Annotated in this window: 42 protein-coding genes, 1 rRNA gene and 1 riboswitch (1 of these 44 running past the window's edge); of the genes, 32 read left to right on the top strand and 11 right to left on the bottom strand. The window is 46.2% G+C overall.

The window, feature by feature from the left end; genetic code table 11:
• Positions 1 to 3,005: the end of a cadherin-like beta sandwich domain-containing protein gene (locus AC58U0_RS27525; protein WP_497382056.1), read on the top strand. 4,261 nt of this gene lie to the left of the window's left edge; 3,005 of the gene's 7,266 nt are visible here — the last part of the coding sequence; its start codon lies off the left edge, out of view; the stop codon is at positions 3,003 to 3,005.
• A 112-nt stretch (positions 3,006 to 3,117) separates the two neighbouring features.
• On the opposite strand, the gene sleB is transcribed toward AC58U0_RS27525, so the two are convergent.
• Complete coding sequence (sleB, locus tag AC58U0_RS27520; RefSeq protein WP_497382055.1) at positions 3,118 to 3,774, bottom strand: spore cortex-lytic enzyme; 657 nt, start codon at positions 3,772 to 3,774, stop codon at positions 3,118 to 3,120.
• Positions 3,775 to 4,002: 228 nt separating this feature from the next.
• Positions 4,003 to 6,720, bottom strand: coding sequence for an aconitate hydratase AcnA (gene acnA, locus AC58U0_RS27515; protein WP_497382054.1), 2,718 nt, complete (start codon positions 6,718 to 6,720; stop codon positions 4,003 to 4,005).
• Positions 6,721 to 6,915: 195 nt separating this feature from the next.
• Here acnA and AC58U0_RS27510 point away from each other — a divergent pair, with 195 nt between their 5' ends.
• The 14 genes from AC58U0_RS27510 to AC58U0_RS27445 all read left to right on the top strand — a co-directional run bounded on the left by AC58U0_RS27510 (position 6,916) and on the right by AC58U0_RS27445 (position 22,960).
• Positions 6,916 to 7,935 carry an amidase domain-containing protein gene (locus AC58U0_RS27510; protein WP_497382053.1) on the top strand — a complete coding sequence of 340 codons (1,020 nt, stop codon included), beginning with the start codon at positions 6,916 to 6,918 and terminating at the stop codon, positions 7,933 to 7,935.
• Between the two features lie 39 nt (positions 7,936 to 7,974).
• A complete protein-coding gene (locus AC58U0_RS27505) occupies positions 7,975 to 9,123 on the top strand; it encodes a D-alanine--D-alanine ligase (RefSeq protein WP_497382052.1) in 1,149 nt (382 codons plus the stop codon).
• A 6-nt stretch (positions 9,124 to 9,129) separates the two neighbouring features.
• Positions 9,130 to 9,447 carry a hypothetical protein gene (locus tag AC58U0_RS27500; protein WP_497382051.1) on the top strand — a complete coding sequence of 106 codons (318 nt, stop codon included), beginning with the start codon at positions 9,130 to 9,132 and terminating at the stop codon, positions 9,445 to 9,447.
• A gap of 389 nt (positions 9,448 to 9,836) precedes the next feature.
• Positions 9,837 to 10,154 (top strand): hypothetical protein, encoded by a 318-nt coding sequence (locus AC58U0_RS27495; RefSeq protein ID WP_497382050.1) that lies wholly within the window; start codon positions 9,837 to 9,839, stop codon positions 10,152 to 10,154.
• A 143-nt stretch (positions 10,155 to 10,297) separates the two neighbouring features.
• Complete coding sequence (uvsE, locus tag AC58U0_RS27490) at positions 10,298 to 11,287, top strand: UV DNA damage repair endonuclease UvsE (protein ID WP_497382049.1); 990 nt, start codon at positions 10,298 to 10,300, stop codon at positions 11,285 to 11,287.
• 100 nt (positions 11,288 to 11,387) lie between these two features.
• The gene (gene fabI, locus AC58U0_RS27485; RefSeq protein ID WP_497382048.1) at positions 11,388 to 12,158 is read left to right on the top strand and encodes an enoyl-ACP reductase FabI; all 771 of its coding nucleotides are present in this window, start codon (positions 11,388 to 11,390) and stop codon (positions 12,156 to 12,158) included.
• Between the two features lie 189 nt (positions 12,159 to 12,347).
• A complete protein-coding gene (locus AC58U0_RS27480) occupies positions 12,348 to 13,208 on the top strand; it encodes an inositol monophosphatase family protein (RefSeq protein ID WP_497382047.1) in 861 nt (286 codons plus the stop codon).
• A 166-nt stretch (positions 13,209 to 13,374) separates the two neighbouring features.
• Entirely contained in the window at positions 13,375 to 14,886 is a 1,512-nt protein-coding gene (glpK, locus tag AC58U0_RS27475; protein ID WP_497382046.1) for a glycerol kinase GlpK, read from the top strand.
• 257 nt (positions 14,887 to 15,143) lie between these two features.
• A complete protein-coding gene (locus AC58U0_RS27470) occupies positions 15,144 to 16,121 on the top strand; it encodes a sugar kinase (protein WP_497382045.1) in 978 nt (325 codons plus the stop codon).
• A 29-nt stretch (positions 16,122 to 16,150) separates the two neighbouring features.
• Positions 16,151 to 16,813, top strand: coding sequence for a bifunctional 2-keto-4-hydroxyglutarate aldolase/2-keto-3-deoxy-6-phosphogluconate aldolase (locus AC58U0_RS27465; protein ID WP_056833998.1), 663 nt, complete (start codon positions 16,151 to 16,153; stop codon positions 16,811 to 16,813).
• A gap of 65 nt (positions 16,814 to 16,878) precedes the next feature.
• The gene (locus tag AC58U0_RS27460; protein WP_497382044.1) at positions 16,879 to 17,766 is read left to right on the top strand and encodes a DinB family protein; all 888 of its coding nucleotides are present in this window, start codon (positions 16,879 to 16,881) and stop codon (positions 17,764 to 17,766) included.
• A gap of 63 nt (positions 17,767 to 17,829) precedes the next feature.
• Complete coding sequence (locus tag AC58U0_RS27455) at positions 17,830 to 17,988, top strand: hypothetical protein (RefSeq protein ID WP_497382043.1); 159 nt, start codon at positions 17,830 to 17,832, stop codon at positions 17,986 to 17,988.
• 633 nt (positions 17,989 to 18,621) lie between these two features.
• Positions 18,622 to 19,764: a GntR family transcriptional regulator gene (locus AC58U0_RS27450; protein ID WP_497382042.1), complete on the top strand. Its 1,143-nt coding sequence runs from the start codon at positions 18,622 to 18,624 to the stop codon at positions 19,762 to 19,764.
• A gap of 190 nt (positions 19,765 to 19,954) precedes the next feature.
• A complete protein-coding gene (locus AC58U0_RS27445) occupies positions 19,955 to 22,960 on the top strand; it encodes an alpha-mannosidase (RefSeq protein ID WP_497382041.1) in 3,006 nt (1,001 codons plus the stop codon).
• 119 nt (positions 22,961 to 23,079) lie between these two features.
• Here AC58U0_RS27445 and AC58U0_RS27440 read toward each other — a convergent pair whose 3' ends face one another.
• A complete protein-coding gene (locus AC58U0_RS27440; protein WP_235549231.1) occupies positions 23,080 to 23,205 on the bottom strand; it encodes a DUF6254 family protein in 126 nt (41 codons plus the stop codon).
• A gap of 146 nt (positions 23,206 to 23,351) precedes the next feature.
• The gene (locus tag AC58U0_RS27435; protein ID WP_497382134.1) at positions 23,352 to 27,890 is read right to left on the bottom strand and encodes a glutamate synthase-related protein; all 4,539 of its coding nucleotides are present in this window, start codon (positions 27,888 to 27,890) and stop codon (positions 23,352 to 23,354) included.
• 617 nt (positions 27,891 to 28,507) lie between these two features.
• Between AC58U0_RS27435 and AC58U0_RS27430 the strand changes: the two genes are divergently transcribed.
• Complete coding sequence (locus tag AC58U0_RS27430; RefSeq protein ID WP_497382040.1) at positions 28,508 to 28,753, top strand: hypothetical protein; 246 nt, start codon at positions 28,508 to 28,510, stop codon at positions 28,751 to 28,753.
• Between the two features lie 821 nt (positions 28,754 to 29,574).
• Here AC58U0_RS27430 and AC58U0_RS27425 read toward each other — a convergent pair.
• The gene (locus AC58U0_RS27425) at positions 29,575 to 30,921 is read right to left on the bottom strand and encodes a glutamate-1-semialdehyde 2,1-aminomutase (RefSeq protein WP_497382039.1); all 1,347 of its coding nucleotides are present in this window, start codon (positions 30,919 to 30,921) and stop codon (positions 29,575 to 29,577) included.
• Positions 30,922 to 31,112: 191 nt separating this feature from the next.
• Positions 31,113 to 32,102 carry an LCP family protein gene (locus tag AC58U0_RS27420; RefSeq protein ID WP_497382133.1) on the bottom strand — a complete coding sequence of 330 codons (990 nt, stop codon included), beginning with the start codon at positions 32,100 to 32,102 and terminating at the stop codon, positions 31,113 to 31,115.
• Positions 32,103 to 32,335: 233 nt separating this feature from the next.
• On the opposite strand from AC58U0_RS27420, the gene AC58U0_RS27415 reads away from it, so the two are divergent.
• The 6 genes from AC58U0_RS27415 (at position 32,336) to AC58U0_RS27390 (ending at position 38,883) form a co-directional block, all read left to right on the top strand.
• Positions 32,336 to 33,391, top strand: a complete 1,056-nt coding sequence (locus AC58U0_RS27415) for an ABC transporter ATP-binding protein (protein WP_497382038.1) — start codon at positions 32,336 to 32,338, stop codon at positions 33,389 to 33,391.
• Positions 33,384 to 34,178: an ABC transporter permease gene (locus tag AC58U0_RS27410; protein ID WP_497382037.1), complete on the top strand. Its 795-nt coding sequence runs from the start codon at positions 33,384 to 33,386 to the stop codon at positions 34,176 to 34,178. Before AC58U0_RS27415 ends, AC58U0_RS27410 begins: the two co-directional genes overlap by 8 nt.
• A 3-nt stretch (positions 34,179 to 34,181) precedes the next feature.
• Positions 34,182 to 34,970: an ABC transporter permease gene (locus AC58U0_RS27405; protein WP_497382036.1), complete on the top strand. Its 789-nt coding sequence runs from the start codon at positions 34,182 to 34,184 to the stop codon at positions 34,968 to 34,970.
• A gap of 239 nt (positions 34,971 to 35,209) precedes the next feature.
• Positions 35,210 to 36,487: a phytoene desaturase family protein gene (locus AC58U0_RS27400; protein ID WP_497382035.1), complete on the top strand. Its 1,278-nt coding sequence runs from the start codon at positions 35,210 to 35,212 to the stop codon at positions 36,485 to 36,487.
• A gap of 40 nt (positions 36,488 to 36,527) precedes the next feature.
• Positions 36,528 to 37,427 (top strand): RNA polymerase sigma-70 factor, encoded by a 900-nt coding sequence (locus AC58U0_RS27395; RefSeq protein ID WP_497382034.1) that lies wholly within the window; start codon positions 36,528 to 36,530, stop codon positions 37,425 to 37,427.
• 454 nt (positions 37,428 to 37,881) lie between these two features.
• Complete coding sequence (locus AC58U0_RS27390) at positions 37,882 to 38,883, top strand: DUF3221 domain-containing protein (protein ID WP_497382033.1); 1,002 nt, start codon at positions 37,882 to 37,884, stop codon at positions 38,881 to 38,883.
• A gap of 72 nt (positions 38,884 to 38,955) precedes the next feature.
• On the opposite strand, the gene AC58U0_RS27385 is transcribed toward AC58U0_RS27390, so the two are convergent.
• The 5 genes from AC58U0_RS27385 to AC58U0_RS27365 form a co-directional block, all read right to left on the bottom strand.
• Entirely contained in the window at positions 38,956 to 40,902 is a 1,947-nt protein-coding gene (locus tag AC58U0_RS27385) for an FtsX-like permease family protein (protein WP_497382032.1), read from the bottom strand.
• Entirely contained in the window at positions 40,892 to 41,653 is a 762-nt protein-coding gene (locus AC58U0_RS27380) for an ABC transporter ATP-binding protein (protein WP_497382031.1), read from the bottom strand. The genes AC58U0_RS27385 and AC58U0_RS27380 overlap by 11 nt, the downstream gene beginning before the upstream one ends.
• 99 nt (positions 41,654 to 41,752) lie before the next feature.
• Positions 41,753 to 42,763 (bottom strand): sensor histidine kinase, encoded by a 1,011-nt coding sequence (locus AC58U0_RS27375; RefSeq protein ID WP_497382030.1) that lies wholly within the window; start codon positions 42,761 to 42,763, stop codon positions 41,753 to 41,755.
• Positions 42,756 to 43,451, bottom strand: a complete 696-nt coding sequence (locus tag AC58U0_RS27370) for a response regulator transcription factor (protein ID WP_497382029.1) — start codon at positions 43,449 to 43,451, stop codon at positions 42,756 to 42,758. Before AC58U0_RS27370 ends, AC58U0_RS27375 begins: the two co-directional genes overlap by 8 nt.
• A gap of 131 nt (positions 43,452 to 43,582) precedes the next feature.
• A complete protein-coding gene (locus AC58U0_RS27365) occupies positions 43,583 to 43,990 on the bottom strand; it encodes a VOC family protein (protein ID WP_497382028.1) in 408 nt (135 codons plus the stop codon).
• Positions 43,991 to 44,131: 141 nt separating this feature from the next.
• Between AC58U0_RS27365 and bcp the strand changes: the two genes are divergently transcribed.
• The 10 genes from bcp to AC58U0_RS27315 form a co-directional block, all read left to right on the top strand.
• Positions 44,132 to 44,629, top strand: coding sequence for a thioredoxin-dependent thiol peroxidase (bcp, locus tag AC58U0_RS27360; protein WP_497382027.1), 498 nt, complete (start codon positions 44,132 to 44,134; stop codon positions 44,627 to 44,629).
• 85 nt (positions 44,630 to 44,714) lie between these two features.
• On the top strand, positions 44,715 to 46,073 hold the full coding sequence (locus tag AC58U0_RS27355; RefSeq protein WP_497382026.1) for a hypothetical protein: 1,359 nt from the start codon (positions 44,715 to 44,717) through the stop codon (positions 46,071 to 46,073).
• A 107-nt stretch (positions 46,074 to 46,180) separates the two neighbouring features.
• Positions 46,181 to 47,422 carry an MFS transporter gene (locus AC58U0_RS27350; RefSeq protein ID WP_497382025.1) on the top strand — a complete coding sequence of 414 codons (1,242 nt, stop codon included), beginning with the start codon at positions 46,181 to 46,183 and terminating at the stop codon, positions 47,420 to 47,422.
• A gap of 342 nt (positions 47,423 to 47,764) precedes the next feature.
• Positions 47,765 to 49,207, top strand: coding sequence for a polysaccharide deacetylase family protein (locus AC58U0_RS27345; protein WP_497382024.1), 1,443 nt, complete (start codon positions 47,765 to 47,767; stop codon positions 49,205 to 49,207).
• A gap of 64 nt (positions 49,208 to 49,271) precedes the next feature.
• Positions 49,272 to 50,249, top strand: coding sequence for an AAA family ATPase (locus AC58U0_RS27340; protein ID WP_497382023.1), 978 nt, complete (start codon positions 49,272 to 49,274; stop codon positions 50,247 to 50,249).
• 8 nt (positions 50,250 to 50,257) lie between these two features.
• Complete coding sequence (locus AC58U0_RS27335) at positions 50,258 to 51,475, top strand: DUF58 domain-containing protein (protein WP_497382022.1); 1,218 nt, start codon at positions 50,258 to 50,260, stop codon at positions 51,473 to 51,475.
• Positions 51,462 to 53,876, top strand: a complete 2,415-nt coding sequence (locus tag AC58U0_RS27330; protein WP_497382021.1) for a transglutaminase-like domain-containing protein — start codon at positions 51,462 to 51,464, stop codon at positions 53,874 to 53,876. Before AC58U0_RS27335 ends, AC58U0_RS27330 begins: the two co-directional genes overlap by 14 nt.
• 112 nt (positions 53,877 to 53,988) lie before the next feature.
• Positions 53,989 to 55,527 (top strand): glutamine-hydrolyzing GMP synthase, encoded by a 1,539-nt coding sequence (guaA, locus tag AC58U0_RS27325; RefSeq protein ID WP_497382020.1) that lies wholly within the window; start codon positions 53,989 to 53,991, stop codon positions 55,525 to 55,527.
• 95 nt (positions 55,528 to 55,622) lie between these two features.
• Positions 55,623 to 55,723, top strand: a riboswitch (purine riboswitch).
• Between the two features lie 137 nt (positions 55,724 to 55,860).
• The gene (locus AC58U0_RS27320) at positions 55,861 to 57,264 is read left to right on the top strand and encodes an NCS2 family permease (RefSeq protein WP_497382019.1); all 1,404 of its coding nucleotides are present in this window, start codon (positions 55,861 to 55,863) and stop codon (positions 57,262 to 57,264) included.
• A 336-nt stretch (positions 57,265 to 57,600) separates the two neighbouring features.
• Positions 57,601 to 57,671: ribosomal RNA gene (locus tag AC58U0_RS27315) — 16S ribosomal RNA — on the top strand; the annotation flags it as partial.

Here is a 57,671-nt window from a genome sequence, read left to right as displayed (position 1 = left end):
ACCTGAAAGTAGACGGTTCTAGCATCGCAGGCTTTGCGAGTGGCACGGTGGGGTATACGGTGAATGTACCGAATGCGACGACAGCGGTCGTAGTGACGGGGGCGAAGGCTGATGCAACGGCCAGTGTAACCGTGTCTGGTGGCAGTAATTTGACCGTAGGCAATAATAATACGGTTACGGTGACAGTGACGGCTGAGGACGGAACGACGGTGATTACCTACACCGTGACCGTAGTCAGAGCAGCGAGTAGCAATGCAAGTTTAAGTGACCTGAAAGTAGACGGCACAAGTATAACAGGCTTTGCGTCTGGTACGTTGGGTTATACGGTGAATGTACCTAATGAGACGACAGCGGTCGTGGTGACAGGGACGAAGGTTGATGCAATGGCCAATGTCACAGTGACTGGAGGTAGTAATCTTGCCGTAGGTAATAATGCGGTTACGATTAAAGTCCTAGCAGAGGATTTGACAGAGCAGACCTACAGCGTGAACGTAGTCAGAGCGGCGAGTAGCAACGCGAGCTTAAGTGACCTGAAAGTAGACGGTACAACCGTAACAGGCTTTGTGTATGGCACGTTTGATTATATTGTGAGTGTTCCAAAAACAACGACATCTGTCATTGTAACGGGAACAAAAGCCGATTCGACGGCGAGTTTAATCGTGTCCGGCGGTAATAATTTAAACTTTGGTAATAATACTGTCACGATCGAAGTGACAGCAGAAGATACCACTACCGTGAAAACTTATACTGTGACGGTAGTACGCCAGAGTTTATCTGCGAATGCCAATTTAAGCGACTTAAAGGTAAACGACACGAGCGTTACAGGCTTTGTATATGGTACTTTGGACTACAGTATGAATGTTCCAAATGCGATGACATCAGTCGTAGTAACGGCAACAGTGGAAGATTCGACTGCAAGTGTAACCGTAGTTGGCGGTAACAATCTGATCGTAGGCAATAATACAGTCATGGTAACAGTAACAGCTGAGAAGGCCACGGAGCAGAAGACGTACACCCTTACGATAGTTCGAGCGCCTAGTAGTAATAAGATCTTAAGTGATCTTTTGGTGGATGGCACGAGCGTAGCAGGTTTTACATCAGGTACTCTCTATTACGAGGTTAATGTTACAAGTGCAGTATACAGTGTGACTGTTACTGGAATTGTTTATGATCCTTCAGCATCTCTTAAAATTAACAATGTCAGCGTATCGAGTGGCCAACCTAAGACGATCGTTCTACAAGAAGGACTTAATACGGTTGATATTAAGGTAACACCTCAAGACTTAACAAAAGAAGAAACATATACGATCAATATCAAACGCTTAGGTAATGCGGAACTAACGAATCTCACTGCGAGCGGAGTGATTCTAACACCGGCATTTAACCTAGGAACATTGACTTATAATGGAACCGTCCCTTATGAAATCGGCTCTACAACAGTGACTGCCTCCGTGTATGATCCCAAAGCCACTCTAACCATAAACGTAAACGACGTGGTAGTGCAGTCAGGCGTCAATAGCTGGCCGATTAATTTGAATGTGGGTACAAACACGATTAAGGTTATTGTTACTCCCGAATATGGTGTTCCACAAACCTATACCATTGTCGTAACTCGCCAAGCACAAGTATCAAACGACTCGGGTTCAGGTTCACCATCATCTCCATCTCCTGTTCAGATCAATCTGAACATAGGGGATAAAGGAACCACCGTTCCGATCGAGTTGCAACGGGAGCGTACGCCAGATGGTAGGGTTATCGATAAGGTTGTCATAACACCGAACATTATTAAACAATCGACAGAAGGGGCGCCGGGAAGCGATCAGAAAACCTTGAGACTGGTTATCCCGCAACTTCCAGAAGGCAGCGATGAGTTTAACGTCAATATCCCGAGGAATACTTTGCAGGCTTTGGGTGAAAACGGCTTGGCACTTAGTGTCGAAACAGACCAAGTCCAAATCACAATTCCAAAAGAAACGGTTACAAAAGCGTTAGAATCAAAAGAAGATTTATATGTCCGTCTTGTTCCGATCCGAACAGATGCAGTAAAACAGGAAACAGAGAAGCGAGTTCTTAATGCACAAATTGTAACCAAAGCTGCAGGAAGTGGAAAAGTAGTCCTTCTTGGATTGCCGATGACTATTGAAACGAATTTGAAGAACCAGGAGTCGAGATTAAACTTCTCGTTCAAAGGGATTAAAATCCCATCAGATTTAAAAGAAAGAAATGAGTTCTTATCCTCTCTTGGTGTGTATATCGAGCATAGTGATGGAGAGAAGGAACTAGTTAATGGTATTATTAAATACGATGCAAAAGGTAATCCGGTAGGCATTGAGATCGTCATTACTAAATTCAGTACCTTTAGTATGATCCAGATTCAGAAGAAAGTAATCGATACGATTTCCTACAAAAGTTGGATTGAAGGTTATCCGGATGGAAAGTTTAAACCCAATCAATCGATTACACGCTCAGAAGCAGCAAGTATTTTTGTAAAAGCTTTAGCTTTGACTAAACAGCAGAATGGTTTACAGAAATTCAATGATGTTGCAAATAATTACTGGGCTGCTGACGCCATTGGGCAGGTGCAAAACGCTGGCTTGCTAAGTGGATATCCAGATGGATCATTTAAGCCGGATGCACCGATTACGAGAGCTGAGCTAGCAACGATTATCGTTAGGATCAATAAGCTCAATTTGGTTAACAATGCTCAGTCTTTTACGGACATCCAAGATCATTGGGCAGCCAGCTACATCCAAGCAGCGAAGGTTGCCGGATTGATGTCAGGTTACGAGGATGGTTCATTCAAACCGGATCAACGATTGACACGCGCAGAAGCAGTGAAAGTAATTAATACGCTTCTGAAACGCCCTGCGCCTAAGTTTGATAAGAATATCTGGACGGATGTTACCAAACAGGATTGGTTCTGGTTGGATATACAATCAGCCTCGGAATCTTTCAGTAATACGCGTTATGAAGATGGCAGCAGCAACTCGGTAGTTATCCCGTAACAAAAAATATAAAAAATCCTGCTAGGCTTAAAGCTTAGCAGGATTTTTTATCTAAATTCTGTAACTCATATTTAAATTGTTATATTCGCCGCGCATAGCTTTTCTGTATTGATTACCTAGCAAAAATATGATGCCCAATCCGCACAGTCTGCGGACGTGACCAGATCCATTTGCTCGTCGCTGTATCGGGATTAAAATAGTACAGGGCACCCTTGGTAGGGTCCCAGCCGCGAACAGCATCCTGTGCTGCCATGTAGGCTGTCGAATCCGGCTTCAGCCAGTACTGGCCGTCACTAACGGCAGTAAAAGCCCCAGGCTCAAAAATAATGCCTTGGATAGAAGTTGGGAACTTACTAGATTGTAGACGATTCATGACAACGGCCCCAACGGCTACTTGTCCTTCATAGGATTCACCGCGAGCCTCGCTGTAAATCACCTTCGCCAACATATCCAATTCAGCTTGATTCACTGAATAGTTGCGTAAAGCCTCCCATGTTTTTGCTCCAATCATGCCGTCAACGGTTAGACCATAATTATATTGAAAATTGCGAACAGCAGCGGCCGTAATCGGACCATATTTGCCATCCGCAGATTGCTGATAGTAGCCTAAAGTCTCGAGACGGAACTGAGCGTCCCAGACATCACCGTTTTGACTGCCTTGCTTCAATGTAGTTGCTGCAGAAGCCGGCAGGCTCCATTCACTTACGGTAAAACCTAGACCCATTGAAGCTAACAGCACGACAAGGACGAGTTTTTTTATCAACTTCATCTTCATCTCCCCTTTCGTCCTATCAGTATAGGTGCCGAGGAGGGGAGGCTCAACCCGCAGTATTTGGAAATGTACTCCAAACGCTTGGCGCTCTAAGGGAATTTAGCTTGTAAATATGGCTCGAAAATTGTTGATTTGGTCTTTTTATAAAAAAAAGTCCGAGACCGCCATTTAAGGCAATCCCGGACTTTTGCTGTGTGTAATGCGTTTTGTGTGTGTTTTGCTGTATTAGTTTTTCTCAGAAATGATTTGACGAAGAACGGTTTGTAGGATACCGCCATTACGATAGTAATCTACGTCAACCATGCTATCCAAACGTACAAGTACATTGAACTCGAAAGTTGTTCCATCTTCACGAGTAGCCGTTACTTTTACAGTGGAACCCGGTTGTACGTCGTTGCTCAAACCTGTGATATCGAATGTTTCACGACCTGTGATACCTAGTGTTTTCCAACCATTTCCTTCAAGGAATTGAAGTGGAAGAACACCCATACCAACAAGGTTACTGCGGTGAATACGCTCGAAGCTTTCCGCGATAACGGCTTTGACGCCGAGTAGGAAAGTACCTTTTGCTGCCCAGTCACGGGAGCTTCCAGTTCCGTACTCTTTACCCGCGATAACTACGAGGTTTTGGCCTTCAGCTTGATACTTCATGGAAGCATCGTAGATGGATTCAACTTCGCCAGTTGGCAGGTAAGTCGTAACGCCGCCTTCTGTTCCTGGTGCCACTTGGTTACGAATACGGATGTTCGCGAACGTTCCGCGCATCATTACTTCGTGGTTACCACGACGGGAACCGTAGGAGTTGAAGTCTTCTTTTTTCACACCATGGTTAATCAGGTATTGGCCTCCAGGGCTGTCAACTTTGATGTTACCGGCAGGGGAGATATGGTCCGTTGTAACGGAATCTTCCAAGAGTGCTAATGTTTTGGCATTGCGAATATCTGCGATATCATCCAGAACCGTACCCAGATCCGTGAAGAAAGGAGGCTCTTGAATGTACGTGGATTTGTTGTCGAACTCGTACAGATCGCCTTCCGGAATTGCGATTTGATTGAAACGCTCATTCGCACGGAATACGTTGCTGTATTTATCACGGAACATGTCAGCACTCATTGCAATCGCAAGAGCTTCTTGAATCTCTTGGTTTGTAGGCCAAATGTCTTTGAGGTAGACAGGTTGATTGCTGTGGTCGTAGCCGATTGGATCGTTAGCCAAATCAATGTTTACTGTTCCTGCAAGTGCATAGGCAACAACAAGCGGAGGTGATCCCAGGTAGTTTGCTTTCACTTGAGCATGTACACGGCCTTCGAAGTTACGGTTACCGGAAATAACGGCAGCCACAGTCATGTCGTTGTCGATGATGGCTTTGCTTACTTCTTCTGGAAGCGGACCGGAGTTACCGATACAAGTTGCGCAGCCGTAACCTGCAACGTGGAAGCCAAGTGCTTCTAGAGGCTCAAGCAAGCCTGCTTTAATCAAGTACTCGGTAACAACCAGGGAACCTGGTGTCAATGAGCTCTTAACGAAAGCTGGTTTTCTCAAACCGCGAGCTACCGCTTTTTTCGCCACAAGTCCGGCACCTAGCATAACGCTCGGGTTCGATGTGTTTGTACAGGAAGTGATTGCCGCGATGACAACTGAACCTGTGCCCATTTTAACAGTTTCGCCGTTTGGATAAACAACATCAACGACTTCTTCGATTTTCTCATCGGTAAGGCCATAGCCGCCTTTGTCGATAGGTGTACGGATGATGGAGTTGAAAGACTCCTTCATGTTCGTAAGCTCAACACGGTCTTGCGGACGTTTAGGTCCAGCTAAGCTTGGTACTACTGCGCCAAGATCAAGTTCAATTACATCAGTGAACTGAGGATCTGGTGTGCTGTCTGTACGGAACATACCTTGTGCTTTGTAGTAAGCTTCTACGAGTGCGATTTGATCTGCGTCACGACCTGTACTTCTCAGGTAGTTCAACGTTTCGTTATCGACTGGGAAGAAACCGATTGTTGCGCCGTACTCCGGAGCCATGTTCGCTACTGTTGCGCGGTCAGCCAAGGAGATGTTGCTCAGACCAGGACCGAAGAACTCAACGAATTTACCAACAACGCCTTTTTTACGCAAAATTTGTGTAACAGTCAGAGCCAAGTCAGTTGCTGTAGCGCCTTCTGCCAGGTGACCTGTCAATTTGAAACCAACAACGTCTGGAGCTACGAAGTAAAGCGGTTGTCCAAGCATACCGGCCTCAGCTTCAATACCGCCTACGCCCCAACCTACAACACCAAGTCCATTGATCATTGTCGTGTGGGAATCTGTACCTACGAGGGAATCCGGGTAAACAACCGTTTCGCCATCGATCGTTTTCGTAGCTGCTACGGAAGCCAGGTACTCCAAGTTAACTTGGTGAACGATACCTGTTGAAGGTGGAACAGCACGGAAGTTATCGAATGCCGTTTGTGCCCAACGTAGGAAACGGTAACGCTCTTCGTTTCTTTCGAACTCTAGGTTAATGTTGTAGTCCAGTGCATCCGGGGATCCGAAAGCATCGACCATAACAGAGTGGTCAATAACAAGGTCTACAGGAACGAGTGGGTTGATCCGTTTAGGATCTCCGCCTTCACGAGCCATCGTCGCACGCATTGCCGCAAGGTCAACAACGACGGGAACGCCTGTGAAATCCTGAAGAACGATACGAGCAGGAATGAAAGGAATTTCTTTGTTTTCATCGCGGCCTTCAGCCCAACCAGCGATTTGTTTAACGTGTTCACTTGTAATGGCACGACCGTCGAATTGACGAATAGCGGCTTCGAGCAGAACGCGAATGGAGACAGGCAGATTGCTAACGGTACCGTGGCCTTGATTTTCAAAGTCAGGAAGACTGTAATACTGGAACGATTTCGTTCCCACAGTTAACTGCTTACGCACAGAAAAAGAGTCCTTATTGGACATGGGTAATTCCTCCTCAATAATATTGATCATTCATTGGTTTCATCTAGTGAAACTCAATTTCATTAATCCCTCTACATTAAGTATAGCGTTTCGCTGTGTATGAGTAAAGATTAATTTCAATCATTTTTACCGTCAAAATGTCATATATTGAATCAATTCAAAGCAATTCGGGCTCGTCCTAAGGAGGATACCAAGATGTCCTGGAAAACAGCGCTCTATAACTATGTTCACGCAAAGAACCAGGCAGAGATCGAAGGCTCTGCTGCACCTATGGAAGCTTATGTCTCAGACAGCGCTTATGTACGGAAACAGGATGTCAAGGTGCGTAGGCTCCTGAACAGTTACCGCGACCGTGATGCGAAATTGCTGCGTGGAGAAACAAAGCTGCGTCTTACTGGTGTTAAAGAATCGCCACAAGTGATTATCGCGGATATCCAATTACATCGGTTTCTAAACTATCGGATTGGGTCCATCGAACACCTAGAGGAACGTATTGAACCTGAACGTGTGTTCATTGATAGCGCGGCGAACCGCTGGCAGGTCCGATACACAGAACCTCTCCATGGAGAAAAGTCGCTTCCGAGCAAGCAGCGAGGCGTCTTTTTGCCTGATTATGAAGGTTTTGTGGATGGGCTTCGCAGAGCGCCCTCACTACCTTATATTAATCATAGTATACTCAACAGCAGTGCTCAGGAATCAGCTACTCGCAAAATCATTTATAATCGTGCCAAAGTGGTCCAGTATGCAGAAACTTGGTGGCAAACCCCGAATCCGAAATACGAGGAATTTGAAGTCGACTGTACGAATTTTGTATCGCAATGCCTCTTTGCAGGCGGGGCTCCAATGGACTATACTGGGAAAAGGGATTTGGGCTGGTGGTATGCTGGCAAAAAAGGCAATCAAGAGCTTTGGAGCTTTAGTTGGGCTGTTGCCAATAGCCTGCAAACATTCCTCTCCCATAGCCGCAGAGGTCTGCAAGGGCATGCGGTCAATGATCCGCGCGAGCTTCAACCGGGAGATACAATTAGCTACGACTGGGATGGCGATGGCCGCTTTCAGCACAATACGATTGTGATAGGCAAAGATGCTAACGGGATGCCGCTGGTCAATGCGCATACATATAATAGCCGTAATCGCTATTGGGCTTATAAGGATTCACCTGCTTGGACAGAGAGGACGAAGTACGTTTTCGTTCGGGTCGCTGATCAGATGTAAATAGGAAGAGGAAATGCAAATACTAGACGGAGGTACGTAATGAGCCGCAAAATACGAATTGGACTAATTTATGGGGGGAAATCCGGAGAGCATGACGTGTCCCTGCAAACAGCATTGGCGGTTATGAAAGCTTTGGACTTCAATAAATATGAGATCACACCGTTTTATATATCCAAAAAAGGCGAATGGAGAAGCGGTGCCCCCCTACTAGGTCCGGCTGAATCCAAGGAAGTACTGACATTTAGTAGTGGAGTTACCGCTGCAGCCGCACCTGTTTCCAATGCTTTGGCACCCATATTCGGGTCCATTCAGACAAAAGGGGATGTGGCTATAGCTGCAACGAATACAGCTGGCATGAAGGATACAGGCTTAGATGTTATTTTCCCGCTTTTACATGGCACATTCGGTGAAGATGGGACCATTCAAGGATTGCTTGAAATGGCGAACATTCCATATGTAGGTGCAGGCGTGCTTGCATCAGCTGTCGGGATGGATAAAGTCATGATGAAGAAGGTTTTCGCACAAGAAGGGCTTCCACAGTGTATTTTCCGTCATTTCACACGTACCGAGTGGGAAAAGAACCGTGCATATCACCTGATCGAGCTCGAAACGGCTATCGGATACCCGTGCTTCGTGAAGCCGGCTAATCTAGGCTCCAGTGTCGGTATTTCCAAAGCAAGAAATCAAGAAGAATTAATTAAAGCGGTCAATTTCGCTTTCCAATATGATCGAAAAGTTATTATTGAAGAGAATATCGACGCCCGCGAGATTGAAGTTGCCGTTTTGGGCAATGATGAACCTATTGCTTCGGTTGCTGGTGAAATCGTGTCCTCGAACGAATTTTACGATTATAAAGCGAAATATATGGACGGCAAATCAGCGATGGTTATTCCTGCAGACATCCCAGAAGAAACGTCCGAGCAGATCCGACAACTGGCGCTTCAAGCATTCCTGGCTGTGGACGGCAGCGGCTTATCGCGTGTTGATTTTTTCCTAGGCAAAATCGATCAGAAGATCTATATCAACGAAATCAATACGATGCCGGGCTTTACACCATTCAGCATGTACCCGCTGCTATGGAAAGAAACCGGTAAACCATACACAGAACTTCTCGATGATCTTATTCGTCTAGCTATCGAACGGCATACAGCGAAGCAGAATATCCAATATTCTTTTGATGTGGAGTAGATGCAAATGGGATTTCAAACCGAGTTCAATTCAGTCTGCAAGTTTAAGTCCGCGCAGGAGCTTTATGAGCTTCTAGAGTACGGCCGCGGCAAAATGGTGAAGAGCGGCTTCCGCGTCTTCCCAACCGGTCAGAAGGTCATTGCTTACACGCCCGATAATCAGGCGATTGCCATTGTACGAATCGTCGCCTCCATTGCGGAAATCAATTTCCAAGGAGAAGAAGTGACGCAAGTGGAGATGGAACTCATTCGCCGTCTGACGGAAGAAGAGTCACGGATTCAAACCGCACTTGCTTATGAGATGTTTTTCGGTGAGCAAGGATAGAGTAAATTAGAAGACATCGTCCGATAGGGATGGTGTCTTTTTTTGTAGGCATTCCTAGAAAGAGTCTTCTTATAGAGCGAACCTTTTTTTTAAAGCATGGATGCTGATTTTGAACCTCAAAGATGATTTGAGCATCGCTACCTCGATAGAAGCGTCTCATGTTTGTGAGCGCGGGCTTAACTGAGTTGTCGACATGAGGCTGCAGCCGAAATAGTCCATTTTCCGCTCCGTAGTAATGTTTTTCATCACTAACATTTGCACGATAGGTTAGGTACCTCCACGCCAAAAGTCACTCTCTCCATAGGTACTACAAGAACTTAGTACTTATTCTAACTAGCTTGAAGAACTACAATGTACTTAGTAGATATTCAGATTGGAGTGTGAAAAGGATGAGACAAACGTTCTTGACGGACAGGAAGTTTATTGCCTATTGGCTTTTCAATATTGGCTTAGGTATACCAACTCCATATGTACTTATTTATTTGATCTTTGGGTTTTATGGCTTTATGTCGCCTCCAACGATGCAGGCACGGTATATGGCTGCGGGGGTACTTTGCGTCTACTTGTTGGTGTGGTTTGTCGGAAACTATATGTGTTTGCGAAAAGAAGATCGAGGCACCAAGTTCGGTATGTTAGCGTTAAGCCTGCTGCCACTGGCGATTTCGTCTTTTATCAGCTTCAAAATCATAGCATCCATCTCATCCTAAATTAGGTTAGTTGTGTATGTGCTGCTCCTCCAAAGGGTACCCTATAAAAGGAATTTTTGCATCCATCCTAACAAACGCATTCGTCCAACAGGACGATGTAAGCCGTTTATCCTTGCATACTCTTCTTGGAGGTTAACCTTTGCATGATTATTCGCCTTGGATATGTGGCTATGTCGACGGTAGTCAAGAACGCGTCCCCTTCCAAAACGATGACAGTCACGAACTTCAGCAAGCTTCTGGATCGAGATGCGGCCATTCGGAAGCTAGAGCGGCTTGGCGCCGAAAATTTGCATAATACGCTTAGATTGCTCAGGCACAACCGTGCGCATGACATCATGGTCTTTCGCTTTTCCTCCAGGCTAATCCCTCTCATTGGACATGAAATGTTAGGTGAGTGGGACCCAATTACCACCCTTGCAGCTGAATTCCAAGAGCTTGGCAGCTACGCTAAGCAGTCTGGCATGCGCGTAAGCTTTCACCCGGATCATTTCACTGTCCTGAGTACGCCAAAGGTAGATGTGCTGCAGAAATCAGTGGAGGATCTAGAACGGCATACGGCTATGCTTAACGCGATGGGGCTGGGTATGGAAGCCATGTGCAATATTCATGTAGGTGGTTCCTACGGCGATAAAGAGAAAGCGGCTAAGCGATTTATTCAGAATTTTTCCGCTCTGCGCCCTGACATTCAGAGGCGGATCACCCTTGAGAATGATGATAAAACCTTTACTGCGCAAGAGACACTTGATATTGCAGAAAAGGTGGGAGCGCCTATGGTGCTGGATATTCATCATCATGCGGTCAACAACAACGGGGAAGATGCGGCTGATCTCTGGCCGCGGATCCGACAAACGTGGTCTAGACAGGAGAGCGAGCAGTCGGAGCAGGCTGCAAACGTACTCCCACCGAAAATCCACGTTTCAAGTCCCAAAAGTGAAAGTGATCCAAGAAGTCATGCTGACTACGTGGAGGTAGGGCCTCTTTTCGCATTCCTACGTGCTATTGCGCCAGCCACGCCAAATCTCGATATCATGATTGAAGCGAAGATGAAGGATGAAGCGTTATTTCGACTCATGGAAGACCTCAAGATGCAAGAGGGAGTCAAGGTTCTCGATCAAGCCTCCATCCAGCTATAAGCATTCAGATTTAATTCTTGAATTGTTGGACAAAATGGGGTACTTTGGAGAGTGGGAATGAACGACGCACAATCCATTGTGAGAGGGGCTTCTTAATACCATGAGTCAATTGTTAACCGGAAAAAATATACTTGTAATGGGTGTTGCCAACGACCGCAGCATCGCTTGGGCTATTGCTCAATCCTTAGCGGCACAAGGAGCTAATCTTGTTTTTACGTTTGAAAATGAGCGTGTTGAAGAACGCGTTCGCAAGCTCGCAGACACGATTCCAGGCTCAACCTTGATGCCTTGCAATGTAACTGTAGATGCTGAGATCGAAACACTTGCATCCACACTTAAAGAGAAGTTCGGTGTGGTGCACGGCCTTGTACATAGTATTGCTTTTGCTAAAACTGAAGAGTTGGACGGGCTATTCGTTGACACATCGCGTGATGGTTTCGCATTAGCGCATGACATCAGCGCATACTCCCTTGTAGCGGTATCGAAACGGATTTACCCGCTGATGACAGAGGGCGGCAGCATCATGACGATGACTTACCTCGGCGCTGAGCGCGCGATGAAGAACTACAACGTCATGGGCGTTGCCAAAGCAGCGCTGGAAGCTAGCGTGCGCTACCTGGCAAATGATCTCGGTCAATTCGGCATTCGCGTCAACGGGATCTCCGCTGGCCCGATTCGTACCTTGGCTGCCAAAGGCATCAAAGACTTTAACTCCATCCTGCGCCAAGTGGAAGAGAAAGCACCGCTGCGCAAAACAACGGATACAGCTGAAGTAGGCGACACAGCAATGTTCTTGATGAGTAACCTTTCCCGCGGTATCACGGGTGAAGTTATCTATGTAGACGGTGGATATCATATCGTTGGCATTTAAACCCGCATACTAAGAAGTTCCGTATTGCCTTATGGGTGATACGGTTTTTTTACGCAAAAAACAGGCTGATTCTAGTTAAAATGTAAAATTATACGAATATTTTGGGATGAAACGCACTAGTATTTAAAACGTATAATTTACTATACTGGAGTTACCAATTAAATTAATGAAAAGAAAGAGTTGATATAAATGGTTGATAGTAGGGTTGAGCCTTTCGTGGTGGGCAGTAAGAGCTTTACAGCGGTGGCCATTAATACGGCGGCCAAGGCTGGGCAATGGATTAAGAGCAAGCTGGGGGACATTAATCGCGTGGATACGAAGTACTCCTCGCAAGATTTGGTCACTGAGGTGGATAAAGGTTCTGAGAAATTAATTCGTAATTTGATTATGACTCATTTCCCAGATCATTCCATTCTTGGTGAGGAAGGCGTGGAACCTGGACCAGCAGCTTCGGCCAAAGCACTTCAAGCGATGAGTGAAGAGGAGTATCTCTGGATCGTGGATCCGATTGATGGGACGACGAACTTCGTTCACGGCTTTCCGTTCTACTCCGTTTCGATTGCGCTGGCACATAAGGGTGAAATTATCGTAGGTGTCGTCTATGACCCTTCTCGTGATGAGCTGTTCGTCGCAGAAAAAGGGAAAGGCGCCTATATGCATGGCAATAAGACGACGGTTTCGCTCGATAGCAAGCTATCCGAGAGCTTGGTGGCAACCGGCTTTCCTGCGGACCGTGACGGCGCTCTACCGATCAATCTTAAAGGGACGCTGGCTTTGGCGCCGAAGGTAAGAAATCTTCGCTCGGGCGGATCAGCAGCGCTACATATGGCTTATGTCGCAGCAGGACGATTAAGCGGGTTCTGGGAGATTGGTCTTAGCGCATGGGATGTTGCTGCAGGCTCGTTGTTGATTCAAGAATCCGGCGGTAAAGTGAGCGATACGGCTGGGAATCCATACAAGCTTGCCGTGCGAAATGTGCTTGCTACCAATGGTCATATTCATGACGAACTTCAGCAGGAATTGGCTGGAGCGGGAGCGACAGGTTTGTAAGTTCGATTTATTGTTGACAATCAAGCTATTTAAAGTAATATAAGACTATAATTTAATTTAGCTGCGGAGCTTAGGAGAACAGCAAGTTTATTTCAAATCGTACGTTACCATGCGTGCATTTGGAATAGCTTGCTGTTTTCTTTTATATATTTTGGAGGCTGAACCCATGGAAAAGAAATATGTGCTTTCATTAGATCAAGGAACGACGAGTTCTCGTGCTATTTTATTTGATAAATCCGGTGCCATTATGGGTGTTGCTCAAAAAGAGTTTACACAAATTTACCCGAAGCCAGGTTGGGTTGAACATAACGCCGAGGAGATTTGGGAGACGCAGCTTGAGGTGCTCAAAGAAGTTTTGATCCAAAATCATGTGCATCCGCACCAAATTGCAGCTATCGGGATCACGAATCAACGCGAGACAGCGGTTGTTTGGGATAAACTTACGGGCAAACCCGTGTACAACGCAATCGTTTGGCAAAGTCGACAAACCATGGACATTTGTAATGAGCTGAAGGAACAGGGCTTTGATCCTAAAGTGCGTCAGAAAACAGGATTGCTCATTGATGCATACTTCTCAGGTACGAAAGTGAACTGGATATTGAACAACGTACAAGGTGCTAGAGAAAAAGCCGATAACGGCCAATTGTTGTTCGGCACCATTGATACTTGGCTTATTTGGAAATTGACCGATGGTAAGGTCCATGTGACGGACTATTCCAACGCATCGAGAACGATGATGTACAATATCCACGAATTGCAATGGGATCAAGAGCTGCTTAACATGCTGAATGTCCCTGTATCCATGCTGCCCGATGTGCGTCCTTCCAGTGAAGTGTACGGTGAGACATCCAAAAGTTTGTTCGAAGTTCAAATTCCGATTGCCGGAATCGCTGGTGACCAGCAAGCGGCATTGTTCGGCCAGGCTTGCTTCGAAGAAGGGATGGCCAAAAATACTTACGGCACAGGCTGTTTCATGCTTATGAACACGGGTTCCAAGGCTGTTGCTTCCCGGAACGGACTGTTGACTACGATTGCATGGGGCTTGGATGGTAAAGTGGAGTATGCGCTTGAAGGCAGCATTTTCGTTGCGGGCGCTACGATTCAGTGGCTGCGTGACGGTCTTAAACTTATTGAGAAGGCTTCTGATTCTGAGAAGCATGCAACGAATGTGGCTAGCACAGACGGCGTATATCTTGTGCCTGCTTTTGTAGGACTAGGTGCACCTTACTGGGATATGGAAGCTCAGGGCGCGATCTTTGGGTTGACGCGTGGAACGACGCAGGACCACTTTATACGTGCAGCGGTAGAATCCTTAGCTTACCAAACGAAAGATGTGCTGGAAGCAATGGAAGCTGATTCGGGCATCCAATTACAAAAGCTGGCGGTTGACGGAGGCGCAGTGGCGAACAACTTCCTGATGCAGTTCCAGGCGAATCTTTTAGGTGCAACTGTAGATCGCCCTCGTGTATTGGAAACGACAGCGCTAGGCGCAGCTTATCTGGCTGGTCTAGCTGTTGGCTACTGGGCAGGCAAGCAAGATATTATCCAGAACAAAGTGATTGAGCATACGTTCGAATCAACCATGGAATCTGCTGAGCGCGATGGGTTATATGAAGGCTGGAAAGCAGCGGTTCAAGCAACAATGGGCTACAAACAGAAGAAAGAGCAAATGGCCTAATCGAATAGATGCAAAGCATGGAGAAGAGAGTAACGATGTGGCTCTCTTTTTTCTGTGTTATTCTCGGGATGGGAGAGAAGGAGTAAGTTTGTTGAGATTACCACTCGCATGATCGAAGATCTTGGGCTCCTTCCTCGGTAAGTCAAGTCTGGTGTAAACGCTCAATATGCACTATAATATGAGGTATATCACTTATTTAAACGTTTCAATTAACTGGACACGCTCAGGCGTGATCGGGAAATGGATGGAGAGCTTCTATGATAGCAAATACACAATCGCATTCAGGTTCTGGCCCGGATATTATCACTTTTGGGGAAACGATGGCACTGCTCATGCCTTCCAGCGGCAAGGGACTGGAGTACTCATCTGAGCTTCACAGCTTGTTTGGTGGTGCTGAAAGTAATGTAGCTATTGGTATATCACGACTTGGCGGCAAGGTCGGCTGGTTCGGACGGTTAGGTAATGATCCATTAGGTCGCATGATTTTCAAAAAAATCCGTGGTGAAGGCGTCGATGTTTCACGCGCTGAGTTGACAGCAGAAGCGCCTACGGGACTGATGATGCGCGAAGTACTAATGGGCAAAACGTCTGTTTACTACTATCGTAAAAATTCAGCAGCGAGTCACATGAGTGCGAAGCATTTGGATGAGGCTTATATCGCTGGGGCCAAAATATTGCATATCACAGGCATCACTCCTGCCTTAAGCGAATCTTGTAAAGAGGCGGCTTTCGAAGCTGTTCGAATGGCTCGTAAGCATGGCGTCAAGGTCAGCTTTGATCCTAATTTGCGTTTGAAGCTTTGGAATATGGAAGAGGCACGTCCCGTGCTGTTAGAACTAGCTAAGCTGTCTGATATTTTCTTACCTGGTTTAGATGAATTGAAGCTGCTCTACCAGACAGAGGACTGGGATGTTATCGTGAGCAAGCTGCGTGAATTATCAGCGATATCCATCGTCAAAGGTGGGGAAAATGAGACGTACGTCGTAACCTCTGACAGTGTTACAGCAGTTCCTTATTTCAAAGCGGAGCATGTGGTTGATACCGTTGGAGCGGGTGATGGGTTCTGTGCGGGCTTTTTGGTTGGCTTGTTAAAAGAGTATGAATATACGGAAGCCGTACGCATCGGCAACCTTGTAGGCTCCCTGATCGTTCAGACCGAGGGAGACTGGGAAGGCGCTCCGACTTGGGAACAAGTGGATGCCGTGCTTAACGATGTTAAACATATAGAACGTTAAATGCTTGAAAAAGAAGGGTGTAGATTCTAATGAAAAAAATTAAACTTATCCAACAAATATCAAGTGAAGGTGTTGTTGCCGTTCTACGTGGCGATACGCCAGAAGAAGTCGTGGAAATGGCGGATCAAGCCATTGCCGGCGGTATTAAGGTCATCGAGGTCACAATGACCGTGCCTTTCGCGCTGCGCGCGATCGAGGAGCTCGCGAAGCGCTACTCGAGCACAGCGCAGGACGCGGCTAAGTACGCGATCATCGGGGTGGGCACAGCCCTTGACCCCGAGACGGCGCGTGCCGCGATCCTCAGCGGGGCCGAGTTCGTCGTCGGCCCATCGCTTAACCCGAAAACGGTTGAGCTCTGCAACCGTTACAGAGTGCCCGTCATGCCAGGGTGCATGACGATTCAAGAGATTCAAACGGCGCTTGAGCTCGGCGTCGATATCGTTAAGCTCTTCCCGGGCAATCTCTACTCGCCCGCGATGATTAAGGCCATTAAAGGTCCGCTGCCGCAGGCGAACATCATGCCGACCGGCGGTGTCTCGCTGAGCAACCTCGGTGAGTGGATCCAGGCCGGCGCCGTTGCCGTCGGCATCGGTTCTGATTTGACTAGCGAAGCCGTCAAAACCCGTAACTACAGCCTTGTTGCTGACAAGGCAGCTCAATATATCGAGGCCTACAAAGCGGCCAAGAAGTAGGAAATCCGTACGCTCCGTCGAAATGATGACGGAGCGTATTTTTTTGATGAAAGGAAAAGAAAACTATGAATCATGGCAAAGCGAGGCTGCTGCTGCAGGTCGATAATCTTCAGAAGTCGGTGTCTTTTTATACAAGACAGCTTGGTTGGGAATTGGTGGAGGCAACTCCTGCTGCGGGCCATGCAGCGTTGCTTCGCATTTGGTTGAACGATGAAGTTGTTTTGGTACAGAGAGGTCAGCTAACCAAGCTGGAACATGAAGTACTAGAGGCTTACCTAACTCGTTGGTTGCAGCCAAAGCCTTTCAGTCCGCAAGCGGGGGATCTCGTTTATATAGGAGTTAGCTCCGTTAACGAAGTGGAAAAAAGCTTACAAGTTAACGGATGGAATGAGCTGAGAAAAGAAGAAGAAGAGGGGCATATTCGTAAGGTTTTTGTTCCCGTCGTTGATGGGTATACCTTCGTTTTCTGGGAGGAACTATTTGCTTCTGACGATGAAATTATGAAGATGTACGCTGAAGGAATAGACGAGTTGGAATGTGCTGTAGATGGCTTGTCTGAAGAGCAGCTCGATTTAACGGAAGCACCAGGTAAATGGTCGATTCGTGAACAGGTGCTGCACCTGATTGATTTGGAATTAGTCACGATTCACAAAGTGAAATTTGCCCTAGCAGAGCCGGGTCGTACCTACCAAGGAAATCGTTTTTCGCAGGACGATTGGAGTGTTAGTCTTCATTATGCGGCGAGGCCAATTACAAACGAAGTGCAGATGTTTCGTAGTTTGAGACAGCATATTCTTGGATTGTGTGAACATTTGCCTGGTGCGCTTGAACGGACAGTTATAACTACAAATAATCGCGAAGAGTCCGTTGCAAGATTGCTCAAAATGATGGCGGGACATGCTAGGCACCATGTACGGGCGGTGGAGCGAATTCGTGAACTTCACGGATGTTAATTTCGGTTACGGCATTCTATAAAAACGAAGAAAAACCCAATCTGGCGAAGGGGGTAGAGTTCAATGTCGTACTCATCTATGACGGTTCCTGTCATCAGTACGGGCAGAAAACGAACGCAAGCTGTTCTACACCGCTTGCACCCGGGCTATGCACGAGTTATGTATATTTTCGCTAAGCAAGCTAACAGCGTTTGTTGGGGAACATCTAACGGATGCATATGAGTTAGTTTAAAGTGACTTTGCAGTCTTACCTCTATTGGTGACTTTGCAGCCCTTACCTCTTTTGGAACTATGAAAGGGGTGAGGTTATGTTCTTTGTGAGGTATCTTAAATTGGGATCAATCGTCATATATGCTCAATAAAGGTTGCGGGATGAATGAATCCATATTACGGTTGAATGATGTTGTAGAAAGTGCAACAATTGCTGCCTAAATCACGCCTTTCTCCCTTCGTTGTTGCATAATGTACAACAATTTGGTCCTATATAGGCCATTTCGCACCAATTGGACTCGGAATGTTGTACAGAGTGCAACAACAAGTTGCAAAATAGCCTTTGGGCGTGTGAATTGTTGCGGAAAATACAACAATTCCGACCCAAAGCAATTTTTTACCATGGAAAATGAGCTTCAGATAATAAATAACTCTTCTGCAGGATGCAGAAGGGTCATTTTATCAAATCTCACAAACGATATATACTATATAACAAATTATAATATCTGAATAGAGTATCTAAATTTCTTTTTATCCTACGGGGTTTTGACAGAAATGGTTTGGAAATGCTTAAGGCAATATGCTATATTTGATATGAGATCTTTATAACTATATATGAGAGTAATCTTGGAGGCTTGTAGTAGGATGAGCACAGACAGGGAACCGCTATATATTCAGATTCAAAACCATTTTAAAGAACTGATCAGCTCTAGAAAATTGCAAGAAGACGACAAGATTCCGACCGAGAAGGAAATTCTCGAACAGTTTAATGTAAGCCGGATCACGGTGGCCAACGCGTTGAATGAGCTTGCTCGGGAAGGTTGGATTTACCGCATTCCGGGTAGGGGGACCTTTGTTAAGGGTATTCCAGAAACTTATATTCCAACTGCGAAGATAGTTGCCGTTCAAACGCCGTCAGTTAATCACTCGGAACGTCCGAAGATCGGGCTTATTTTTCCATTCGTTGATGATTTTTTTGCTATCCGGTTGATCCGGGGCATTACTTCCGTTCTTGAGAATAGCGGCTACGCGCTGCTAATGATGTTCTCTTTCAATTCAAAAGAGCGGGAAAAGGAAATCATTCGGGATTTGAAAGATAAAGTAGCTGGCCTGATCATTTTTCCAGTGGATGCGGAAGTCTATAATGAGGAAATCATTACACTTAAAATGACGGACTATCCTTTTGTCCTCATTGACAGATATTTGCCTGGCGTGGAGACGAACACAGTTTATTCCGACAGCGCGCTGGCAGCTAAACTGGCCGTGGATCACTTGTGGGGCCTCGGTCACCGCAACATCGCAATTTGTTCCGATTCACCTCAACCCACGGTATCCGTGGAAGATCGGGTGAATGGCTACATCAGTGCACTCAGGGATAAAGGCGAGATGATCAACCCGGCGTTATTCTTGACGGATTTTGCATCCCCGCTCTCATCTGTTAATGAGGAGCACCCTTTGTATCGGTTTATCAAGAACCGGATGGCAACCGCATACATAGCGCTGAACGGAAACCTAGGTGTACATATTTTGTCCATCGCCAAGCGTGAAGGGCTCCGCGTGCCGGAAGATTTGTCCATCGTGACCTTTGATAATCCGAGTCCGATGATGGATGAGCTAAGTCTGTTCACATATATTGACCAAAACGAGGGCGAAATAGGGGCTAGGGCTGGAGAACTGATTATGGACACTATAAAAGGGAATCGAACTCAACTTAAAAATAGCAGAGTGGTCTTGGAGCCGAAATTGGTTATCAAACAGACATCGGGTCCAGTACTTCCGCAAGAATAAGAGAACGAATGAGACTGATCGTTGGCATTGCAGCCGAGGTCAGTTTTTTTGCTTTTATTTTCTTCTTAAAACATTGAAATAATTGATATATATGATATATTTATTAGTGTTATATAGTTATAAGCAAACCAAGGCGTATAACATTAAACATTATCTTCATACATAATGATCGAAGGACGGTGCAGCCTATATGCCATACACCCCAATAAAGCTGGAAACCCTTAAGCAAACGCTAAATCGAATCGAAAATCATATTTACCTGCCGGCAGCTCCTCTTTCGGCCATCGCATACGTAACGAAGGAGCCCGTAACCTTCGAGCAAAGAATGTCGGGACAGTGTCTTGAAGTTCGCCCGGGCGAGAAGTGGGGAGAGCTGTGGGATTGCGCCTGGTTTCATTTCCAGGGTCAAGTACCGCCAGAGGCTGCGGGAAATAAGGTCGTGCTGCTGATCGATGTCAACGGAGAACTATGCCTTGTCGATGAGGAAGGAACACCGACGCAAGGGCTCACAAATGTGAACTCAGAGTTTGATTTAACGCTTGGCTTGCCTGGCAAACGGGTCGTGCAGGTCGTATCTACCGCAACGGGGGAAGAAGTTATCGACCTTTGGGCTGACGCTGGCAATAACGATTTGTTTGGGCGTTTCCGGAGCGGAACGCTGAAAGAGGCTCAAATAGCCATCTGCAGCGAGGAAACGAGACAGCTATTTTACGATTATGAGGTGCTGCTCGATCTGGCCAAGCATCTAGAGGATCAATCAGCAAGAAGAGCACGTATCCTTCAGGCCCTTTATGACGTTCATCTATTGCTCAGGGATATGTCGGATGAGAACGTGGCGCAGGCTAGACGTATTCTGGCTCCGTCATTAAGCAAGCAGGGCGGGGATCCAACACTGACGGCTACCGCAATTGGACACGCGCATATCGATTTGGCGTGGCTGTGGCCTATTCGTGAGACTTACCGCAAAGGGGCTCGGACTTTTGCCACTGCACTGCGGATGATGGAGCAGTATCCCGATTATGTATTCGGAGCCAGTCAGCCTCAATTATACGAGTGGATCAAGCAGCAGCATCCCAAATTATATGCAGAGGTCAAGCAGCGCATTGCAGAAGGTCGCTGGGAGGTTCAAGGAGCCATGTGGGTGGAGCCGGATTCCAATCTTGCGGGAGGAGAAGCGCTTGTTAGGCAAATCCTCTTGGGGAAACGTTTTTTCCAGCAGGAATTCGGTCAAGATATGAAGATGCTGTGGGTTCCAGACATTTTTGGTTATTCGGCTAGCTTGCCGCAGCTTCTGCAGAAGTCTGGGGTAGATTATGTGATGACGCAGAAGCTGTCTTGGAACGTTCATAATGATCATCCGCATCATACGTTTTTCTGGGAAGGACTGGACGGAAGCCGTGTGTTGACGCATTTGCCGCCAGAAGATACCTACAATGGCCCTGCGCTGCCAAGGTCGATTCTCAAAGCCGAAAGGGATTACTTGGATAAAAACGTATCCGACCATTGCCTTGTCGTGTTCGGAATCGGAGACGGCGGCGGCGGACCAGGAGAAGAGCACTTAGAGCGCCTTCAGCGCGAGCAAAATCTACAAGGGCTTATCCCGGTGAAACAGGAGCCTGCCCTGAACTTTTTTGAGAAGCTGGCTGTGAATAAAGGGAAGTATAAGACGTGGAAAGGTGAGCTCTACCTAGAAAAGCACCAAGGGACGTTCACCAGTCAGGCTCGCAATAAACGATATAACCGGAAAATTGAGAAGGCGTTGAGAGAGCTGGAATTCGCTGCTTCGCTTCATTTCGCGTACGGCAACGAATATCCGTCCGAGGAGCTTGAAACGATCTGGAAGGAAGTGCTGTTGTACCAATTCCACGATATTTTGCCTGGTTCTTCTATTAAGCGTGTATTCGATGAATCCCTTGCACGATACGAAATTTTACTAGCTAGAGTATCGGAGTTAACGGATCAAATGTACCGCGGCTTTGCATCCTCCATAGGGACGCAGGGAGCAGTACGTCCGATGGTCATCTTCAACTCCCTTCCATGGGAGCGACGCGAATGGATGCAGTTGGACAATCAATGGATCCAGGTAACGATTCCTGCAATGGGTTATCAGGTTATAGATTCGGCTGCTTTATCTCCTGTATCATCATTCGAAGTAACGTCAATGAGCGATACACTAGAGAACGAGTTGATCGAGATCGCGTTTGGTGCGGACGGAAGCATTCTTTCGATCTTGGATAAAGAGTTGGGTCGTGAAGTAATCGCTGCCGGTGAAGCGGGGAACGTGTTATCCATTTATCATGATGATGGCGATGCTTGGGATTTCCCTGAAGATTATGCGGGAACGAAGCCTGCGCAGATGAAGCTTGTGCAATCGAAGGCTTACGTCAACGGACCCAAAGCAGTGGTTGAGCAGGAGTATCACTACGGCAAGTCAGTACTCACACAGAAAGTTATTCTGACGGCGGGCAGCAAACGAATCGATTTTGAAACGGATGTCGACTGGCAGGAAGATAGCAAAATGCTGCGAGCGTCTTTCCCAGTCAACGTGTATGCCGATCAAGTGAATTGCGAAATTCAATTTGGTCATCTCAAAAGACAGACTCACCGAAATACGTTGTGGGATTACGCTAAGGACGAAATTTGCGCTCATCAATGGATCGATCTTTCCCAACCGGACTTTGGTGTCGCTCTTTTGAACGATTGCAAGTATGGTTATAGTGTTAAAGGCAACGTTATGGATATTAACTTACTTCGCAGTCCATCGTACCCCGATCCAACTTGCGACAGGGCGCGCCATCAGTTCGTATACGCCATATTGCCGCATGAAGGGGATTTCATAGAGGCGGAAGTCTACAAGCAAGGCTATGAATTAAATGCTCCGATATCCGCGGTCCTAACCAGTGCAGAAGAAAGCAGACTGCCGAAGAAGTATTCCGGTTTTGAGATTGAAGGCGCCAAAGTCATGATGGAAGCGGTGAAAAAAGCGGAGGACGAAGACGCTCTCGTAGTTCGCCTTTACGAAACGTCGGGAGCGAATGGTCATATCAAGCTTTCGGTTCATCTTCCTCACCGAGAGGCAGTGCTAGCAGATTTGATGGAAAACCCATTAGAGCCGCTGAGCGGCGATGAAGGACAATACCAGCTTTCCTTTACTCCGTTCGAGATTAAAACCGTACTCATTCGCTTGCTACATTAAGTGCCGAGCTAGCTCTTCCTAATATATCGATACCAAAGAGCCCGATAACCGCGTTTCACTAGAAACGAGATGACCGGGTTCTTTGTGTTGGTCCCTCTTTCGACGGAGAGGGGAGTTACTTACTTCTTGTGTTCCGCTTCATATTCACTGGCGAATTCCTCCAGAGACTTCACCTTACCATGTGGATGTTGAGCTTGTTTGCGGCTTTTCCATGCTGCTTCATCGCGGCGTTTCGAGTGGCTCATAGCTAAAAACCTCCTATGGTATGCGGATGGGTGCTGCACTAATAAAATGCGATGGTTGAGCTTATTTTATGCACCCGATGCAAACTCTTTCCATGAAAAAAAGCTCCACAAGACCAGCGAAGGTCCTGTGGAGCTTTTTGGATGATCTATTCCGTAGCAACGGATTGGTCAGCTTGCATGTTGACCGGGGAGATACGGATGAAGTTAGCTTCAAGATTGCTTAGCAAACCTTCGATTTTTGCAGCTGCATCGGATTGACCGGATTTAGCAAGCTCAGCGTGGTAAGCTGTGAGCAATTCAGTAAGATCTTTTTTACTTTGTACACCAATGGTCTCAAGTTTAACTTTCGCGCCTTTGGCAATACGACGTTCGATTGCTGCTTGATCTAGACCCATTTCTGGAACAAGACGTTGGTAGATCACGCCGCCTGTCATACCTGCGCAAATCCATGGACCTGGATCGCCCATAACCACGGCACGGCCGTTAGTCATGTACTCGAACGCGAAGCCTTTGAGGTTCGCACGAGCGGCAAGTCCGCCAAGCTCATCACGAAGTGGAGTTGTAATCTCTCCGCCGAATACAACGTCTGCACCGGAGAAACGGATACAAGCACGTGTATCTGCGCTGCCTTGAATCAAGAATAAGCCTTTTTGTGCGCCGTAACCAAACGATTTACCAACGCTGCCGTTGATGAAGGTATTGTTTTTGCCAAGTGATTTAACAATCGCAACTTTACCACCGAAGGCCATTTTACCAAGACCATCCTCAGCGCCGCCGTGAACAGTAATGTCTACGCCGCGAGCATTGAAGGCAGCCAGACCGTTTCCTGGTACGGAACCGTCGATCAAGTTCAGCGCAACTGGTGGCAATTCATCGTAGCTGCCGTCGAAACGATCTCTTACGCGATGGCTGGAGTAACGAGCTCCCAGAATACGGGACTCGGCATCCACTTTGGACCAGTTGCGTACGATTGGAGCATCAAGAGCCAAAGATTCTGGGAAGAATTCTAGACCTTCTGCACCTGCGGCGATACGGATATCGGATGATACAGCCGCTTCTTCCCTTGCTCTTTCAGCATCAGAGATGAACTGAAGCGGAGCCGGACGAAGAATGTCAGATAGATCGATGTGCTCCAAGTGGCTGATTTGCTCAAGCAAGTCAGAACGGCCTACGAGATCTTGTAAGCTGTTGAAACCAAGGGAGGCAACAACTTCGCGCACTTCTTCACCAATACCGCCAAATAAACGAACCAAGCTGTCTACAGCTACGTCGAATTGACGAGGTACGAAACGGCGAAGACCTTTTTCTTCCGCTTCTTCCATGGAATCGATTTGTGTAGCAATACCAACATGACAAGTATCTAAATGACAGCCGCGGCAAGTTGTACAGCCGATCGATTGCATCGCGATACTACCGAAACCTGCACGGTTTGCACCGAGCATAACCATTTTAACAACGTCAGAACCTGATTTCAGACCGCCATCGGACCACAGCTCAACGCGGTGACGAAGACCAGCTTCAATCAAAGCAACGTGAGCAAGCTTCGTGCCGATCTCCGTAGGAAGGCCAACGTGCGTCAAGGAGTGAATACGAGCAGCACCTGTACCGCCGTCAAAACCGGAAAGCGTGATAACGTCAGCTCCTGCTTTCGCTACACCAACCGCAATCGTACCGATACCTGGTACAACCGGGATTTTAACAATAATTTTCGCTTTGCGACCGCTACCTTCTTTAAGCTCGGAAATGATTTGCGCCAAATCCTCGATCGAGTAGATATCATGGTTGTTAGAAGGAGAAATCAGGTCAGAACCAATGGTTGCGTTACGAGCAGCAGCAATTTTCGCTGTTACTTTGGATCCTGGCAAGTGACCGCCTTCACCCGGTTTAGCCCCTTGACCGATTTTGATCTCAAGGAAAGCAACCGCGTTAGCTAGTTCTACGTTAACACCGAAACGTCCGGATGCGACTTGCGCACCGCGTGTTTTTTTGTAACGGCCGAGCATATCTTTAATCTCTCCGCCCTCGCCGTTCATGGTAACCATGTTCAGGCGTTCGCCGGCTTCAGCGTAGGCACGAAAAGCTGTTTCATTTTGTGAACCGAATGACATCGAAGAAATCAACATCGGCAAGGAATGACCGCCAATGGAGATATCAACTTGCGACGGATCGAGTGCCTTACGGCCTTCGCTCAGTGCTTTGTTAATGTTGAATCCAGCAATGTGACGAATGGAAATCGGGTTCTTCTTCTCTTCTTCACGCAGTTTGTCGCGGTAGTCGCTATAAGGAGCAGCGCCTGAAGCGGCGTCGCCTAATGCTTTCCACATACGTTGGAAGAAGCGGAAGTTTTTCGCTGCTTTTGCTTTTGGATTTGTAAAGTCTGTATAACGTAATTCAGCATCAGCTTCGAGCTGGGCAAAGCCAGTTCCCGCTTTTTCGCTGCCGAGGTAGTTCACGATATCTAATACTTCAGCAACTTCTGGGTGGAAGCCGATGGAAGAGAAGAAACGTGTGTAACCGCGAAGCTCATGTGTACCGATTGTGGAAATAACTTTCTCAAGACCTTTAGTCAGTGCTGCATACACTTTACGTGCTGCTGCAGCATTGCCTTCTTTATCAGAAGCTGTTGAGAACAACAGGTATGGTGAGATAACGTCTGCGCCAAGACCGCAAGCTACAGCGATATCATGCAAGCTGCGAATTGCAGCGGAACGCAGGATCAAAGTAACATGGCGGCGCAAGTTGTCGCCGAAACCAAGCTTCTCCGCACGAAGTGCGATATCGATTTTGGAAACGGCAAGATGCGGCTCAAGCCACAAACGGTCATTTTGATGAGCTTCTGCATCGTCAAGAACGATCAGTGCAGCGCCATTGCGGGCAGCAGCGATAGCAGCAGCAGCTAGAGCGTCCAAGCCATCACTCAGAGAAGTTCCGCGAGCGAAAGTACTGGAAAGCACGGCTACAGCGTTATCTCCTTGTGCACGGAACAGAGCCAACAATTGCTCATAAGAAGGTTGGGACAAATGCTCTTCGCTATCTACGCCATTCGTACCTTCGAGTACAAGTGGAGCTAGAAGCTCAAGACGCAGGTTGTTATCTACTTGAGCATAAACAGGAGTACGAGTACCGGCGATGATACGTGTGGAGAAATGCTCCATCTCACGGTCACGGTCAATCGCTGGGTTCGTAACAACCGCTACGCTTTCTTTAATAAAGTCAGGCACGTTCTGGCGTTCCCAAGCAAGAGCAGCGTGAGGTGAATCGTGACCCAGGGAGCGGATAGGCTCTGCACCTGTTTCAGACATTGTTTCGATGTGTTGAATACCGTCACGATCCCAACCAAATGCACTATACAATTGGTCAGTCGCTACAATGTTCTCATTAAGCTCTGCTTGAGTATCTGTTGGGACATGATTCAGATATTTGCGAAGTCCGCCAATATTGAGACGTTTGCTTGCGCGCTCGTACACTAGTGTTTGCACTTCATGGTAAGGAATAACTTGAACGTGTTCGCCTGGTGTCAGTACAACACCCACTTTTTCACCTGGTGCAATTGGTTTCGGATCAGCAACCATTTCGCCAACCGTAATAACACCCTGCTCCGAGGAGAAGTATAAGGAAGAATCGCTCTCAACCATCCATACTGGACGAAGACCAAGCGCATCCACGCTGAAAATACATTCGTTGCCATAACGAGAAACGATACCAGCAGGACCTTGTGCAAAATGGCCCCATACTTGGCGGTAGTACACATATAAATCTTGAAGTTCCGGACGGAACTGTTTCATTTCATTAATAATAGGAGGGAATACCATTTCCATCGCTTCGAAAAGGGACAATCCAAAACGGTGAATGAACGTTTCAATCGTTCTGTTCATATCTTGAGAGTCAGAACCGCCGCTTACGAGCGGAACACCAACCATGTCTGCTTCGATACGAAGTTTCTTAATCGTGTTGATTTCACCATTATGCCCGAGCAGCGAGAACGGTTGTACACGGAAGAAGCTGGACAAGGTGTTAGTGGAATAACGGTTGTGACCGATTGTAACTTGGGAAGCAAATAAAGCATCACACGTATCTTTGAAGTATTTAGGAAGAATGCTTGCAGCTCCTAAAACTTTGTATGCAGATGTTACATTGCTTAGTGTAGCAACGTGAACGTTATATTTATCTTCAATAGCAATGTGCAATTCAAAAAGGTGATCGGCCACTTGGCCTTCTGTTTTATTGCTAATCGCTGCGATTTGCCAGAAAGTTGGCTCATCGTTCAAGCCGTTAGGGCCTAAAACGCTGCTATCGACTTGATTCTCTTGCTCAAGAATGATGGAAACATCATGGGCAGCAAAGAGCTCACGAATGCCATTCTGGATTTCGGTAACGGTCAGGTCAAGCTTGCGTGGAACAAAGATATGTCCAACAGAAAAACGGTTGTCGTAGGCAAGCTTGCCTTCAAGACCCGCATCTGTTAATTTCTTTTCCCAAAGAGCGCGTGGAATATCCGTTAAAATCCCGCAACCATCGCCTTCACCGTTAATAAAACCCGAACGATGTTCCATTTTTACAAGGGCTTCAATCGTTTTTTGGATGTTATCACGGGAAGGGTGACCATTCTTTTCAATAATACAAATAATACCGCAGCTGTCGTGTTCGGTTCCTAGTAGATCTTGAAAACGGCCTTCATTACGCATCAATTCATTCATCGCTCTGGTCAGTCGCCTGACCGTCACCTCCCATACATATTTAAACTCCTCTTGCACTACGCTTCTTGCATTCTGCATTGATGAGCCCGCAACCCTAGCATTTTCAAGGAATTACCCACAAAGGAGGCAAAACCGAAATATGCAAGAATGTGAATAAAAATGCAATATTATTGAATAGCATACCAATTTCAAGGAAATAATCCCCTCAAAATGAGGCTCTAATCGACCTGTAATAAAGTAAGGCATCACACACAAAAATCGGCAAAGAATTTGTAAATCATGCCCTAACTTTCTAGGAAAATACTGCGAAAACAAGACATTTCGCGAAAAGGGTAAAAGTAATCTTAGAATAGCATGAAAAAGATCATCCGACAATAGTTGCAGATCGAAATCACAAATGTAAGCGTTACCTTTTTTGCATACTGGTGAATAAAACCATATTTCTCATGGCATGGGGCACTGTTAAAATACGAACGAACTACAATCCATATAGGATCATAGTTCGTTTCTGGGACATGTAGTGGTATAAGTTGGAGCTGTTTAGGCTTGTTAAAGTGGTTGAGTTTGTGAGAATGATGACGAAGAGCAATGGCAGGAGCATGAGCATGAGGACAGGGCAAAAGCTAGAGCAGGAACGAGAGCAAGGGCGGAGCAAGAGCAAGAGCAAGAAGACAGGGCAAGAGCAAGAGCAAGAGCAGGAACGAGAGCAAAGGGCGGAGCGAGAGCAGGAACAGGAGCAAAGCGAGAGCGATGGCAAGGGCAAGGGCAGGAGCAAGAGCAAGAGAAGGAGTGGAGCATCTATCAGGGAATCTAGTGGTTCTAATGGAGAAAATCCAATGGAAGTGCTCTAAAAAGAGGGGAATCTCAGATTTCATTGGATATTCTCCAATGAAATCTGAGATTTTAAGGTGTTTAAGTCGATTTTATTGTATTTTGTCCAATGGAGATTGGGGTGGGTTGCTGCTGTACGGTAGTTCGACCTAGTTTGCGTAACCCGAAATAGGTTACCATTAAACCAAACACCAAATCTGTAATCACTCATAGCACCTAACTAGTAGTATCTAAGCCGTAATAACTCATAGCACCTAACTGGTAGCATCTAAGCCGTAATCACTCATAGCACTTAACTAGTAGCATCTAAGCCGTAATCACTCATAGCACCTAACTAGTAGCATCTAAGCCGTAATCACTCATAGCACCTAACTAGTAGCATCAAACCCGTAATCACTCATAGCAATTAGCTAGTAGCATCTAGCCTGTAATAACTCGTAGCACACTAACTTGTAGCATCTAACCGTAAAAACTCATAGCACCTAACTAGTAGCATCTAAGCCGTAATCACTCATAGCACCTAACAAGTAATATCTAACCTGAAATCAATCATAGCACTTAACTAGTAACATTTAAACCGTAATAACTCATAGCACATAACTAGTAACATCTAAGCCGTAATCACTCATAGCACCAAACTAGTAGCATCTAACCTGAAATCAATCATAGCACTTAACTAGTAACATTTAACCTGTAATAACTCATAGCACCAAACTAGTAGCATCTAACCCGTAATAACTCATAGCACTTAACTAGTAACATTTAACCCTTCTACCAGACCGTAACACCTAACCTCTAACCTCAAACCAAAACCCGAAACAGATACACAAGAGAAGTCATCTTAGCGCATTTTCATGGTTTTGAAAGCTTGGTCAACGGCATCGAGCGTCTGAGCGATGTCGTCATCCGTATGGGCGATGGTCATGAACCACGCCTCGTATTTGGAAGGAGCGAGATTAATGCCTTGCTCCAGCATAAGTCGGAAGAAATCAGCGAAGCGTTCGCCGTCGGTATCCTGTGCTTCGTCATAGTTCGTGACGGGATGGTCACAGAAGTGGGTGGAGAAGGCGCCGCCGATGCGATTGAGCGTCAAGGCGATGCCATGCCTTGCGGCGGATTCTGCGATGCCGCCGGCAAGTGTTGAGCCAAGCTGCTCGAGCTTGGCGTAGACTCCAGCCTGCTGGAGCACCTCCAAGCAGGCGATGCCGGCCGAGATGGAGGCGGGGTTCCCCGCCATCGTGCCGGCTTGATAAGCAGGTCCGAGCGGAGCGACCTGCTCCATCACGGCCTTGCGGCCCCCGTAGGCACCGATCGGCAGCCCGCCGCCGATCACTTTGCCGAGGGCCGTAAGGTCCGGCTCCACAGCGGCGAAGCGCGCCGCCGCCTCGGAAGTGCCGCCCTCCACGAGTGGGAGGCCGGGGTAGGTCTGTGCCGCTCCGTAATGGAAGCGGAACGCCGTGATGACCTCGTCGTAGATGACGAGGGCACCGTGTCTGCGAGCAGCTGCGCAGAGCTGCTCGAGGTAGCCGGCATGGGGCATGACCATGCCGAAGTTGCCGACGATGGGCTCCACCATCACCGCGGCGATCTCTTCCCCCCAACGCGCAAGCGCGGCTTCGAGTGCCGGAATGTCGTTGAACGGCACCGTAATGACCTCTTGCGCGATGCTCGCAGGCACGCCTGCGCTGTCCGGCGTGCCTAGTGTGGACGGCCCGGAGCCGGCCGCCACAAGCACGAGATCCGAGTGGCCGTGGTAGCACCCGGCAAACTTAATGATCTTGGTGCGCTTCGTGAAGGCGCGCGCCACGCGAATCGTCGTCATCACGGCCTCTGTGCCGGAGTTGACGAAGCGTACTTTGTCGAGCGAAGGAATCGCCGACTTCAGCATCTTGGCGAACTCGATTTCGAGTTCGGTCGGGGTCCCGTACAGCGTGCCGTTCTGAGCGGCGCGGCAAATCGCCTCGGTCACGTGCGGATGCGCGTGACCGGTAATGATAGGACCGTAGGCGGCGAGGTAGTCAATGAAGCGATTCCCGTCTACATCCCAGAAGTGTGCGCCTTGCGCTCGCTTCATGAAGACGGGCGCGCCGCCGCCGACGGCTTTGAATGAGCGGGAAGGGCTGTTGACCCCGCCGACGATATGTTTCAGTGCTTCTTGATATAACTGTGCGGATTGTTTACGTTCCATTAGAGAAATCATTCCTTTACGTAATGTAGTCGTATATTCTTTTATTTATGTAGTCGTTTATCGTCTTACAAAAAGCCCCTACTCGAAGGGCGCTAAGCCCTCTAGCCAAGTAGAGGCATACAATGTCAATTGATAATTAACTTCGCTCCATCCCAGAGCATCATCAGTCGATACTCATCTGCAACGCTTCATCACTTCGTCGCCTTCACCGAAGACTTCGGTGAAGGCGAAGACGATGGCTTCGTAGGACCAGAGTCGGCCTCAGCCTTTCCTGCAAAAAGGTCTTTCACATAAAGCTGCAGCTTCTCTTTGTTCGCCGTAATGACAGCAGCGCCGCGTACGTTTTTCTCGATCAGCAGATCGGTTGGCGGCAATTGCGAGCTGACGATTCCGTCAGCTTTCGCCTCAAAACCAAGACCACCAAGCTTCAGCATATCCGTCACACTGAGGTTCGTATCGATATAAGGATCGATGGCATTTAGAATTCTTGGCAGCTTAATTAAGGAAGAAGTTGTTTGCATTTTTTGTGCCACCGCAGTTAGGAACTTCCTCTGACGTTCTGTACGTGAGAAATCGGACAAAGCATCGTGTCGAAAGCGTACATACTGCAAAGCGGTTTTGCCATCGAGATGCTGAAGCCCTTTTTTCAAATTAATATCATAGACATGATCATCTTCGGAGTCCGAATATTTCATATCTTTTTCAACGTCAATATCAATCCCGCCAACAGCATCAATAAGTGCAATGAATCCTTTAAAGTCGGTATAAACATAGTATTGAACAGGGATGCCGAGCAAATCGCTCACCGTTTTCATCGCTAAATTCGGTCCGCCTGATGTAATGGCTGTGTTAATACGATCTTCGCCTTCGCCTGGGATCTTCACATAGGTATCTCGAAGGATCGAGAATAGGTGAGCCTTTTTGGTTACGGGATCAATCGAAGCTAGCATTATACTGTCTGAGCGGGGCAGCTCATTCTTCGTCATCCCACGCGAGTCTCCGCCTAGAAGCAAAATGTTGACTCGCTGTTTGCCTTCCCATTTAGGCGGGATAAATTTATCCCCTTTATCTTTAATATTCTGGGCAATCATGGTGCCGCTGCCTTGTGGATTGTCCGATTTATGGGAGATATTGTTCGCGAAATTATAGAAAGAATAAGAATAATAACCAGCTACTACCATAAGCAGCAAGCCAATCAGGAGCAAGGTTCGTTTTATGATTCTCAAGGTTCTGCGCTCCTTTCGTAGGTAGAGGTAATCTGTACTTTTTTTTCTTACAGAATTCATGTATCATGAGTGTGTTGTACATTTCATCTTTATGATCCATATTATAGAGGTTATGAAACTTCGATAGCAAGTTACGGCGATTTTTGCCATTATATGTAGCCGAGTCTACACAGACAGGGGGGAAGTTCATGTTAGCAATTGATGTTCAAGATCTGCGCAAGGAATTTCAAGTTCAGCAGAGCCGCGGGGGTTTAAAGGGCGCATTTCAAGATTTATTTCAAAGAGAGTATAAGCAAATTACAGCTGTAAAAGACATCAGCTTCCAAATTCCAAAGGGCGAAATTTGTGGATATATAGGTGAAAATGGAGCTGGCAAGTCTACTACCATTAAAATGCTGACAGGTATTCTAGTACCTACATCAGGACATATCAAGGTCAATGGTTTCGTTCCATTTAAAGAGCGTGAGAAATTCGTAGCCGGTATCGGTGTTGTTTTCGGTCAACGCAGTCAGCTCTGGTGGGATATCGGTGTCGTCGAATCCTTTCAACTATTGAAAAAGGTTTATCGCGTGTCGGAAGCCGATTACAAAAAGCGTCTCGACGAGCTTGTCGATCGTCTGCAATTATCCGATTTGCTATCACGTCCCGTTCGTAAGCTAAGTCTAGGTCAGCGAATGCGCTGTGAGTTAGCGGCTTCCCTAATTCATAATCCGGCGATTCTGTTCCTCGATGAACCGACCATTGGTCTAGATATCGTAGTAAAAACAGAAATTCGCGAATTTCTCAAATCGCTTAATCAGCGTTACGAAACGACGATCTTGCTTACAACGCATGACCTGCAGGATATTGAAGCATTATGTTCCCGTGTTATCATGCTCGATGATGGCCGTATTATTTATGATGGCGGACTCGAAGAGCTGAAGGTGAAATGGGGCAAAGGCAAGGAAGTCGTGCTGCAATTTGAGCATCCAACAACTCTAGCTCGTCTTCAGGAGCTTACGCGAGGCTTAGATGTTGCTTGGCAGCTTGAAAATGAGCTGTCCGCCAAAGTGTTCATACCGCACGAACGCGCCAATGTATCTGAGGTGCTTAGCCGCGTAGTCGGCGTTTTGCAAATTCAAGATATCAAAATCAATGAAACGAATACGGATGATATTGTCCGTGAAATTTATAAAGCCGGCTCAGCCGATGTGAAACGTCAAGATGAAGTGCCGCAGTCAGAGGGAGTCGCGTCCCATGCTTAGTGCTTATTTAGAAGTTATCCGCATGCGATTTCTCATGATGCTCGCTTACCGTGTTAATTACTACAGCGGCATTTTGATCTATGCACTTAATATTGGTTCGTATTATTTTGTATATAAAGCAATTTATGGTGAGCAAGCTATCATTGGCGGCCTGACGCTAGGTCAGATGACGACTTATGTGGCCATTTCTTGGATGGGGCGCGCTTTTTACTTCAATAACTTAGATCGTGAGATTGCCAGCGAAATTCGTGACGGCAGTGTAGCCATCCAATTCATTCGTCCTTATAACTACGTTTTTGTGAAAATGATGCAAGGATTGGGAGAGGGCGTATTCCGTCTGTTTCTCTTTACAACACCGGGAATGATCTTCATATGGCTTTTCTTGCCGATTCAGTTCCCGACCGATCCAAGCCTGTGGGTTATCTACTTCGTGATGCTGTTTTTCAGCTTTCTGATTAATACGCAGATTAATATCATTACGGGATTATTCGCTTTTTTCCTGGAAAACAACGAAGGTCTTATGCGTATGAAGCGCGTTGCTGTCGATCTGTTCTCCGGATTAATTATTCCGATCTCCTTTTTCCCAGGATGGTCCAAATCAGTCTTAGAATGGCTGCCTTTTCAAGCCATTACTTACTTGCCGAGCGCTGTTTTTACAGGAAAAATTACAGGCACTGCGATATTCCAAAACCTTGGCGTGCAAGTGCTGTGGTTCCTGGTCTTAATTATCCCAATCTATGTCCTGTGGGTTAAATCCAAAACGCGTCTTTTCGTACAGGGGGGTTAGCACATGAAGTTCTACATCTCCCTAGTTGTGGAATATTTGAAAAATTACATGAAAACGCGTCTCACCTACCGATCCGATTTCTGGATTGAGGTTCTTTCCGACTTGATGTTCAATGGTTTGAATCTATTCTTCATTCTCGTCGTATTTTTGCAAACACAATCGCTTGGCGGCTGGAATCAAGAACAAATTTTGTTCATTTACGGTTATTTTATGATTCCATACGGTATATTCATCACTTTTTTTAACTTATGGGGCTTCAGTGAACGTTATATTGTCAAAGGGGAGATGGACCGCATCCTGACGCGTCCCGCCTACAATTTATGGCAATTGATGCTCGAAAACCTGAGTCCATCTTCACTATTTAGCGCATTAGCAGGTTTAATTGTTATGATTTATTCTTGGGCTAAGCTCGGTATCCCATTTCATTGGCATGATCCGCTGGTCTTTATCGTACTGGTGATTGGATCGATTCTCATTTATGCAGGAGTATACATTTCGCTGACGTCGCTCGCCTTTTTCTCAGATGCGCCGACAGGTATTCTGCCCTTGATTTGGAACATCCAAAACTACGGACGTTATCCGGCTACGATCTACAATAAACTGCTCCGAACGATCTTGACGTGGATTTTGCCCTTTGCGTTCGTCGGCTTCTATCCGGCCGCTTATTTCATTGATCCAGTGAACTGGAAGTGGTTCGCTTTGCTGACACCGGTTGTTGGGATTGGTTTCAGTATTTTGGGAATTACGGTTTGGAATATAGGTGTGAAACGGTACCGCGGCGCGGGATCTTAATAGTAAGCTGAAAAGTCCGATTCTTGCTAAAAAGCAGGAACTGGGCTTTTTTTATCCACATAATTATCCACAATTCCACAGGGTAAAAAGTCCCGTTGTGTATAACTTTCATGCAAAGTGTCAACATATCCACAGATAAAGATATCCACAAGGAAAGTTTGATTTTGAAATCATATTTGTCACAAAACACCACTCTATTTCGCCTTATGAATGAAAAGCGAAAACGGAGGGTGATGAACATGAGAACATACGACACAGCGATTATTGGTGGAGGCTTAGCTGGGTTAATTGCGGCCATCGAGTTAGCTAAGGGTGGAAATAAAGTAGTTATTTTGGAGAAGTCGGGGCGTTTGGGCGGCAGGGCCATCACGAATAAGAAAAATGGTGTACTCTTTAACTTAGGCGGGCATGCGTTATACCGCGCTGGGAAAGCATACTCGATTTTACAAGAGCTTGGTGTTCGCATAGATGGGGGGGCGCCTTCATCCAAAGTGAACGCCATCTGGAACAATCACATTCTGCCTATGCCAGCGAGTCCGATCACTATGTTATCATCTAAGCTTCTATCATGGTCTGGCAAAATGACTCTCCTGCGATTGGTAATGAAGTTGAACAAAATCGACTCAACCACATTAAAGCATTCAACCTTGAGGGATTGGGCTGAAGGTGAGATTCCTGATCCAATGGTGCGTCATATTTTCTATGCGCTCTGCAGAACCGCCACATACACGTACGATCCCGACTATCAGCTGGCGGGTCCTGTATTGGCACAAGTACAGCGTTCACTTAAGGGAGTCCTATACCTTCATGGCGGCTGGCAGACGATCGTGGATCAGCTGCACGACAAAGCGGTTCAAGCAGGAGTGCATATTATTAGCGGCAAAGACGTGAAGGAGATCATGCATGAGGATGGCAAAGTTCAAAAGCTTAAGCTTGCCGATGAGGAATATATAGAAATCTCAAACGTGATCAGCACTGCGTCCGCTTCTGAGACCTGTAAGCTCGTTCGTGAAGCCGATCACACGGTGCTGAAACGGTGGAAGGATGAGGCCCGTCCATCGAAAGCGGCATGCCTTGATTTAGGATTGAAGAAGCTGCCTGTCCGCGGACGAGATATTGCGATCGCTCTGGATCAACCCATCTTTTTCTCCCATCATACCTTCCGTGCCAAATTAAGCGATGACGGTACATTGGTTGTGCATGTGGTGAAGTATAACGGACCTGGGGAAAGCGATCCTAAGGCAGACGAGCAAATGCTAACCGCTGCCATGAATACACTTCATCCAGGCTGGGAAGAAGAAGTTGTCTCAAGACAATTTCTACCGAATATAACAGTTGTTCACGACTATATGCATATAGGTAAATCAGATAGGTTTACAGGTCCGGCTGTTCAGGGAATTCGCGGCCTCTACGTGGCTGGGGACTGGGTCAGTCATGGTGAAATGCTCGCAGACGCATCAGCGGCAAGCGCCAAACGAGCGGCAGAGGCTATTTTAAAAGAAAGCCATTTAGCGTAAAATTGGCCTATCATCTAATTTTAGTGAGGAGCTGTGCGATATGGATTTAGCCGGATCTTCGGAGAAGGTGTATACATCGTATAAACCGCTTTTGTTCTCACTAGCCTATCGAATGCTGGGGAGTGTCATGGATGCTGAGGATGTCGTGCAGGAGGCATTTCTATATGTGAATGAGACGAATCCGGCGCATGTCCACAATCCTAAAGCATATTTATGCAAAATCGTTACCAATCGGTGTATCGATAAGCTGCGTTCCGCCAGCAAAAAGCGCGAGGTATACGTTGGTCCGTGGCTGCCGGAGCCACTTATCATGCCTAGTGACAACCAGACAGAGCCTGATCTCTATTATTCGCAAAAAGAGTCCCTATCCACCGCTTACCTGTTACTGCTGCAGCAGCTGACTTGGGTCGAGAGGGCGGTATTCTTATTGAGAGAGGTGCTCCAATACGAGTACGATGAAATTGCAAAGATTGTTGGGAAAAGCAGCACCAATTGCCGGCAAATTTTTCGCAGAGCCAAAAGCGCCATTAGCAGCTTTCCAGATCGTAGCGATGATCCAATGGAGCTGCAGAAGCAGCCTGTTATGGAACAAACTTCAGCTGTCGTGGAACAATTCGTGCAGGCTTTAGTATCTGGCAACATCGGTCAGTTGTTAAGTATCGTCAAAACGGATGCCATTCTTTACTCTGACGGTGGAGGTAAGGTTAAAGCGGCTGTTAAGCCTATTATGGGGGCGGAACGTATCGCCATGTTCTTTTCAGGGCTTCTTTCCAAAGTGCCACCTGGCTTCAGTTATTCATTAGCGACCGTGAATGGACAATTGGGCATAGTCGCATATGATGATGGTCTACCATATAATGTAATTTCCTTTCATGTTGTTGATGGCCAGATAGCTGCTATCTATCTCGTAATTAATCCTGACAAGTTGAGGCATTTATAAATTAGCTCCTGCTCAACCTTCTTTCGCGTGATCTCTCAGGGATTGTGCGGAGGAAGGTTTTTTTGTGTGCACTTAATAACATTAGCTGCAAAAAATACATCAAATTTCGCGCCATCTGCGTTTTTGAGCACAGTTGCTGCATTTCCTACATCTAATTGTGCCTGAAATGAGGGTTTTGACCCTTTCGCATAACATTACCTGCACAAAATGCAGCTATATCTCTCCAATGGGTCATTTCGGAGATAATTAACTGTACTAAATACATTAAGTCCAGAAAGTGTGCTCTCATACCTCTAGAGTGGGCTTCTGAGATTCACTGCAACTACTGCCAGTTCTCGCCAAGCGCCAAACCTTGCTCTCGCGGATCTTGAGTAAAAAGGTTTATTATGAAACAATTGGAAATTACTTGCGTCTAAGTAGTAAAGAATCTAATGATTTGAGGTGCAGTAGACAAATGAAGTCCATACTCTTGTTGCTTGTATTTGCGTTTGGTTTGTCTAATATCGGGAATCAAGGTGACATCGCCGTTCCCCCAACTGAGGTGGAAAGGGTTTATGAGCTGCCGTCCCACAACCTTACAGCACCGCTACCTGAAAACTTACAGGAACGAATATATCATTTAGAAAACGTGTATAAACAATTTTCAGTTAAGCCATTGAGTCTTTCTAAGTCTGAGAGCGAATACCCTAATGGTGCATTTCATCTTCAGCTTATTAAGCTAGGTAATCATCGTGAGGAATTGAGCTTACAGGAGAAAGGCCAGATTAAAGAAGCCATCTACAAGGCCGCAAGAGCACGTTTCTCACTTGATATTACAACTTTGGTTATGCCGAAAGAGGAGGAGCTGGTTGGGTATATATCCGAACTGGATAAGGAGGAGCGAAAGATGCTCCTTGTTAATCCTGAGGCCTGTTTAGATAAGGAATGCAAGGAAATAGAGAAGTTTTGGGTGAGTCTCGAAGACGATACCGTAATCGTAACGAATAACAGTGACGGTTCAAATAAGTTTGAGGATTTAAAACTAGGAGATTTGCTCCATATATGGACTACACAAGCAGTATTACTAAGCTCTCCTCCGCAATATACAGCACTTGATATTGAGGTGGTGGAGCCTGAAGATGAGACGTCAGTTGCTCTTTCATCGTTAATGAAGACTGATTTTAATGGCATTAAACAAATCGATGTCAGATTCGGCGACGGTAAAAAGCTGGCCATTACAGATACAAAGTCTCTTGAGGAGATATCATCAAAATTGAAAAGAATTGAGCTTGTCCGAGCCGATGATAAAAGAACCTTTTATGGGTCTCTGTACGGGATGGAATTAACCATTGGGGATAACAAGTTTTATTATGGTACCAGTCTAAGGTTTGATAACATTAAATATAAGCAAAATGCAGCTACAGCCGAACTAAACGATTATATCGTAGCGCTTGGAAGGGCCAGCATTCCGAATTAATTACCTGGCATACAAAGATAAAAAGAGCTGCTAACGAAGTCTTTGCGACTCGTAGCAGCTTTTTCTTGTTAATCAAAGAGCTTTTCGGATCACCTTTTTATAGTGTAGAACGGAGAGTATGCCGAAAATCGAGTATAAGACGGTATACAGCACCATCACAATGATCATTGGCGTCCATAGCTCTGCACCGAAAAGGAACCATCCCGACTGGACGGCGAAATAGCTGTGGATCAGCCCGACGACCAAGGGGATTCCAAAATTAAAGATTTGTTTGATCTGAATGCCTTTTAACAAATCGTCCTGCGTAAAACCAAGCTTCCTTAGAATCGTATATGACGGCTTTTCATCTTCGCTTTCATCCATTTGTTTGAAATAAAGGATGCAGCCGGATGTAATCAGGAAGGTTAGTCCTAAGAAACCAACAATGAACATAATGAGCCCCATCCTATTTTTCTGGTCATTGGCCATATTTTGGCGGGAATCATAAGCACGATTTTGATCAAAGCCCAGCTCATGAAAAATCTGGTTCGCTTCAGAAAGCTGCGCTTCATTCTCAATATCAATTCCCAAATACATGGATGACTCTTTTTGAATCGCGGGATTCATATCTTGCTTTAAACGCTTGAATACCGAATCGTCGACGATGGCGACTGGCTGGCCGCCATTCGAAAAGTACCATGAAACCATGTATTGCTTCTCAGAGCCTAAATAAGTTTGTGGAATAACGACTTGTTGTCCGCTAAATTGGATCTGGCCGGAATCTTTGAGTTTCATGAATTTTTCCAATAGATCATTGGTACCGGTAAAAATCGTTTGTTCTGAAGTCAGATCGATGAATGGCGCGTCCTTGTCACTGACAACAGGAATCGTCATGTTACTCGGATCAAGGAGAAGGCCGTCCATATTGGAAGCCAAGATATCCTGGAGATTGGCCTTGACCTGAACGACCTCAATCGCTGTATCTTTGTGCTTGATTTGTTTGGCATTCAACGCTGCTTTAAATTTGTTGGCATCTTCTACATTCGTAATGGCAAAGTGGGCTGGCACGCTATTTTTGGCCGTTTTTTCCGCAGAGTAGTAGGAAATGTAGCTTAAAGATAACAAAGCAATGGAAAGCGCGGATATGGTTGTAATAACCGTTAATAGCAAAGCATTCGATTTCATGCGAAACATGATGGATGAAAGCGATAATACCTCGCGAACATTTAAATAGCCATTTTTCCTTCTTCGGATGACGTTAAGGATTAACCGAACAGACCCTTTATAGAACAGATAGGTTCCGATGATGACGGATGCCAGAATGAAGATCATGGCCGAAAAGATGGCAACCATCGTCATGAAATCTCCGCTAAACAGCTTCGAGGAGACGTAGTAGCCTAGCAAAATAAGGATCAATCCCAGTATCCCCATGATGGCTTCCGAAGTAGACAATCTTTTCACCTTCACTTCAGTTGAGGTAGAGACGCGAAACAACGATAAGATGCTCTGTCTTTTAATGAACATATAATTGACAAGCATGATGAACAAGTAGACAGCGCTAAATATAACGAGGGTCTGGATCAGTGCTTGTGACGAAAATTGCAGCGTGGCGGCAGCTTTAACACCTGTAATTTGAAATAAAATCATTAGGATGAGCTTAGACACGGAAAATCCAATAAACGACCCGACGATTAATGAAGCGAAATACAGGATGAAGTTCTCGGTGCTAAGAATGCGGAAAATTGCGCTTTTCGTCATTCCGATTAATTGCAATAAACCGATTTCTTTACTGCGCCTTTTCACGAAGATGTTGTTGGCATACAGATTAAAGATAGCGACAATTGCAACAAGTAAAATGGAAGCCGCACGAATGGACGCGGCACCTTTAATTGAACCTTTGGTTTGGTCTAAAGCAGGGTCATACTGCAGGGTGACAAATGCGAAATAAAGCGCGACGCTGAACATTAAGGCAAACACGTATAGGTAGTAATGCTTGATGTTAGACTTCAGGTTTTGAACAATCAGCTGGTTAATGCTCATTATGCACCCCGCCCAGAACACCCTGAGTCTTCATGATGTCTTGAAAGAAGGCCTGCCTGGATTCTTGACCTTTATATAATTGGGTATAGATTTGTCCGTCCTTAATAAAGATGACTCTGCTGCTGTAGCTGGCGGCGACTGAATCATGGGTAACCATTACGATAGTCGCTTTCCGTCGTTGGTTCAGTTCATTAAGCTTATTAAGTAAATCGGATGCGGATTTAGAATCAAGTGCGCCGGTAGGCTCGTCGGCGAAAATAATACTGGGTTCATGAACAAATGCTCTAGCAGCAGAAGTCCGCTGTTTCTGTCCGCCTGAGATTTCGCCCGGATACTTATCCTTAATTTCAAAAATGCCGAGCTCTGTTGCTACCGCTTGAAATTTGTGATCGGCTTCTTGCTTCGACGCTTTGGTGATGGAGAGCGGCAGAAGGATATTCTCCTTAACGGTCAAAGTATCCAGCAAGTTATAGTCCTGAAAGATAAACCCCAGATGATGCTTACGGAATTCAGCCAACTGCTTCTCTTTCATGGCCGTAATTTCTTGGCCTTCGATTTTAATGGAGCCTTGACTTAGCCTGTCAATCGAAGAAAGGACATTGAGCAGGGTTGTTTTCCCTGAGCCGGATGCCCCCATGATGCTGACGAAATCCCCTTTTTCAATGCTGATATCCAGACCCTTGAGCACCTCTTGCTTATTCAGCTTATGGCCATAGCTTTTATGGATTTTGGTTGCTTCCAAAATGTTCATATCATTCACTCCTCTTCTACGATAGCTTTATTATAAAAAGCCTTGAATTCTTTTTCCTTCGATTGAACGAACAAAGAAGAAAGGCATGTGACAATGTTGTCACATGCCCGTAATCCGGACAGTTTCATTTGGTTGTGGAAAGGTGAGTGTAAAGGTTGTTCCTACGCCTTCTTCTGAATGTACAGCAATATGGATGGACAAGGCCTGTGACGCTTTTTGGGCCAAATATAAGCCCATACCTGTTGCAGCGCTGTCCTTATGCCAAGTCGTAGAAGTAAAGCCTTTATCAAAGATACGAGGAAGATCCTTTGGGTTGATTCCACGGCCGTGGTCTTTTACCTCGAGCACTGTACGCTCATGTTGCTGGAAGCTCTTTACTATGATATCCAAAGAGTCGCTGTCGCTGTATTTTACCGCGTTTGTTAAGAGCTGCCTTAGGATAAAGGCTAACCATTTCGCATCGCTGAGCACTTTCGTGACTTCGAATTGTACGTCAAAGCCGATTCCTTTTTGTATGCACCACGACTTCAACGTCTTGATCTCCATATAAGTAAGAGCTTCAAGATCTACGTGCTCGATATACAGGTCGTTCTCCATGAAGGGCAAACGTTTTTGGTGGAGCTGCTGGTCCAGCAGCAGATGAATCCGCAGCCATTCATAGGTTAAAGCAGCTTTCATGGCTTCATCATCCAAGCGGTCAATCATTAAACGCATGGCCGTGAGAGGTGTCTTCACTTCATGAATCCAGGACAGCAGCTCGTCTTTCTCTTGTTCTAACGCCACCTGATGCCGTGAGGCGATTTGACTCAGCCGCTCGGTAAGGCCCGTCATACTGGCCTCGACAATGTGTTCAAACGGGCTTTCAGCATCGGCGATACTTGCGAGATCGAGATAGTTTTCTCGTTCTTCCAACCGTTTATAGAACTTTGTTTCTTTGTTGTAACGGATTATCAGAAAGATAACAAACAAGGTCGTAAATAAAAAAACAATATAGAGAATAGGGGAGAAGGGGATCTCATAATCGAGATAAGCGATAAAAAGCAGCAGTCCTTGCCCAAACAGAAAAAGCAGGATCCAGCTTTTCCTTTCCATAACATATTTCTTAATCATGGAAAGGGGACTCCTCTGCAGCGATGTAACCCTGACCGACCTTCGTTTCGATAAAGCGTCCTAAGCCAATCTCGTCCAGCCGTTTCCGCAGCCGATTGACATTCACGGTCAAGGTATTGTCGCTTACAAAACGCTGGTCATCCCATAAGCTGTTAATCAATTCTTCTCGACTCACGATCGTGTTCTTATGTTCAATCAACATTTTCAAGATATAGATTTCATTCTTCGTCAACTCAATCGAGCCTGCTTGATTAGTAACCGCATTTTTCTCGTAATCCACCGTTGCGCCGCACCATGTTTTGAGCTTGATGGATTCTGTGTTGTAGTTATAGACTCGCCTAAGAATGGCTTGGATCTTCGCAACGAGCACATCAAAATGAAAGGGTTTCTGAATAAAATCATCCGCTCCTAGCTGCATAGACATGACCATGTCAGTGGGGTGATCGCGTGAAGACAGAAATACAATCGGAATGTTGGAATGGGTCCGAATCATTCGGCACCAATGAAACCCGTCAAATTTGGGCAGTTGAATATCAATGATAACTAAATCAGGTTTTAGGGCAACAAACTCTTCAACCACTCGGCTAAAATCCATGATGCCGTGTACATCGTATGACCATTTGGCCAGCCTGTCCCTGATCTCCGTGAACAGGGTTGCGTCATCTTCAATGAGCAAGATCTTAAACATTAGGAATCACTCCACTTGCGTCGAATTTCTAAACCTCATTGTAATGGAAAATAGAGGCTTGTGCTACGTAGTTAAAAAAAGCTGCTCACGAAGTCATCTGTGACAATTCGTGGCAGCTTTTTTTGCTATTGTTACGAATCAGAAGTTTCGTCGTCTGCATAAATGGAGTGAATGTTTCCTTCAGGATCAGCGAAGAAGGCTGTTGTCTGTCCCCACGGCATAATAGTTGGTTCTTTAATTGCAATAGCACCTTTGGTAAGGATGTCGCTATACGTTTTTTGGACTAATTCCGGTGAATCACAGGGGAAACAGAGCTCGAACGATTGACCTTTACGTTCTTCTAAAAAGGAGCTGTGTCCATCGGTGTTAACAGCCATTAATCTTTTTGAACAAATAGAAAAACGAACCCCAAAATTTTCGAATTCAACATATTCGTCAGAATCAACAATTATTTTAAAACCTAATGCATCACGATAAAACTGAGCTAAATGAGGCACGTCATTCGATAGAATCGTAATTACGGATATGTTGGCTTTCATTAAGAACACTTCCTCTCCTTTTTAAACTACCATATTTTTCTTTGTAAAAGCTAGCCTGGATAAGATCCGTTTGATGTTCCCCCATAGAATGTCGCATAATGAATAAAGACAATAGCCGGATAATTAGAGGAGAGAACATAGATGAGCAAAAAGATACAGATTGAGACAGAGACAGCCAAGCGACTGGCACCATCATTTACACTTCCTGCATCAAACGGGAAAAAAGTTTCCTTGAAGGATTTCAAAGGGAAAAAGCTGGTCATTTACTTTTACCCACAAGACAACACACCAACCTGTACCCAAGAATCGTGCGATTTTCGTGACTATAATGGTAAGTTTGCACAGCTCGGTGTGGAAGTAGTTGGAATTAGCCCTGATGAGCTGAAAGCTCACGATAAGTTCATTGCGAAATATGAGCTGCCGTTCCTACTGCTCTCTGACCCTGACCATCAGGTAGCTGAGAAGTTTGGTGTATGGGCATGGAAGAAGCTATATGGCCGCGAGTATATGGGGATTGTTCGGTCTACTTTCCTCATAGATGAAGAGGGATATATCGTCAAGGAATGGAGTAAAGTGAGGATTAAGAATCACGTGCAATCGGTTTTGGACGCTGTAATGGCATTGAATGCAAGCAGCTAATACGCCACAAAGAAGGATGGAACTTTTTTACAAATCACTCGTCTAATCAATTGCAAGGGAGAACATTTGTGAAGAGGGGGAAGCGATGAAAAAGAAGCTGATTGTTTCAATGTTGTCTATTTTCATGGCATATGGAAGTACAGCGTACGGGGCTGTGGAGGAAACCCATTGGGTGATGAAGGAGCTTAAGGATTACAAGCAGTACATCGTGCCTTATTGGGATAATGCGTCGACACAAGGTACGATCACGCAGAAAGAGTGGGATTCATTCCGGTTAAATGTGCTGGACTCTGGCAAGCTAGATAAACCCATACTGCTCGATGATTGGGCGACGGCTCTTAAAATGGCGGTTGATTTGCCGGAAAAAGACCGTGATGCCTGGATCAGCATGTATGTTCACGGGCTGGGGCAAGGGACGGAGATTACCCGTGAAAATGCTGTCGGAGGGATGGTAAAGCTGTTGATCGGTTCTTACTTCAAGGGGAGCTGGTCTGCGGAAGAAGTAAAGTCTGCAAAAGCTCTGCTGGATCTTCAGGATATCAACGATAAGCAGCGAGGTCTGGTTGAGATTGCGTATGTCCATGGCGTTTTGGATGATTCAGTGAAAGAAAAGTTTAGGCCGAACGATATGCTGACGAATGCCGAAGCCATTTCTATGATGTTTAAGGTAATGGGGGAATTGGCGTATGACAAGCCGGATTTGCCGGCAAACCATTGGCTCAGTGAAGAGCTGGAGTCAGCTTACCAAAGCAACAAGCTTCCAAAGCCGATGCTTAAGGTTCTGCGTCGTGCTTTTCAAGATCCGATGAACGCCGAACGCAATATTCCTGTTGGTTTGTGGCATGAAATGCTAGTTTCAGGGCTGCCGGTACCTGCCTACATAAAGGATAAAGCGTTTATGTATACGCTTGCTTATGATAAGGATGGAGGAATACTACGGGACAGAGCGGTTGTCGGAGTAACTAAGCTGGGGAGAAATCCAAGAAGCGCAACTGCGGAGGAAAGAATGAAAGCTGAACAAGCGTTTGCAGATTATGGCGCTGCTTTTGACTCCGATAAAATCGCGGTTGCTTACGGAGAGGGCCTTTTGGAGGGACGGAACGGTCAAAGCTTCGGCGTCCACGGTTACCTAACCTATGCTGAGGCGGCTGCTCTTGCTATCCGTGCAAGCTTAAGGGAGGCTTTGAACGATACTCCTTTGTTAATTGATGAGAAGACCGCATTGCAAATAGCCAAAGAAACGGACCCCGATTCTGGAGCCGAATGGAAAGTAACCTTCAAGAAGGGGCTGGTGCTTCATTACAACACGAACAGGTCAATCTATGATGGATGGGTCGTAGAAGCAGTCTATCCAGCAGGAAACAAAATGGTTGTATATATTGATGCCAGAACGGGTAAAATCATGCTCCTTTCGGAGATTGAAGCATTTGGTGAGAATCGCTAAGAAATAAGCGTTTTAAGTTCAAGTTGTTGTACGAAATACAACAATAGCAAGCTGCTCCGGCTGGAACTGGATAAATATATTCATTGTTCTTGAAAGGATTTTTTCACATGTGGATGATGCTCAAAGACCGAAGAATGATGTTTCTCATGATAGCCAACATCTTATCCTCGATCGGCTCAGGAATAACCATGATCGGCGTGCCGTGGCTGTTAGTGAATCGAGCAGGGGGGAGTGAGATATTTGGTTACGCGACACTAGCATCTACAATCATACTTTTCTTTCTTTCGCCGCATATCGGCGTTTATATTGACCGTATTTCCCGAAAGAAAATGCTGCTGGGCAGTGAAGTTGTCGGCGGATCAGCCACGCTGCTATTTGCACTCTGGGGATTAAGTGCAGGCCACTTCGAAACGTGGCAGTTAATCGTTATTTATTTTAGCGGTTCTCTATACTACAATGTTCACTTCCCAACCCAGTTCGCTTTTACACAGGAGATCTTCTCGAAAGAGCAGTACAAAACATTAAATTCCATCCTCGAGGTCCAAAATCAATCCACATCGATGATCGCGGGCGGCTTGGCCAGTCTACTGATCGATCATATTGATTTTGCGTGGATTCTACTAGCAGACGCGATGACTTACTTTTTGGGCTTTGGTCTATTTATGCTTATTCCTTATATCAAGAACAGGTCTGTCACGGCCAACGGCGCCGTCTCCATGTGGTCAAATATCAGAGAAGGCTTCGATTATTTGAAAACAAGACCGCTATTGGTCATGTTTTTCCTTTGTGCGCTGATGCCGTTTCTGTGTGTTATGGTCGGTAATTATCTTTACCCCGTCTATATCACAAGTGTCCTCCATGGAGGGGCTAATGTTCTAGGGGCAGCCGATATGATCTTCGCCATCGGAGCTGTTGTGGCTGGTTTAACGGTCCCGCTGCTCATGCAGCGTTTGGGCTCTTACTATACGACGATTCTTTCGTTTGTCATTTTTAGTCTGTCGATTGTTTTCTTTTACGTATTCCCACTTGTCTCTATTTTTCTCCTCTTCAAAACGTTGAACGGATGGGGGAATGCGGGGAGTCGCGTAGCGCGTAATACGATTTTGATGGAAATGGTTCCAAATCATTTGATTGGCCGGGTGAATAGTTTTTTCAACACCGTAGGGATGGGGATGCGAGTTCTGCTCATTGGCGTCTGTACGCAAATTGTTTCTTTTCAAGGTGCTAGGACGGCCATTCTTTTGCTTGGAGTCTTATTAGTCGTTAGTTTCATTGGTCTTATTGGCAGCAAGCCCTTGTTTAACGTGACAACGCAGACGAAAAATGAGGCTGTACCGCAAGAAATTTAGCCATAAATTGAACAAAGGCAGCTCAGGTCCTTTCACTGAAAACTACCCTTCTCGCTCCGAGATGGGTAGTTTTTGTTACCACATAAGAAAGTATAAGTTTTCGGATCACGAAAACCGCTTTCTTATTGGCGATAAAACCTAATATAGGGATCTTTGGTCGTAGACCAAAGTCTCTCCGCTATAGGGATCTTTGGTCGTAGACCAAAGTCTCTCCTCGTTAAACGCGGTCGCTCATCTTTGAATGGCTTCGATAAAGGTTTTCTCATAGTGACATACTCTTGATCGTTCTCCCATATAATCTATCAGCTAGCAAAATGATAGAACAAGCGGAGGGATCATCGGATGCGTTTTCAGGTACAACGTGCGACCAACTGGCAGAAAAGAGTTCAACTTTGGGTGGTAGTCCTTTTACTAGTTTCTCTATTTTTCTTGTGCGTTCCGGCAAAGGCAGCGGAGAGCGATGGAAACTCCGCACAAGCACAAGAAGGGCAAGATCTTTATCAAAAGCTCAAAACAGGTAAGCGCCCGCAGAGTGAGAAGACGTATGAAACACCGGAACAGCCTACCGTTTACTTGACCTTTGATGACGGTCCTAGCAAGCTGACGAGTCAGGTGCTGGATATTTTAGATAAAGAGAATGTGAAAGCTACTTTTTTCGCACTTGGCGAGCAAGCTCAGGCACACCCTGAATTGGTCAAAAGAATCGTGCAAGACGGGCATACATTAGGCAATCATTCCTATAATCATGTATATAAAGAGCTGTATAGCGATTTCCAAACCTTTTGGGACCAAATCCAACGTAGTGAGGACATATTTGCCAGTTTGGCTGATACCAGACCGCAATTGGTGCGCGCCCCTGGAGGTACATATACGAATTTCGATTCGTACTACTACTATTTGATGGATCAAGCAGGTTATATCGTTACTGATTGGAATGTTGACAGTGGTGATTCCAAAAGAGCGCATGTACCTGTGAATGAAATTTGGCAAACGATTAAGGGATCACCGCTCGAACACGAGATCAACATCCTGTTTCATGATGGCAGCGGGCATGAGTCAACGGTAGAGGTATTGCCTCAAGTCATCAGCTATTACAAAAAATTAGGTTACGCGTTCGCTCCCCTTACTACTCAGATTAAGCCCAAACAATTCCCAGTGGGTAAGCCGAAGTGGTCGAGAAACATGAGTTTGGCCCATTTCCAAGACCTATTGAAAGAAACGCAGCAATATGCTTTAGCACATATTCAGACCGATCAAGACCAGAAGGATGCTGAACAGCAGCTTGCCAATCAGACGGTTGCAGCCAAAGAAGAAACGGCACAAATTCTATCCGCGCAAGCGGTGTTGCCGCTGCAAGTACATGTGGTCGGAGGCAGCAGTTTTACAATTGAACCTCCAGAGTACCAACTGCGTGCTAACCGGATTGAACTGTCTATGCGCTTTCTTATAGAGAAAATGGGCGGGCAAGTAGAATGGCTGGCTGAAAAGAAGACGGCGAATGCACATTTTGGTGTTTATGATTTGGAATATGATTTGTCCGCTAGAAGCATCAGGCTTTATACCCTAGGTAATAGCGTGGCTACCTATTCATTAGCGGATATGGATTTCAAAGACGGTAAGATCATCGTTCCTTTGCGAAAAACCATAGATTTATTAGGCGGGCGAATTACGGATACGGTCATAGAATCTAATAAGCGAGAGGTATCTGTGGCATTACGGCCTTTTTATATATTTAAAGAGAATGATAGTCTTCTGAAAAACTCTCTATTTGCCATGGGAGGGTAATGTCTAAAATAGTAGAGGGCTGGAAAAACTAGAAGCATACCCTTATAAAGGAGGCTTCTTGTCTATGCAGTCGAAAACCCGAATATTCGATCAGCCGCAGCCTCTTGTGGAACGGATGATCATGAACGTAGAGAAAGTGATAGTTGGAAAGAGAGAGACGATAGAGAAAGCGTTCGTTGCTATGTTGAGCGGCGGCCATCTTTTGTTAGAGGACGTACCCGGTGTTGGGAAGACGATGCTTGTGCGTGCCTTGGCAAGGACGATTGGTTGTGAGTTTAAGAGAATTCAGTGCACCCCTGATTTATTGCCGTCTGATGTAACCGGTGTGTCTGTATTTAATGTGAAGACGAATGATTTTGAGTTTCGCCCTGGCCCTCTAATGACTCCCGTCGTGCTGGCAGACGAAGTCAACCGTACCTCACCGAAGACACAGTCTGCTTTCTTAGAAGCGATGGAGGAGAAGCGGGTCACTATTGACGGAGTGAGTTATGAATTGCCTAAACCCTTCGTTTTATTAGCTACGCAAAACCCTGTGGACTATGAAGGGACTTATGCGCTGCCAGAAGCGCAGATGGATCGATTTATGATGAAGTTGTCACTTGGTTATCCAACACCTGAGCAAGAAATTCTGATGCTGGATCGTCTACAGGATCGCCAGCCGTTGGATCACTTGAAGCCGGTTATCGTACAGGATGAGTTTGTTCAATTGCAAAGAGAAGCAACTATGATTCATGTTGATAATACGTTAAAAGATTTCATTGTTCGCCTGGCCTTGGCAACAAGGGAGCATGCTGATTTGTACTTGGGTGCAAGTCCACGAGCGTCTTACGCGTTGATGCGCGCTGCGCAAACGTCTGCTTATATGAAGGGCAGAAGCTTCGTGGTACCAGATGACATTAAGGATTTGGTGCTGCCAATCTGGACACACCGGCTTATTTTGACTTCCGAAGCACGAATGACTGGCAAGTCTGCGGATACGATTTTGACAGGCTTACTAGCCTCCTTACAAACTCCTGTTCTTCGTTACGTCTCGGGGAAGTAGGGCCTACTATGAGAAGCTGGGGTAAAACGACGCTGTTGGTTGTGGGAAGTGTGCTGTCCATTGTTTTGGCGCATTGGCAAGGCGGATTTGCCGCTTGGTATTTAGGGATTTGTTTGACATTAATATGGATTCAGGCTGGATTATTTTATGTGTTCGCATTACAAGGACTGACCATTAGCCGGCAGTTGTCGGGCGAAGTTTTCGTATCCGGTGAAGACGTAACAATCACTTTGCAGGTTGGGCATCGTACGTTTTTGCCGCTGCCTTGGATGATCATTAAGGATACATGGATTCATGAAGGAAGCGGAGCGAAGCTGAGCTACAGCAAGCTGCTTTTCCCAGGGTTTCGATCAGCTTTAATCCTCCATTATAAAATGACGGGTCTTATGCGAGGTGTTTATCGGTTCGCGGGCTTTGAGGCGGTGACCGGTGATTTATTTGGCTTTGCTGTTCGAAAAGCATACCGCGATGATCTTCATCGGTGTGTTGTTTATCCGAGACCAGATTCTTTGATGGGATCCGGCATGACATTTCAATCGGAGGATGGTGATGTGCCTGCCATTCGTGGCCTTAAAGCCGAGACTCCGCTTATTAGCGGTGTCCGTGATTATGTCAGCGGTGATCCCTACCACCGCATTCATTGGAAATCCACAGCCAGGCTGAGCCGGCTGATGACCAAAGACCCCGAGCAAGCATCCTCCGCGAAGCGGATGCTGCTGCTCGACGCGGCGCCTGCGGCGGGTCCAGCTGAGGCGGCGCAGCCGCTGCTGGAGAAGGGCGTCGCCCTCGCGGCTGGCTTCTTCGAAGCCGCCGCTGGCGGGCGCGAGAGCTGCGGCTTCGCCAGCAGCAGCTCCATTGGCAGGCGAATCGCGCCGACGATTCGCCCTGATCTAACGCTCGCGTACGAAGTACTCGCGAGCGTGGGCGGCAAGCCCGCCCTTTCCTTTCCTGACCTCGTCAGGAAAGAGGCGGCGGCCTTGCCGCTGGATGCGTCGATGCTGTGCATCACATCGACGCTGGATCTGGCGTTGGTGCGCGCGATTGCGGATGCGCGCACCAAGCGCCGGTCCGTGCACGTGATCTACGTGCACGCGCGGCCTTCCCTCTCGGTCGCGGAGCGAGAGGGGGCCTCTCAGCTGCAGGCCGCAGGCTGCAGCTTCACGGAAGTGCCGCACCCCGTTCGCCAGTGGCCAAAGCAAGGAGGTGTCGCGGATGCAACCGCTTGAACCCAACCGCGCGCCGCGCGCTCTTTCACGTCCTTTACGCTCAAGCGCGGACTCGTCGCGCTTGAAGTCTCGCTCTTTAAGCGCTAACTCTTTAAGCACTAACTCTTTACACTCAAGCGCCGAGCCCGCAGCCGCTATCCCATCAAGTCCAATCTTCCATTCAAGCGCCATCTCTAACGCACAGTCATCAACGCCAATCACCAACACCTTTTTCCGAGACAGTCTAATCTCATTATTGCTCTTCCTGCTGCTCTCGGAATGGCTCCGTCCTTTAGCCTGGATGGCCGATGCCTCTATTCAAATCGGTCCCATTCTCGTCGTATTTGCGATCTGCATTGCCATAGACTGCTTCAAGGTTCCTTATGCTTGGGGATGGACAGCCAAAAGTGTCATTATCCTGCTTTTCATCGGTTTTATGTTTGACCGTGAAGGCTTTCTAACCGGAGCATGGATCATCGATTTGGTGAGGATCATTTCTCAGGATATGGTTCACATCGTTCAAGCTCATTTCGATCTTATTAGTGGTCAAATGCGCACGCTGCTCTTTCTATTAGGTTGGACGCTCCTGATTTCCGTGGTGCAGGCCCTAATGCTGCAGAGACAGCATAGTCTTTGGTTTGTTGCAGCCACGCTCATATATCTCGTATTCTTGCAGTTGGTGCTTGGCGCGGATACGGTTCAAGGGATTATGCGCACAATAGGGTATGGACTACTTCTGTTATCGCTGCTCAATCTCTCTAGAATTGAACAAACCTATGGCATAGCTTCGGTTCGATCAGGCGGCTTTTTTCAATGGTTTGTAGTCAGCTTGGTCGTTGTAAGTGCGCTAGCTAGTGTAGGATGGTACTCGGCAAGGCAGGCGGGGCCTACACCTCTTATGAAACCAGTTAGCTGGGCGTATTTATACGATCGCATATTTGAACTTTACAACGATGATACGGGGGCAAAGGGTGCTTTTGCTAGGTCTGGATACGGTCAAGACGACTCTTCTTTAGGAGGTCCACTCCAGGTGGACACGACCCCGTTATTCACAGCAAGAACCTCTGAATTAACCTACTGGCGCGGAGAATCCAAAAGCTTCTACGACGGCAAAGGCTGGACCGAGCCCAATCAAAAGCTGGAGCCTTACGTTTCTTTTAATCAATCAGTTACAGGTCGGGCTGTGAGTCAGGAAATTCTATGGAACACGAAGTCACCTAATCGCCAATTGTTTGTGGGTGGGAAGTTACTAGGTGTTGATATGCTTTTGAGTGAGAAGGAGAAACCGCTAACACCGAGCAGCCTCCTTACATCTAAATCTAATGGTATAGTAACTCTGCCTGAGATTATGGATCCTTTGTCTTATTACAAAATAACTGTCCAGCCTGTGCAGGAAGATCCATCCATACTTAACACGGATACGGGCGGCTATCCCTCGGACGTTACAGGGGAATATCTTCAACTTCCAGCTTCATTGCCGCGGTCTGTTCGAAGCATTGCAGAGCAAGTGACAGGGAATCGTTTGACACCATATGCCAAAGCGGTTGCGATTGAGCAGTATTTAAGCAATACCTATACCTATAGTCTCGAAAAGCCAACACATCCAAGCCGCAATGAGGATTTTGTCAGTCATTTTCTGTTCGTAGACCGAACAGGGTACTGTGATCATTTTTCAACCTCAATGGTCGTCATGCTTCGTTCTGTCGGTGTACCTGCCCGTTGGGTCAAAGGTTTCGCGCCAGGGACACTTCAAACATCTAGTGACGGAGATGGGCTTCAGGAAGTTATGGTCCGCAATCAAGATGCGCATTCATGGGTGGAGGTTTATTTTCCTTCCATGGGCTGGGTGCCGTTTGAGCCTACGCCGGGGTTCTCTGGTATTTCATCCGATCATCCGAGAGAAACCTTGACGACAGCTGCCATGGAACAAGCGGCGATGACGGCTTCACTCACGAACATTCCTGCGCCTACTAAGTTTACAACCAATCCAAGTGAGTGGTTTCATGCAACGAAGGATAGAATCGTCAACTTTGCAAAACCTTATAGGAAAGCTTTCATTGTTCTAATCGGAAGTTGTTTCCTTCTTATGGGTATTTTCGTTTTGCTTAGGCGAAAAGGGTTCCTAGTCAATACGCGGCTGAATTTTCCCATTTACAAAAGCAAGCAGGGCAATTCACATCCCATGACACCCTATATGGATCGCTTATGGATGCAGCTTTTTCGAAAATACGGCGCAAAATCCGCAAGCCAGACGGTGCGAGAGTATGTCACAACTCTAAATTTCAAAGATCAACGGCAGAAACAAGCACTGCTCGAATTTGCCTTGATTTACGAAAGTGTCCGTTATGATACGGCCAATTCACTGACCTATACGAAGCGGGAAATCACCGCGATTTGGAAAGCCATTCAAAAGACACATTAAACCCCTTTACATCCTAGGTACCTAATGTTTAAAATTAGTACCTATAAATAGTGATAAGTGGACAAGGGGAGCCCCTTAAACCTCAATCGCTATGAATCTAGGAGGTCGGATAATGAGTAAACCGAGTGAAATGATTGTCGTATTAGATTTTGGAGGCCAGTATAATCAATTGATTGCTAGACGAATTCGTGATTTGGGCGTTTATAGCGAGCTGCTGCCGTTCAATACAACTGTTGATAAAATTCGTGAGCTTAATCCTAAGGGAATTGTATTCTCGGGCGGTCCGTCCAGCGTATACGGTGAAGGAGCTCCCGCTGTTGACGCAGGGATCTTTGATCTGGGCATTCCAATCTTGGGTATTTGCTACGGCATGCAGCTGATTGCTCACCAACTGAACGGTAAAGTTGAACGTGCGCACACGCGTGAATATGGCAAGGCAGATCTTGCATTTACGAATGAAAGCCCGCTAGTGAAAGGGTTAGAATCCAAACAAACCGTGTGGATGAGTCACGGCGATCACGTTTCTGTCCTGCCTGAAGGCTTCGTTATAGAAGCAAGCACGGATTCTCTTCCGATTGCAGCTATGAGTAACCGTGAGCGCAACATTCATGCTGTACAGTTCCACCCTGAAGTTCGTCACTCCCTTCAAGGGAATGAAATGATCCATAACTTTATCTATGGCGTATGCGGTTGCGTAGGCGACTGGACGATGTCCTCTTTTGTGGAAGACATGATCAAAGAGCTTCGTCAAGAAGTTGGCGACAAGAAAGTCCTATGCGCACTTAGTGGCGGCGTGGATTCATCCGTTGTTGCCATTCTGCTGCACAAAGCCATCGGCGCTCAGCTGACGTGTATGTTTATTGATCATGGTTTGCTGCGTCAAGGTGAAGCTGAGAGCGTTATGGACACTTTTGTCGGTAAATTCGATATGAAAGTAGTCAAAATCGATGCGCGTGAACGCTTTCTCGGCAAGCTGGCCGGTGTAGACGATCCCGAGCAAAAACGTAAAATTATCGGTACCGAATTCATCCGTGTATTCGAAGAGGAATCCAGTCAGTTTGATGACTTTACTTTCCTAGCCCAAGGCACTCTATATACAGATATCGTAGAAAGCGGCACGGCTACGGCTCAAACGATCAAATCGCACCATAACGTTGGCGGACTGCCGAAAGACATGAAGTTCAAGCTCATCGAGCCTCTCAAAACACTTTTCAAAGACGAAGTGCGTAAAGTAGGCGAGGAATGTGGCCTTCCAGCAGCAATCGTTTGGAGACAGCCTTTCCCAGGTCCTGGTCTGGCTATTCGTGTTCTAGGTGAAGTAACGGAAGATAAGCTGAAAATAGTTCGTGAATCCGACGCCATTCTGCGCGACGAAATCGCCAAAGCAGGCTTAGATCGTGAGATCTGGCAGTACTTCACAGCACTTCCGGGCATGAAAAGCGTGGGAGTTATGGGTGACGCAAGAACTTACTCCTATACCGTAGGTATTCGTGCTGTTACATCTATTGATGGAATGACAGCTGACTGGGCGCGTATCCCTTGGGATGTGCTTGAGAAGATTTCGGTTCGTATCGTTAATGAAGTTGAGAACGTGAATCGTATCGTTTATGACATCACTTCTAAGCCGCCTGCTACCATTGAGTGGGAATAATATAAATCACTAGTAAAAAGACGAACGTTTTGGGAAATTATACCCCTTTATCGTTCGTCTTTTTTATTGACATTAGGTTATTTCACGACTAAAATGTGTTATGGATAACAGTTTTTCGTATAATCTCGGGAATTGGCCTGAGAGTTTCTACGAGATCACCGCAAATGATCTGGCTACGAAAAAAAGGAACGGAATCCGTATGAGTTTCTACGTGCACCTTTACACATCAAAGGCAGCTCTCATATGGATAGCTCCTTTTTCGTACCCGGAATCAGGCATTATGATTCCGGGTTTTTTGCTGTTCCCCACATTCGCTTTAGGAGGAGTAGGAAAATGGATCGCTTTTTTAAATTGAAACAAAACGGCACGACAGTAAGAACGGAAATCATGGCTGGGATCACTACATTCATGACGATGGCTTACATCCTTGCGGTAAATCCAGACATTCTGAGTGCTTTTAAATCGGGGGCTACCGGCGGTGACTGGACTTCGATTTTCTTGGCTACAGCGATTGCTGCAGGTGTAATGACGATTGCAATGGGGTTATTCGTTAACTTTCCAGTTGCGCTAGCTCCTGGGATGGGCTTGAATGCTTACTTCGCGACCATCATTTTAACTTCGCAAGGTAAATTCACGTTTTCAATGGCTTTAGCAGCTGTATTCATTTCGGGGATTATTTTCATCATTCTTACCATCACCAGAGTCCGTCAAATGCTCCTTGTGGCCGTTCCAGACAGCCTGAAGCATGCGATTACCGTGGGGATTGGTTTGTTTATCGCAATGATCGGTTTCAAGAACAGCGGTATCTTAACCGTTGCGGTAGAAAGCGGCAAAGATATTAAGGCACATCAATTTACGGATGTACTTTCATTTGAAACTGTGTTCCACATGGGTTCATTAGAAGATAAAGGCGTTATTTTAACAATCGTTGGGGTCTTGTTGATTTCTATCTTTATGGTGCTTCGACTGCGCGGCGCTATCTTGATCGGTATCTTGGCTACAACAATCATTGGGTATTTCATGGGTATGGTTAATCTAGGTTCATTGACTAGTGCAGACACGACATGGGTTCCTGATTTGTCCAAACTTCGTTTCGCTGATTTTGATTTTGCGGGCATAATGACAACGGGTATTGTTTCCGTTATTGCTACATTTACGTTTGTTGAGCTTTTTGACACATTCGGAACCATGGTTGGAACAGCGAATCGCGCTGGTATTATGAAGAACAAAGAAGAGGGCAACAAGCGTGTAGGTAAGGCCATGTTCGTGGATGCGATTGGTGTTAGTGGCGGTGCGTTAGTTGGGACAAGTACGGTTACTGCTTTTGTAGAGAGCGCAGCGGGTGTAGCTGAGGGCGGACGTACAGGTTTAACGGCGGTAACTACAGGCGTATGTTTCTTGCTTGCTCTGTTCTTAGCTCCGATTGCCATGTTGGTTCCTGGTTCTGCGACAGCGGCTGCATTGATCGTAGTTGGTGTTCTGATGGTACAATCCATTCGTGAGATCGACTTTCAAGACTTCGTTCTAGCAATCCCAGCTTTCCTTACAATTGTATTGATGCCTTTCACTTACAATATTGCGAATGGTATATCCTTCGGTATCGTTGCGTATGTAGTTCTGGCAGCAGCATCTAACCTAGGTGGCAAAAGTCAGACGCGTTATCCGATTCACTGGTTAATGTGGGTACTGGCGATTCTAATCCTAGCTCGTTACATCTTTATAGGAAGCCAAGGTTAAAAAGGTTCAAGCTCTGGTGTATTACGCACTGGGGCTTTTTTTATTACCATATTTTTCAATGTTTAAAAAGCTTGCATTTGGTTTGTGGATTTGTTATATTACTCCTTGTCGCTTCGGCGGTCGAACGAAAGAACAAAAAGAAATTAAAAAAAGTTCTTGCAATCGAATAGGCTGATGTGGTATATTGATCAAGTCGCCTTTGAGGGGCGAAGGATTAAAACGAAAGAAATTGATCTTTGAAAACTGAACAACGAGTGAGTAAGCATGAACGAGAAATCGTTCAAAAAAGAGATTGTAAAATCTCGCTAGCAAGTCAATGAGCATTTCAGCTTTTCTATTATGGAGAGTTTGATCCTGGCTCAGGACGAACGCTGGCGGCGTGCCTAATACATGCAAGTCGAGCGGAT

Source organism: Paenibacillus sp. J31P190 (assembly GCF_059692075.1).
The sequence above is the reverse complement of the archived record's forward strand: the minus strand, read 5'-3'. Positions and strand labels throughout refer to the sequence as shown.

Coding starts and splice junctions, on each gene's coding strand:
- AC58U0_RS27380 (WP_497382031.1), bottom strand. CDS start 41,653: ATGAACATTTTGGAAGCAACCAAAATCCATAAAAGCTATGGCCATAAG.
- AC58U0_RS27335 (WP_497382022.1), top strand. CDS start 50,258: ATGAGAAGCTGGGGTAAAACGACGCTGTTGGTTGTGGGAAGTGTGCTG.
- AC58U0_RS27510 (WP_497382053.1), top strand. CDS start 6,916: ATGTCCTGGAAAACAGCGCTCTATAACTATGTTCACGCAAAGAACCAG.
- sleB (WP_497382055.1), bottom strand. CDS start 3,774: ATGAAGTTGATAAAAAAACTCGTCCTTGTCGTGCTGTTAGCTTCAATG.
- AC58U0_RS27355 (WP_497382026.1), top strand. CDS start 44,715: ATGAAAAAGAAGCTGATTGTTTCAATGTTGTCTATTTTCATGGCATAT.
- AC58U0_RS27340 (WP_497382023.1), top strand. CDS start 49,272: ATGCAGTCGAAAACCCGAATATTCGATCAGCCGCAGCCTCTTGTGGAA.
- AC58U0_RS27460 (WP_497382044.1), top strand. CDS start 16,879: ATGAATCATGGCAAAGCGAGGCTGCTGCTGCAGGTCGATAATCTTCAG.
- AC58U0_RS27445 (WP_497382041.1), top strand. CDS start 19,955: ATGCCATACACCCCAATAAAGCTGGAAACCCTTAAGCAAACGCTAAAT.
- uvsE (WP_497382049.1), top strand. CDS start 10,298: ATGATTATTCGCCTTGGATATGTGGCTATGTCGACGGTAGTCAAGAAC.
- AC58U0_RS27455 (WP_497382043.1), top strand. CDS start 17,830: ATGTCGTACTCATCTATGACGGTTCCTGTCATCAGTACGGGCAGAAAA.
- AC58U0_RS27425 (WP_497382039.1), bottom strand. CDS start 30,921: ATGGAACGTAAACAATCCGCACAGTTATATCAAGAAGCACTGAAACAT.
- AC58U0_RS27330 (WP_497382021.1), top strand. CDS start 51,462: ATGCAACCGCTTGAACCCAACCGCGCGCCGCGCGCTCTTTCACGTCCT.
- AC58U0_RS27405 (WP_497382036.1), top strand. CDS start 34,182: ATGAAGTTCTACATCTCCCTAGTTGTGGAATATTTGAAAAATTACATG.
- AC58U0_RS27505 (WP_497382052.1), top strand. CDS start 7,975: ATGAGCCGCAAAATACGAATTGGACTAATTTATGGGGGGAAATCCGGA.
- acnA (WP_497382054.1), bottom strand. CDS start 6,720: ATGTCCAATAAGGACTCTTTTTCTGTGCGTAAGCAGTTAACTGTGGGA.
- AC58U0_RS27415 (WP_497382038.1), top strand. CDS start 32,336: ATGTTAGCAATTGATGTTCAAGATCTGCGCAAGGAATTTCAAGTTCAG.
- AC58U0_RS27400 (WP_497382035.1), top strand. CDS start 35,210: ATGAGAACATACGACACAGCGATTATTGGTGGAGGCTTAGCTGGGTTA.
- AC58U0_RS27390 (WP_497382033.1), top strand. CDS start 37,882: ATGAAGTCCATACTCTTGTTGCTTGTATTTGCGTTTGGTTTGTCTAAT.
- AC58U0_RS27410 (WP_497382037.1), top strand. CDS start 33,384: ATGCTTAGTGCTTATTTAGAAGTTATCCGCATGCGATTTCTCATGATG.
- AC58U0_RS27465 (WP_056833998.1), top strand. CDS start 16,151: ATGAAAAAAATTAAACTTATCCAACAAATATCAAGTGAAGGTGTTGTT.
- fabI (WP_497382048.1), top strand. CDS start 11,388: ATGAGTCAATTGTTAACCGGAAAAAATATACTTGTAATGGGTGTTGCC.
- AC58U0_RS27440 (WP_235549231.1), bottom strand. CDS start 23,205: ATGAGCCACTCGAAACGCCGCGATGAAGCAGCATGGAAAAGCCGCAAA.
- AC58U0_RS27480 (WP_497382047.1), top strand. CDS start 12,348: ATGGTTGATAGTAGGGTTGAGCCTTTCGTGGTGGGCAGTAAGAGCTTT.
- AC58U0_RS27375 (WP_497382030.1), bottom strand. CDS start 42,763: ATGATTAAGAAATATGTTATGGAAAGGAAAAGCTGGATCCTGCTTTTT.
- AC58U0_RS27365 (WP_497382028.1), bottom strand. CDS start 43,990: ATGAAAGCCAACATATCCGTAATTACGATTCTATCGAATGACGTGCCT.
- AC58U0_RS27500 (WP_497382051.1), top strand. CDS start 9,130: ATGGGATTTCAAACCGAGTTCAATTCAGTCTGCAAGTTTAAGTCCGCG.
- AC58U0_RS27420 (WP_497382133.1), bottom strand. CDS start 32,102: ATGGTAGTAGCTGGTTATTATTCTTATTCTTTCTATAATTTCGCGAAC.
- AC58U0_RS27350 (WP_497382025.1), top strand. CDS start 46,181: ATGTGGATGATGCTCAAAGACCGAAGAATGATGTTTCTCATGATAGCC.
- AC58U0_RS27495 (WP_497382050.1), top strand. CDS start 9,837: ATGAGACAAACGTTCTTGACGGACAGGAAGTTTATTGCCTATTGGCTT.
- AC58U0_RS27470 (WP_497382045.1), top strand. CDS start 15,144: ATGATAGCAAATACACAATCGCATTCAGGTTCTGGCCCGGATATTATC.
- AC58U0_RS27345 (WP_497382024.1), top strand. CDS start 47,765: ATGCGTTTTCAGGTACAACGTGCGACCAACTGGCAGAAAAGAGTTCAA.
- bcp (WP_497382027.1), top strand. CDS start 44,132: ATGAGCAAAAAGATACAGATTGAGACAGAGACAGCCAAGCGACTGGCA.
- glpK (WP_497382046.1), top strand. CDS start 13,375: ATGGAAAAGAAATATGTGCTTTCATTAGATCAAGGAACGACGAGTTCT.
- AC58U0_RS27395 (WP_497382034.1), top strand. CDS start 36,528: ATGGATTTAGCCGGATCTTCGGAGAAGGTGTATACATCGTATAAACCG.
- AC58U0_RS27385 (WP_497382032.1), bottom strand. CDS start 40,902: ATGAGCATTAACCAGCTGATTGTTCAAAACCTGAAGTCTAACATCAAG.
- AC58U0_RS27320 (WP_497382019.1), top strand. CDS start 55,861: ATGGATCGCTTTTTTAAATTGAAACAAAACGGCACGACAGTAAGAACG.
- AC58U0_RS27450 (WP_497382042.1), top strand. CDS start 18,622: ATGAGCACAGACAGGGAACCGCTATATATTCAGATTCAAAACCATTTT.
- AC58U0_RS27370 (WP_497382029.1), bottom strand. CDS start 43,451: ATGTTTAAGATCTTGCTCATTGAAGATGACGCAACCCTGTTCACGGAG.
- AC58U0_RS27435 (WP_497382134.1), bottom strand. CDS start 27,890: ATGCGTAATGAAGGCCGTTTTCAAGATCTACTAGGAACCGAACACGAC.
- AC58U0_RS27430 (WP_497382040.1), top strand. CDS start 28,508: ATGAGGACAGGGCAAAAGCTAGAGCAGGAACGAGAGCAAGGGCGGAGC.
- guaA (WP_497382020.1), top strand. CDS start 53,989: ATGAGTAAACCGAGTGAAATGATTGTCGTATTAGATTTTGGAGGCCAG.